Annotated in this window: 44 protein-coding genes (1 of these 44 running past the window's edge); 13 read left to right on the forward strand and 31 right to left on the reverse strand. The window is 45.3% G+C overall.

What is annotated here, in order from left to right:
* Positions 1-116 precede the first annotated feature (116 nt).
* The 3 genes from DXD78_RS18110 to DXD78_RS18120 all read right to left on the reverse strand — a co-directional run bounded on the left by DXD78_RS18110 (position 117) and on the right by DXD78_RS18120 (position 4,399).
* Entirely contained in the window at positions 117-869 is a 753-nt protein-coding gene (locus tag DXD78_RS18110; protein ID WP_005833286.1) for a LytTR family DNA-binding domain-containing protein, read from the reverse strand.
* A 132-nt stretch (positions 870-1,001) separates the two neighbouring features.
* On the reverse strand, positions 1,002-3,032 hold the full coding sequence (locus tag DXD78_RS18115; RefSeq protein ID WP_009037905.1) for a histidine kinase: 2,031 nt from the start codon (positions 3,030-3,032) through the stop codon (positions 1,002-1,004).
* Positions 3,033-3,268: 236 nt separating this feature from the next.
* Positions 3,269-4,399 (reverse strand): DUF2027 domain-containing protein, encoded by a 1,131-nt coding sequence (locus tag DXD78_RS18120; RefSeq protein WP_117652909.1) that lies wholly within the window; start codon positions 4,397-4,399, stop codon positions 3,269-3,271.
* A gap of 127 nt (positions 4,400-4,526) precedes the next feature.
* On the opposite strand from DXD78_RS18120, the gene DXD78_RS18125 reads away from it, so the two are divergent.
* On the forward strand, positions 4,527-5,756 hold the full coding sequence (locus DXD78_RS18125) for an S-adenosylmethionine:tRNA ribosyltransferase-isomerase (RefSeq protein WP_005830078.1): 1,230 nt from the start codon (positions 4,527-4,529) through the stop codon (positions 5,754-5,756).
* Positions 5,757-5,761: 5 nt separating this feature from the next.
* Positions 5,762-6,265 (forward strand): NUDIX domain-containing protein, encoded by a 504-nt coding sequence (locus DXD78_RS18130; protein ID WP_005830075.1) that lies wholly within the window; start codon positions 5,762-5,764, stop codon positions 6,263-6,265.
* 16 nt (positions 6,266-6,281) lie between these two features.
* On the opposite strand, the gene DXD78_RS18135 is transcribed toward DXD78_RS18130, so the two are convergent.
* The 9 genes from DXD78_RS18135 to DXD78_RS18175 all read right to left on the reverse strand — a co-directional run bounded on the left by DXD78_RS18135 (position 6,282) and on the right by DXD78_RS18175 (position 17,508).
* Positions 6,282-7,637: a sodium:alanine symporter family protein gene (locus tag DXD78_RS18135; RefSeq protein WP_005830073.1), complete on the reverse strand. Its 1,356-nt coding sequence runs from the start codon at positions 7,635-7,637 to the stop codon at positions 6,282-6,284.
* 99 nt (positions 7,638-7,736) lie between these two features.
* Complete coding sequence (glmM, locus tag DXD78_RS18140; RefSeq protein WP_005830071.1) at positions 7,737-9,125, reverse strand: phosphoglucosamine mutase; 1,389 nt, start codon at positions 9,123-9,125, stop codon at positions 7,737-7,739.
* A 25-nt stretch (positions 9,126-9,150) separates the two neighbouring features.
* Entirely contained in the window at positions 9,151-9,762 is a 612-nt protein-coding gene (locus tag DXD78_RS18145) for a DUF4827 domain-containing protein (protein WP_005830068.1), read from the reverse strand.
* A gap of 103 nt (positions 9,763-9,865) precedes the next feature.
* On the reverse strand, positions 9,866-10,903 hold the full coding sequence (locus tag DXD78_RS18150; protein WP_005830066.1) for a bifunctional oligoribonuclease/PAP phosphatase NrnA: 1,038 nt from the start codon (positions 10,901-10,903) through the stop codon (positions 9,866-9,868).
* Positions 10,904-10,989: 86 nt separating this feature from the next.
* Positions 10,990-13,026 carry a ComEC/Rec2 family competence protein gene (locus tag DXD78_RS18155; protein ID WP_005830062.1) on the reverse strand — a complete coding sequence of 679 codons (2,037 nt, stop codon included), beginning with the start codon at positions 13,024-13,026 and terminating at the stop codon, positions 10,990-10,992.
* A gap of 58 nt (positions 13,027-13,084) precedes the next feature.
* Positions 13,085-13,735: a ribulose-phosphate 3-epimerase gene (gene rpe, locus DXD78_RS18160; RefSeq protein WP_005830060.1), complete on the reverse strand. Its 651-nt coding sequence runs from the start codon at positions 13,733-13,735 to the stop codon at positions 13,085-13,087.
* 265 nt (positions 13,736-14,000) lie between these two features.
* Positions 14,001-14,972 (reverse strand): methionyl-tRNA formyltransferase, encoded by a 972-nt coding sequence (fmt, locus tag DXD78_RS18165; protein WP_005830056.1) that lies wholly within the window; start codon positions 14,970-14,972, stop codon positions 14,001-14,003.
* Positions 14,973-15,145: 173 nt separating this feature from the next.
* A complete protein-coding gene (locus DXD78_RS18170) occupies positions 15,146-16,936 on the reverse strand; it encodes a chloride channel protein (RefSeq protein ID WP_008664172.1) in 1,791 nt (596 codons plus the stop codon).
* Positions 16,937-16,944: 8 nt separating this feature from the next.
* Positions 16,945-17,508, reverse strand: coding sequence for an L-threonylcarbamoyladenylate synthase (locus tag DXD78_RS18175; protein ID WP_005830050.1), 564 nt, complete (start codon positions 17,506-17,508; stop codon positions 16,945-16,947).
* Positions 17,509-17,588: 80 nt separating this feature from the next.
* On the opposite strand from DXD78_RS18175, the gene DXD78_RS18180 reads away from it, so the two are divergent.
* A complete protein-coding gene (locus DXD78_RS18180; protein WP_005830048.1) occupies positions 17,589-18,023 on the forward strand; it encodes a thioesterase family protein in 435 nt (144 codons plus the stop codon).
* Positions 18,024-18,090: 67 nt separating this feature from the next.
* Complete coding sequence (locus DXD78_RS18185) at positions 18,091-19,263, forward strand: DNA-binding transcriptional regulator (RefSeq protein ID WP_005830046.1); 1,173 nt, start codon at positions 18,091-18,093, stop codon at positions 19,261-19,263.
* Position 19,264: 1 nt separating this feature from the next.
* Here the strand turns inward: DXD78_RS18185 and DXD78_RS18190 are convergent, their stop codons facing one another.
* The 12 genes from DXD78_RS18190 to yaaA form a co-directional block, all read right to left on the reverse strand.
* Entirely contained in the window at positions 19,265-20,713 is a 1,449-nt protein-coding gene (locus tag DXD78_RS18190; RefSeq protein WP_005830044.1) for a PA14 domain-containing protein, read from the reverse strand.
* Between the two features lie 12 nt (positions 20,714-20,725).
* Positions 20,726-23,047 carry a glycoside hydrolase family 20 protein gene (locus DXD78_RS18195; RefSeq protein ID WP_005830042.1) on the reverse strand — a complete coding sequence of 774 codons (2,322 nt, stop codon included), beginning with the start codon at positions 23,045-23,047 and terminating at the stop codon, positions 20,726-20,728.
* Positions 23,044-24,495, reverse strand: coding sequence for a glycoside hydrolase family 125 protein (locus tag DXD78_RS18200; RefSeq protein WP_005830040.1), 1,452 nt, complete (start codon positions 24,493-24,495; stop codon positions 23,044-23,046). Before DXD78_RS18200 ends, DXD78_RS18195 begins: the two co-directional genes overlap by 4 nt.
* Before the next feature lie 14 nt (positions 24,496-24,509).
* Positions 24,510-26,114 carry a trehalase family glycosidase gene (locus DXD78_RS18205; protein ID WP_005830037.1) on the reverse strand — a complete coding sequence of 535 codons (1,605 nt, stop codon included), beginning with the start codon at positions 26,112-26,114 and terminating at the stop codon, positions 24,510-24,512.
* A 21-nt stretch (positions 26,115-26,135) separates the two neighbouring features.
* Positions 26,136-27,278: an alkaline phosphatase gene (locus DXD78_RS18210; protein ID WP_008664179.1), complete on the reverse strand. Its 1,143-nt coding sequence runs from the start codon at positions 27,276-27,278 to the stop codon at positions 26,136-26,138.
* Positions 27,279-27,291: 13 nt separating this feature from the next.
* Positions 27,292-28,155: an endonuclease/exonuclease/phosphatase family protein gene (locus tag DXD78_RS18215; protein ID WP_005830032.1), complete on the reverse strand. Its 864-nt coding sequence runs from the start codon at positions 28,153-28,155 to the stop codon at positions 27,292-27,294.
* Positions 28,156-28,173: 18 nt separating this feature from the next.
* On the reverse strand, positions 28,174-31,104 hold the full coding sequence (locus DXD78_RS18220) for a GH92 family glycosyl hydrolase (RefSeq protein WP_008664181.1): 2,931 nt from the start codon (positions 31,102-31,104) through the stop codon (positions 28,174-28,176).
* Between the two features lie 202 nt (positions 31,105-31,306).
* Positions 31,307-32,944: a RagB/SusD family nutrient uptake outer membrane protein gene (locus DXD78_RS18225; protein ID WP_005833325.1), complete on the reverse strand. Its 1,638-nt coding sequence runs from the start codon at positions 32,942-32,944 to the stop codon at positions 31,307-31,309.
* Between the two features lie 22 nt (positions 32,945-32,966).
* Positions 32,967-36,149 carry a TonB-dependent receptor gene (locus DXD78_RS18230; protein ID WP_005830023.1) on the reverse strand — a complete coding sequence of 1,061 codons (3,183 nt, stop codon included), beginning with the start codon at positions 36,147-36,149 and terminating at the stop codon, positions 32,967-32,969.
* A 173-nt stretch (positions 36,150-36,322) separates the two neighbouring features.
* Positions 36,323-37,147 (reverse strand): ROK family protein, encoded by an 825-nt coding sequence (locus DXD78_RS18235; RefSeq protein ID WP_005833328.1) that lies wholly within the window; start codon positions 37,145-37,147, stop codon positions 36,323-36,325.
* Between the two features lie 83 nt (positions 37,148-37,230).
* Complete coding sequence (locus DXD78_RS18240) at positions 37,231-38,226, reverse strand: phosphatidylinositol-specific phospholipase C (RefSeq protein WP_117652910.1); 996 nt, start codon at positions 38,224-38,226, stop codon at positions 37,231-37,233.
* Between the two features lie 147 nt (positions 38,227-38,373).
* The gene (gene yaaA, locus DXD78_RS18245; RefSeq protein WP_005830017.1) at positions 38,374-39,147 is read right to left on the reverse strand and encodes a peroxide stress protein YaaA; all 774 of its coding nucleotides are present in this window, start codon (positions 39,145-39,147) and stop codon (positions 38,374-38,376) included.
* A 195-nt stretch (positions 39,148-39,342) separates the two neighbouring features.
* Between yaaA and recJ the strand changes: the two genes are divergently transcribed.
* The 9 genes from recJ to dnaG all read left to right on the forward strand — a co-directional run bounded on the left by recJ (position 39,343) and on the right by dnaG (position 51,651).
* A complete protein-coding gene (recJ, locus tag DXD78_RS18250) occupies positions 39,343-41,058 on the forward strand; it encodes a single-stranded-DNA-specific exonuclease RecJ (RefSeq protein WP_005833333.1) in 1,716 nt (571 codons plus the stop codon).
* Between the two features lie 210 nt (positions 41,059-41,268).
* A complete protein-coding gene (locus DXD78_RS18255) occupies positions 41,269-43,179 on the forward strand; it encodes an ATP-dependent DNA helicase RecQ (RefSeq protein WP_005830014.1) in 1,911 nt (636 codons plus the stop codon).
* 112 nt (positions 43,180-43,291) lie between these two features.
* The gene (locus tag DXD78_RS18260; RefSeq protein WP_005830011.1) at positions 43,292-44,251 is read left to right on the forward strand and encodes a tetratricopeptide repeat protein; all 960 of its coding nucleotides are present in this window, start codon (positions 43,292-43,294) and stop codon (positions 44,249-44,251) included.
* A 21-nt stretch (positions 44,252-44,272) separates the two neighbouring features.
* Entirely contained in the window at positions 44,273-45,022 is a 750-nt protein-coding gene (locus tag DXD78_RS18265) for an endonuclease/exonuclease/phosphatase family protein (RefSeq protein WP_005830009.1), read from the forward strand.
* Between the two features lie 293 nt (positions 45,023-45,315).
* Entirely contained in the window at positions 45,316-46,164 is an 849-nt protein-coding gene (locus tag DXD78_RS18270; protein ID WP_005830004.1) for a prephenate dehydratase, read from the forward strand.
* Positions 46,139-47,320, forward strand: coding sequence for a pyridoxal phosphate-dependent aminotransferase (locus tag DXD78_RS18275; protein ID WP_005830000.1), 1,182 nt, complete (start codon positions 46,139-46,141; stop codon positions 47,318-47,320). The genes DXD78_RS18270 and DXD78_RS18275 overlap by 26 nt, the downstream gene beginning before the upstream one ends.
* Positions 47,321-47,534: 214 nt before the next feature.
* Positions 47,535-48,602, forward strand: coding sequence for a bifunctional 3-deoxy-7-phosphoheptulonate synthase/chorismate mutase type II (locus tag DXD78_RS18280; RefSeq protein ID WP_005829998.1), 1,068 nt, complete (start codon positions 47,535-47,537; stop codon positions 48,600-48,602).
* 85 nt (positions 48,603-48,687) lie between these two features.
* The gene (locus tag DXD78_RS18285; protein WP_008664194.1) at positions 48,688-49,461 is read left to right on the forward strand and encodes a prephenate dehydrogenase/arogenate dehydrogenase family protein; all 774 of its coding nucleotides are present in this window, start codon (positions 48,688-48,690) and stop codon (positions 49,459-49,461) included.
* Between the two features lie 87 nt (positions 49,462-49,548).
* Positions 49,549-51,651: a DNA primase gene (dnaG, locus tag DXD78_RS18290; RefSeq protein ID WP_098032161.1), complete on the forward strand. Its 2,103-nt coding sequence runs from the start codon at positions 49,549-49,551 to the stop codon at positions 51,649-51,651.
* Between the two features lie 22 nt (positions 51,652-51,673).
* On the opposite strand, the gene folE is transcribed toward dnaG, so the two are convergent.
* From folE to recG, 7 genes are all read right to left on the reverse strand, one after another.
* Positions 51,674-52,261, reverse strand: coding sequence for a GTP cyclohydrolase I FolE (gene folE, locus DXD78_RS18295; protein WP_005829983.1), 588 nt, complete (start codon positions 52,259-52,261; stop codon positions 51,674-51,676).
* 9 nt (positions 52,262-52,270) lie between these two features.
* A complete protein-coding gene (locus DXD78_RS18300; RefSeq protein ID WP_005829980.1) occupies positions 52,271-52,729 on the reverse strand; it encodes an SPOR domain-containing protein in 459 nt (152 codons plus the stop codon).
* A 101-nt stretch (positions 52,730-52,830) separates the two neighbouring features.
* On the reverse strand, positions 52,831-53,586 hold the full coding sequence (tpiA, locus tag DXD78_RS18305) for a triose-phosphate isomerase (protein ID WP_005829974.1): 756 nt from the start codon (positions 53,584-53,586) through the stop codon (positions 52,831-52,833).
* Between the two features lie 65 nt (positions 53,587-53,651).
* On the reverse strand, positions 53,652-54,944 hold the full coding sequence (locus DXD78_RS18310; protein WP_005829971.1) for a BT_3928 family protein: 1,293 nt from the start codon (positions 54,942-54,944) through the stop codon (positions 53,652-53,654).
* A complete protein-coding gene (locus DXD78_RS18315; protein ID WP_005829969.1) occupies positions 54,934-55,476 on the reverse strand; it encodes a DUF1599 domain-containing protein in 543 nt (180 codons plus the stop codon). Before DXD78_RS18315 ends, DXD78_RS18310 begins: the two co-directional genes overlap by 11 nt.
* Before the next feature lie 109 nt (positions 55,477-55,585).
* Positions 55,586-56,455 (reverse strand): M23 family metallopeptidase, encoded by an 870-nt coding sequence (locus DXD78_RS18320; protein ID WP_005837478.1) that lies wholly within the window; start codon positions 56,453-56,455, stop codon positions 55,586-55,588.
* A gap of 269 nt (positions 56,456-56,724) precedes the next feature.
* Positions 56,725-57,671 carry the final stretch of an ATP-dependent DNA helicase RecG gene (gene recG, locus DXD78_RS18325; protein ID WP_035450091.1) on the reverse strand. The gene runs 1,150 nt beyond the window's last position, so the window shows 947 of its 2,097 coding nt (coding positions 1,151-2,097); the start codon falls outside the window, past its right edge; it ends in the stop codon at positions 56,725-56,727.

Consider the following 57,671-nt stretch of genomic DNA (forward strand, 5'->3'; position numbering starts at 1 on the left):
AACTTATAACTGAATCCCGTTTCTATTTACACAAAATTATGGATACTGCCTTTTCTTTACGTCAACGCCACCAAAACCTGCGGCGTCAACTCCCTAACCAAATAATTCTTATCACTTTACAAGCAGAATCTGTCTTGCAGCTCTTTCTTATACTTTCTGGAAACCAGCAGTTCCGTCACTTTGTCAAATGGTGGATAAAGCATGCATTTGCTATCCTTTATAATCATCAGATAATCAATATTGATAATATACGATTGATGTATCTGCACGAAACTGGATGAATATTGAGTAATCTGCTCAGCAGTCATTCCGCGACGCAACACCAACGGCGGCTGGTTGTTTAGTATCACCTCCCATTGTTTACGCTCGGAACAATAGCGAAAAAAGCCGATTTCAGCCGGACGCAACGCACGCATATCATTAGTTGGCGTAAATACGATAAATGTCTGTCCGGTATGCAACGGTGCACCAATGGGATATGACATTCTCTGCCCGGCCTCTGCCTGCTCTACAAAACGCGCAAGAATATCCCGCAACTCCTGCTCTTCAAAAGGTTTCAGCAGATAGTCGAACGCAGCCTCCCGGATAGCCTGAATCATGTACTTATCATAAGCCGTATAGAAAACAATCCGCATATTCCACGAAACACTGTCACGTATTTCCTGCAGTAATTCCATTCCAGTCATGTCCGGCAGTTCCACATCCAAGAACAACAAATCCGGCTGTACCTTGGCAATGAGTTTTTTCCCTTGTTTACCATTACGGGCAGTTCCTTTCAAAAAGAAGCGTGCATCCTTTCCCAATTCAAAACTCAGATTCTCAAGAGCCACCTCATCGTCGTCAACTATTGCAACCTTATATTTATCCATGTTCCTTTTATGTTTTTCTTCTCGCGAATATATACATAATCCTACTCCCATACAAAGCAATAGAAGGTCATTTACGGACTATTTGTCTGTAAATATGCCTATCCTTGCAAAAAACGAGATTAAACGGTTCTTTTAAATCCTGTAATCGTAGTTGTCTGGCAACCAGAAAGTCACCTCACATCCCATCTCACCACTCTGTAGAGAGACATTGTGCACTGAAACATCAATGGCCTCCTTATTCTTATTGTTGAGAATCTGAATGGTCTGCATAATGACTTTCATTCCCGTCCCCGTGCCCCGGTTCCGACTGTCCGGACGATAACCGCCACCATTATCCGTTATCTTTATACAGATACCGTTTCCCCGGCGGCAGACCGAAACCCAAAGATTACGTTCACCTTCCTTCTCGCGCAACGCATGCTTCACTGCATTTTCAACCGGAATTTGAATCATCATAGACGGAATCCTTATTTGCTCCGGCTGCACATCCTTTTCTATCTTCAGTTCCGAATGAAAATCCGGACCTAAAGAACGGCGTTCCAGATTAATATATGTTTTCACAAAATCCAGCTCCTCTGCCAAGGTTACACACAGTTGTTCCGCCAATTCCAGATTGCAACGCATCAGTTTTACCAGCGACGAAAGCTCTTGCTTTTCTTCTACATTCCGCTCCGCCATCTCCCTGTTCAGCACATTGAAGATGAAATGAGGGGACAAGCGGTTACGGATATTCTCCAGACGAAGTGTAGAGACTGTGCGATGATTCCGTGCAAGCAACAAAGCACGTTTCTTTTTGCTGTACAGATAAAGGAAAACCGCCGTCAATATAGATACAACAGCTACAGCAAACACGACAAACTGTGTCTGCCTCAGCACCAGCACCTCGTTTTTCTGCTCCTGAAGCAAAACCCGATGTGCCATCAAGGTAGAATCCTGCTGATAACGCAAAGTCAAGTCTGCCGTACGCATCCGGACACGCTCATTCCTGATAGAATCATCAAGCAGGTTGTTCCTCTGCAGATAGTGATAAGCCCTCTTGTAGTTGCCGGTTTCCTCGTAAAACTGCTGAAGGTATTTATTACGGATATGTACCATATCAGGGTCGATGCCCGGAGGGACTACACTCTCGGACAATAAACGACGTGCCTCTTGAAAGTCTTTCTGAAGCAGAGCCAATTCTATTTTCTGCGTATCGATATAATATAGTGCAGTACTTACCCCCATTTCCTCAAAAAAAAGTTGGCATTCATTTATATATTTAACAGCCAAATCAACCATATTCAGTTGAAGATAACAGTCTCCTAAATTCAACCTCCCCAGATTAAGTTCAAAACTCATATCATCATATCCTTCGACTAAATCAATAACCTTTTGGAAATATTTTATCGCTGTCTGGTAATCCTCCCTATAATAGTAAGAAGTCCCTCTATTATTCAAATAAATATATTTTTCATAAGGCAGCATATTGTCATAGCTTTCCCCTGCAAGATTGTAATAGTAATCACACTGTTCAAAATCACGCATGGTAACATATACTTGTGCCAAACCATAATAAATGGGAGGTTTCTTGGTAGAAGCCATATGCAAAGAGTCGCACATCAACAAAGCTCTCCTATACCAAGCTGCCCCTATGTCCAATTTTCCTAAACGGTTATTCGCATCAGCAAGATTCATCAAAATATCCGGCACCACTTCAATCCTAGTCCCTCTCATCCGTAATTCATAAGCCTTCCGGAAGCAAATTTCGGCAGAATCCATATTCCCAACGCGTGCAAAGATATTTCCCTTCATATTGAAACATTCGGATTCCAAATCTGCCATTTGAGAGGAACTATGCTGCCTTTCTATAAAGGCATGTATCTGTTGGATTACAATTTGCGCCGAATCAAGTTGTGAAGTAATCAAATATGTTTTCAGTGTCATTGCCAGATAATTATATTTGACCAAGCTATCCTTTGCCTCTTCCATCTTTTGAAGAGCCTTCAACCTTACCTTGCGGGGCACAATGGCCACAGAATCTCCATTTATACGGGAAAAATCCTCAAAAGCTCTCATCTCTGTGTATACGTCCTCTTTATCTCCGGGCGCACAAGCCCCTAGAAACACAAGCCCTAATATCCAATAAATGTAAAATCGAATTCGCTTATCCATCCTCTCTCCCATGTTTCCCGTAATTAGATTATTTATTCAATACATCTACAAACTTAAAATATTTTTGCGAAATACCATCAAGTATAAGGCGTATTTCTCAGCCATAAAAGAGCATACGTTACCGCTTTATTAAAATGAAACAAAAAAATCACATCATAGTACAATATTTAGCTATATAAGCCATCAAAAATAATGAATAGGGCATTCCAACGTTTGAACTGCCCTATTCACTATTCAAATACTTGATTTTATTTAATCGTCACCATCGTCGCCCCAAATCCATACTCCTGGAACGAAGCATCCTGGTGGCGGCAATTGGAATATTTACGTTTCAACTCATCCAATAACGCTTTACGAAGTACACCATCCCCCTTGCCATGAATAAAGACGATGCGTTGTTCGCGCTTTTTCTTGTATTGTTCCATCACTTCACGAAACTTATCCAGCTGGTAATTCAATATTTCGCTGTTGCTCATACCGCAGGTGTCATCCAGCAACTCGCCGATATGCAGGTCAATCTCGACAATCCCATTCTTGCCGCCACGCTTGATGACCGTCTGCGGTTTGGACGGAGTATCTGCCGTTTTTTTCTGTATCAAAGCCTCCTTCAGTTCCTCTGCCGAAACATACACCTGCTTGACAGGCTGGTCATTCCGGACAATATCATACACCAAGGCCGGTGTTTCAAAGAAAACCGTCTGCTGGAATGTATGCAGTTTATAGAATTTTACCATATCTATGCGGACTTCCACACTGACAGCCGGTTTCATTGTGAACGCACGGTTATCTTTGAATGCCACCAGCTGTACCATCACACGTTCACGGTCGTTCAACTCGGACTTTTCGAACTCCTCCAGCAGAAGTTTCGTATTCGGCTCTATCAAACCATGCGAACGGGCTGTCCAGGACTTTCCTTCGGCACTCGAATAGGTATAATACATATAATAATTACTATCGTTCACCAAATATGCCTCGAAAGGTGTAGTGCTGACAGCCTTGATATCCTCCGGAACAAAAGCCAGAAAAACATTCAGGATATCTCCGCCTTTCATCTCGGGCTGACGATAAACAGATATCTGCGGTTTCTCCAAACGGACCGTTTGAGGCTCCGAAACCTGAGACTCCATAGCAGACGGCCTTGCCGCAGTAGCGGTCGTACGCAATTGTTGCTCTTCTTCCCGCTTCTTCTTGGCAGCCGCTTTGGCTGCCGGAGTGGGGATATTATAATCATCGGTCTCTATCACCACACATTCGTTTATGGGCATCGGTATGTCAAAACCGTCGGCATCTTCCACCAACACGATGTTTTTCCCTTGAAATCCTGTCACAACACCACCCCCAACTTCGCTGAGGAAACGAACTTTATCTCCTATCTTCATAGTAACTTATCTTTTAGTTTGTCTTTTCCTACTTTCTTCCTGCAAAGTTAGGAATTATTTCCCTTATTCTTCAAATCTTCCCAAATATCCGTACCTTTGCAGCCGATATAATAAAGAGAAAGCCATCATGAAAGAAGACCCCAGACATATCAGAATCAGCGAATTCAACTACCCGTTGCCGGACGAACGCATTGCAAAGTTCCCATTGTCCGTACGTGACCAGTCCAAACTGTTATTGTATCGCCACGGAGAAGTTTCAGAAGACAGATTCACTTCACTGCCGGAGTATCTGCCATCGGGAAGCCTGATGATATTCAACAATACCAAAGTCATCCAAGCACGCCTGCATTTCCGGAAAGAAACGGGAGCACTGATTGAAGTATTCTGCCTGGAACCCATACAGCCGAACGACTACGCCCTCAACTTCCAGCAAACCGAGCATGCCGCCTGGCTCTGCATGGTCGGCAACCTGAAAAAATGGAAGGAAGGCATGCTGAGACGTGAGATGACCGTGAAAGGCAAGTCACTCACCCTGACCGCCGAACGGGGTGAATGCCACGGAACCAGCCATTGGATAAACTTCCGCTGGAATAATCCGGAAGTGACTTTTGCCGACATTCTCGAGGTCTTCGGTGAATTGCCCATCCCCCCCTACTTGAACCGGGAGACCCAGGAAAGTGACAAGGAGACTTACCAGACTGTCTACTCCAAAATCAAAGGTTCGGTGGCTGCCCCTACAGCGGGACTGCATTTCACCCCACGCGTATTGGACGCATTGCGCAATAAAGGAGTAGAATTGGAAGAGCTGACACTCCATGTGGGAGCCGGAACCTTCAAACCGGTGAAAAGTGAAGAAATAGAAGGGCACGAAATGCATACGGAATACATCTCTGTCTCGCGCAACACATTGGAAAAACTCATAGTACACGGCGGCAAGGCAGTGGCCGTAGGAACAACTTCAGTGCGCACATTGGAAAGCCTTTATCACATCGGAGTCACTTTACTGAATAATCCAGAAGCCACAGAGGAAGACTTGCACGTCCACCAATGGCAACCTTATGAAATGTCTGCCAAGGCCACCGCCACCTCTGCAGTAGAAGCCCTGCAAGCCATTGCTGCCTACCTGGACAGACATAGCATGGAGGCTCTGCATACCAGCACTCAAATCATTATCGCTCCGGGATATGAATACAAAATCGTGAAGGCTATGGTGACTAATTTCCACCAACCGCAAAGTACCTTGCTGCTGCTCGTATCAGCTTTCGTACACGGTGATTGGCCGAAGATTTACAACTATGCACTGGCACATGATTTCCGCTTCCTGAGCTATGGAGATTCATCATTATTAATACCCTAAGCACAATGAACCACGATAACAATCAAGAGATGTTCCCCCTTGTCGACGAACAAGGCAACATCACAGGTGCCGCCACCCGTGGCGAATGCCATAACGGTAGCAAACTGCTTCATCCGGTAATCCATCTTCATGTATTCAATTCCAAAGGTGAGTTGTATCTACAGAAACGTCCCGAATGGAAAGACATACAACCGGGGAAGTGGGACACCTCCGTAGGCGGACACGTCGATTTAGGTGAAAGTGTAGAGATGGCGCTAAAACGCGAAGTACGCGAAGAGCTCGGCATTACCGACTTTATTCCCGAAACCGTCATGCATTACGTCTTCGAGTCTGCCCGCGAAAAGGAACTGGTCTTCGTACACAAAACTGTCTACGACGGTGAAATACATCCCAGTGACGAGCTGGACGGAGGACGTTTTTGGAGCCCCGATGAAATCAAGGCAAATATCGGCAAAGGTGTATTCACCCCGAATTTTGAAGGAGAGATAGGAAAGGTCATCAACTTGTAGTGGAAGCTGCTTTCTATCAGTTCGCAAAATATTCCTTCATCTTTCTCCTGACCCGTGGAGCAAGTAACAGCAGTGACGTCATCGTAGGCAATGCCATCAAGGCAAAAGCCAAATCCATGATGGCAACCACTGCTCCCAACGGAATCATGGCAGCCACAACAATCATCACCAAATAGAAGTAGTTATAATACTTGGCATTCTCCGCACCAAACAAGAAGTTGGTGCACTTCAGTCCATAATACGAATAAGAGAACATGGTAGAAAAGGCAAAGAAAAAGACCATCACCATCAACAGATAATGCCCATAGCCGGGAAGGAGCTGCTCAAAAGAATTCAAAGCAATATAAAGGCCTTTTATGCCTCCTTCCGACGCATAGTTTCCAGCTATAAGAATAGGGAAGGCCGTCAATGTACAAACAAGCCCCGAGTCGATGGCCGGTCCAATCATGGCTACCAGCCCCTCACGAATGGGATTGTCATTACGGGAGGCGCCATGCATCATAGAGGCCGTACCTACACCTGCTTCATTGACGTAGGCAGCACGGCGGGCACCAGTCAGTGCAGTTCCCAAAATTCCACCGATACCGGCTTCCAGGCTGAAGGCAGACTGGAAAATGGAAGCCAACACTCCCGGCAACTTATCAAAATTCAAACAAAGAATAACGAAGACAAGCAGCATATAGCAAGTAACCATCACCGGCACTATTTTAGCCGAGATAACCGAAATGCGCCGGATGCCACCGATAATGACCGCCCCTACCACCAGGCTAATGACAATACCCATCACAAAACGCAGACCGAGTGTATTCTCTATTCCTGCCGGAGTAGTAAATACCGTAGTGACAGACTCGACCAACTGATTGGCTTGCATTACACACAACGTACCTATCAACCCCACCACCGCAAAGAAATAAGCAAACGGTTTCCAGCGTTCGCCCAACCCATGAAGAATGATATACATCGTCCCCCCTTGCGGTTCTCCGGCAGAATCGTGTCCTTTGTACATAATGGCAAGAGCCCCTTCAAAGAATTTGGTGGACATACCCACAACGGCACTTACCCACATCCAGAAAATGGCTCCGGGACCTCCTACTGTAATAGCGATAGCCACCCCCGCAATATTCCCCATACCCACTGTTGACGCTATGGCGCTCATCAAGGCCTGGAAAGAACTGATTTGTCCTTCGCCCGCCACTTCCGATTTATAGCGCAAGGCCTTTATCGAATATCCGATGCGGCAGAGGGACACAGCTCCGGAATAAAAGAACAAGAAAAGTCCTCCCCCTATCAGAAGGATAAATAAGGGATACCCGCAGACAAAGTCACTGACAGTGGTTATTGCTGAGCCTATAGAATCTAAAATACCATTCATAGTAGTAGTTTGATGGAGGAGTTCATGGGAAGGTTTAAAAAAAGTCCCACTTCTCTTTCACGGGAAAGTGGGACATTCATTATAACATTTCGTTCGGCCTTATTTAGCCAGGTCTTCAATCACCTTCATAATCTGCTGGCCGATTTCCTCGGCAGCCTCCGGTGTGGCAGCCTCACTATAGACACGGATAATCGGTTCCGTATTGCTCTTACGCAGATGAACCCATTTGTCGGGGAAGTCAATCTTCACACCGTCTATATCATTGATTTCTTCATTCTTATACAGCTCCTTCACCTTGGCAAGAATAGCATCTACATCTGTTTCAGGAGTCAAGTCTACACGATTCTTTGCCATGAAGTATGCAGGATAGGATGCACGGAGTTCGCTCACCTTCTTACCTTCGTGTGCCAGATGGCTCAAGAACAAGGCAATACCTACCAAGGCATCACGTCCATAGTGGCTGGCCGGATAAATTACCCCACCGTTTCCTTCGCCACCGATAACGGCACCTACTTCCTTCATTTTGGTAGTTACATTCACTTCACCTACGGCAGAAGCGTAATATTCTTGCCCATACTTGCGGGTTACATCGCGCAAGGCACGGGTCGAACTCAAATTGGATACCGTATTGCCCGGAGTATGTTTCAATACGTAGTCGGCAACAGTAACCAGTGTATATTCTTCACCGTACATCTTGCCGTCTTCGCAAATCATTGCCAGGCGGTCTACATCAGGGTCTACAACAAATGCAACATCTGCCTTCCCCCCTTTCATCAGGTTCATGATGTCACCCAAGTTCTTTTCCAAAGGCTCGGGATTATGCTGGAAGTTACCGGTCGGTTCGCAATAGAGCTTCTCTACGTGCTGAACGCCAAGTTGTTCAAGTAGTTGCGGCAGAATAATACCACCTACAGAGTTTACACAATCGATGGCTACACGGAAGTTTGCCTTTCGGATAGCTGCCACATCTACGAGGTCAAGTGCCAATACGCTGTCGATGTGTTTCTGGTTGTAGCTTAAATCCTGACGGTACGAGCCAAGTTGGTCCACTTCGGCATAGTCGAATTCTTCGGCGGCGGCAATGCGGAGTACTTCCTGGCCTTCGGCAGCGTTCAGAAATTCACCCTTTTCATTCAGCAGTTTCAACGCATTCCACTGCTTGGGATTATGTGAGGCAGTCAGAATAATACCTCCACTGGCACCTTCCATGGTTACAGCCAGCTCGGTAGTCGGAGTAGAAGCCAAATCAATATCCACTACATCCCAGCCCATACCCATCAAGGTACCGACTACTACGTTCTTGACCATCTCGCCAGAGATGCGGGCATCACGCCCTACCACGATTTTGTTACTTTTTACAGTACACGTCTTACGAATCAGGGTAGCATAAGCTGAAGTGAACTTCACAATGTCGAGCGGATTCAATCCCTCGCCAGCACTACCGCCAATTGTTCCGCGGATTCCAGAAATAGATTTGATTAGAGTCATAGGTTAATGATTTAAAATTTATCGGTTAGTTCCAAATTTGGAGTTTATGTAAATCGTAATAATAAGGATGAACGTCCCGCATAGCATCCGACTGTCCCATCTTGGAAGGAACAATCAGCTTCACATGTGCTCCGTTACGAATATAATTCAACGCAACCAGCCAGCCAGCAGGTACAGACGAACCATGATATATAAGCATATAGCCTTGAGTGAAAAGTCCGGCAATAGACGAAGAAGTAACAGAATATCTAAACTCATCCACAACAGTCGGACTATTCATATTGGTTATATACGATTTCACCCCTCCAACAGCTATCAACCCTTGTTCTTCAAAGCGCACCAAAATCAAATCATTCGGTTTAACTGTATCTGCAGGATTCGTCGAACCTTTATCCACAATCTGCATATACACCCCGCTTGCCAGCTGCACATACTCATTCCTGCTTACATCCGTTGTCGAATCTTGCGCATAGAATTCACTTTGAGAAATAACGACAATGCTACTGTCTTTGATAAATGCTTTGATGGCATCTTTTTCTTCCTCAAGCATTTCGGCATAAGTTTTAGAATTATCGCATGCCTGGAAGGCTAAACAAACTGCAAGTAAGGCAAAAAAGAATAAAGTAAGTTTCTTCATTTCTGTTATTTAGTAATTTCGTACAAAAGTATCTGATTTCCTTGAAAGTTGAAAGCTGCGGATAGAAAGTTCGTAACTTTTAACCTTTACAACTGAACTTTTTTTATCCTTTGGCATTCAGCAGCGGTTTGTATTTCTCCAAAGCCTGCTCAAAGACCTTGCGGGCCTCATCCATCGTTCCATAAAATTCACCGCCGGAAGCATTCAAATGACCGCCGCCGCCAAAGAACTCGGCAGCCAGCTGATTGCAGGGGAATGTACCGACCGAACGTAAAGAAATCTTTATCATCGGCTTCTCCGTATCTTCACGCAGGAAGCAAGAGAAAATCACCCCTTTGATGCTTAAAGGAATGTTCACAAACCCCTCACTATCTCCACGCACATAGTCGAACTGGCTTTGTTCGGCTTTAGTCAGAGAAATTAAGGCTGCATGATAGTCCGGATAGACCTTCATTTGTGACAAGACATATCCCATTAGGCGCAAACGGCTTTCTGAATAAGTATTGAACACCTTGCGGTAAATCTCGTCCTTGTCAATACCTTTCGACAACAGTTCGCTGATGATGAAATAGATTTCCCGGTTATTGGAATTATAGGTGAACCCGCCGGTATCCGTCATCATACCCGTATAGATGCACTCCGCTCCTTCCCTTGAAATGTCACTGAAATAGCCCATACGGCAAATCAGGCGGAAAACCAGTTCCGAAGTGGAAGATATCTCCGGATGGGAAATGATAATCTTGCAGAAATCCTCCGGATGGAGATGATGGTCTATCAGTATTTTTCTTGCCGGGGATGCAAGAACAGCGTCACCCATGGCATCTATACGATGGATAGCATTAAAGTCCAGACAACAAATGACATCCGCCTCGGCAATCAGCTTGTCAGCGAACTCCTTGTAGCGGTCGTACAGAAGGACGTCCTTGCTCCCGGGCATCCATTTCAAGAAGTCGGGAAAGGCGTTCGGCACAATAACATTCGCCGTCTTTCCCTGCGAGCTGAAGAAGTGCCACAAGCCCAGAGAAGAGCCGATGGCGTCCCCGTCGGGACCCACATGCGAAACGATTACTATCTTGTCTGCACGGTCAAACCATTTGGTGAAATGGTCTATCTTGGATTGTTCTATTACTTTGGTCAACATATTTTTATTTACTATTTGACGATTGACTATTTACTATTTGGCGTTTATAACAAATTGAAGGGGCAAAAGTACGAAAAGTTTGTGATTTATAACAATATGCGGTAAGAACCTTTTTGAGAAAGAAGAAGATAGGGAATACCTAAGCGAACGCAATCATTGGCAATCTTATTCTGATAATAGTCTGAAAGAGAAGCGTCAAGCACCACCATGCCCATGGAAAAGAGCGAAGTAAGTTCCTCTATCCCACCTTGATACCCCTTGGAGACATACAGATAATCAACTGAAAGGGGATGGGAAGAGCTCTTGTTTCTCCAACGGTTGTCGGAAAGAAGACAGATGCGCTTACCGGCGTAAGAGACAATCTGGTTGCGCATGGATAAGCCGGAAGTGGTATAATCTCCGGCAACCAGTCGGGGAGTCTCCAGACGCAGGCGGTTCCAATGCGGAGAAAGGGCACGGCACAAACACGGCATATCCGGCAAGCTATCGGCACATGCCAACCAAGAATGACGGTTGTCTGCCATACAATGGACAACGGGACAGCCTCTCACGCTATAAAAAGCAATCCCCTGCCGGGAAGCATTGGACATGATGGAAAGGGAATGCCAGGAAACCACTGCCAACAATGCCAGCAACGCAAAGCAGACTCTACGTACCGTAAGGCGTAGAAAGCCATAATATGCCATCCCCAAGAACAGATAGACGAGCAGAACACCCCATATATCCAACCAAATATCATCGACAGCAGCGCCGGGAAGACGCTCTATCCAGCGGAGCACTTCATTCTGGACATGTACCAATGCCTCTACTACCCTTGCAAACAGATGTTGTACAAAAGGCAGCGGCGTAAGCATCAACAGAAAGACAGCAGAATACAGAACGAGCGACACCATGGGAATTACCCAAAGATTAGTCAACAGAAAATGAGTGGAAAAACGGGAGAAATAGAAAATGACCAAAGGGGCCGTACCCAGCTGAGCCGCCACAGACACTGTCATAAGTCCCCACAAATATCGCAGGAAACGATTGTCAACCTTCCAAAGGGCATATAACTTAGGCTGTACAAGTACAATAGCTGCAACCGCCGAGAATGACAACTGAAAACCGACATCAAACAACCAGACCGGCTTGCACAGCAGCATCAGGAAAGCAGTTGCCGCCAGCGTATTCAGAGTCAGCGGCTTTTCCGGCTGCAAACCGGCAAACGCCAACAAAGAGAACATGATGACCGACCGCACCACCGAGGAAGACAATCCCGTGAAAAAAGCAAAACTCACCAAGAAAAGGACCAGAAGCAAAAGCAACAAAGGTTTCAACCGCCGCCATCGCCTCCACAAAGGACGAAGCACAAACAAGAGCAAAGCATACAGAAACCCTATATGCAATCCCGAAAGTGCCAGTACATGGCTGGCTCCCGAGACGGAGTAGGTCTCCACAATATCATCACTCAGTTCCTCTTTATCCCCCACTGTCAACGCAGCAAGTACCGCCAATTCATCAGTTTCAAAACCCAAACTCCGGTATAAGCCAATCACTTTCTCCCTATAATCCAGTGCCACCTGGCTGACAGTGCGGGAGGCATCATGCCCCGTCTTCCGCCAATGTCCGTCAGCCACGTAGGCCGTGCCGCTATAACCTTTCCGCCTCAGGTAGCGAGCATAGTCAAACTCGTCGGGATTACCATTGTTCGCCGGAGGAGCAAGCCGGGTAGATACCAGCAACTCATCACCACGGCACAAAGTGACCGTAGCAGAATCTTTCGGGAAATAAGCCAGAAAAAGATGATTCCGGGGACAACCCGTAACTGTATCCTGCTCCACCTCTCCCAGCAGGGCAACCCTGCACAATATGCTGCGCTCCCTCTCTTCTGGATGCTCACGGATACAAACCCTATAAACAGCAGGTTTGCCCGAAAAGGGAAATACCGTCTTTCCCTGCTGCCAACTCATCAAGCAGAACCCCGTACCACCCAAGAAAAGGTATACCGCCGCTCCATACACCCATCCGGTATGCTTGTATCTACCTATAATAAAAAGAAAAAGCAGAAAACCTGCCACATACTCCCATGCAGAAAGCACATGTGGAAACGCATCTCCACACAAAATACCAACTACCAACGGCATCAACAGTCGAAGGAAAGGATGCCGTTGCCAGCTGTCGATTATCAATCCAGAAGACGGATTACAGATTCCTTAATGCACGGATGGCCTCTTTCGGGTCGGGAGCCGAGAAAACGGCATTGCCTGCCACCAGTACATCTGCTCCAGCCTCTACCAGACGCGAACCGGTTTCCAAGTTTACGCCACCGTCCACTTCTATCAAGGCCTGCGAACCGGTAACCGTAATCAATTCACGCAATTCGCGCACTTTATCAAGAGAATGCTCTATGAACTTTTGTCCGCCGAAGCCGGGATTTACGCTCATTATCAGCACCATGTATACATCATTAATAATATCCTTCAACAAGGACACGGGAGTTGCCGGATTAATCGTTACTGCCGGCTGCATCCCTGCTTCGCGAATTTGCTGCACCACGCGGTGCAGATGCGGACAAGCCTCGTAATGCACATTCATGACATGTGCTCCCAGAGCCTTCACCTCCGGAATAAACTTCTCCGGCTGTACAATCATCAGATGCACATCCAAAGGCTTCTGCGACAGTTTTGCCACATACTTCAGTACCGGGAATCCGAAAGAAATATTAGGGACAAACACACCGTCCATGATGTCGATATGTACCCACTCCGCCTCACTTTCGTTAATCATTTCAATGTCTCGTGCCAGATAACCAAAATCGGCAGAGAGAATAGAAGGGGATATGATTGGTTTCATAATGTTATGTTCTAAAGTTTACGAACTTTGTTATGTACAAATATAGAGAAAAGATTTAATTCAGCCTAACATTGGAAGTCAAAACTCTCACTGCAAACTTACTGCATACCTTTTGCAGCGTCACTGCAAACGTGTTGCAGTGCTACTGCAAAGCAGTTGCAGTCACACTGCATATTAGTTGCAGCAACACTGCAAAGTGGTTTGCAGTGACGCTGCAAAACGAGTGCAGTAGTTTTGCAGTAGGAAGTCACTGAATGACAATCAGTTATTTCATCACGTATCCTTCCGTCAACCGGAAGCCGCGCAACAGTTCATCCGTTTTCAGTCTCTTCTTGCCCGGAAGCTGGAGGGAGCAGATGCCGACAAAGCCATCTTCGGCAGCAACGCGGATATAGGTCTTCCCGTCTGTCTGCAAGGTTCCGGGAGTCAGTTGATGGGATTCCCCTATTTTCTCCGTCTCGAAGATTTTTACCACAACAGATTCTCCACCGGGTTGGACCAGCTCCGTCCAAGCGGCAGGATAGGGAGAAAGACCGCGTATAAAATCGTAAATACGCTTCACCGGGCGGTTCCAGTCAATACGACAAGTATCTTTGAAGATTTTCGGTGCCGGACGCAGTTCACCCACGACGGCCATTTCTTCTTGAGGAATACTTTTCACTGTACCGGCAAGAATGGCATCTACGGTTTCTACCACCAGGCGACCGCCCAACAGCATCAGTTTGTCGTGGACGATACCCACGTTGTCCGTATCGGCAATGGGTACCCGTACCTGCTGGATAACCTCACCGGTGTCAATCTCATGTTTCAGGAAGAAAGTGGTGATGCCCGTTTCCGTATCACCATTAATCACCGCCCAGTTGATGGGGGCTGCGCCGCGATACTGCGGAAGCAGGGAAGCATGCAGGTTGAAGGTGCCCAATCGCGGCATGTTCCATACCACCTCCGGCAACATGCGGAAAGCAACGACTATCTGCAAATCGGCCTTCCATGCACGCAACGCCTCCACAAAAGCCTCATCCTTCAGCTTCTCCGGCTGAAGAAGCGGAAGATTATGTTCCAGTGCATACTGCTTCACCGGAGAAAACTGGAGTTTATGTCCCCGTCCGGCAGGCTTGTCGGGCATCGTAATGACACCCACCACATTGTAGCCTCCTTCTACCAGGCAACGAAGAGCCTCCACCGCAAAGTCGGGAGTACCCATATATACAATCCTCAAATTCTTCTTTTCCACCATTTCATTTACAGTTTACCATTTACAATGTACCATTTGCGAGGCAGCTCATTTGCCCATTTACAATTTACCATTTACAATGTACGAAGCATCTTCTTTGCGATTTACAATGCCCCATCACCCCGAACGGCAAATAGTAACTTGTAAATAGTAAAATAGTAAATACCAAAAAGTCCTCAGTCTTCCGAAAAATGTACCAATACTTCACGGTACGAGTTGAATATCTTCGACTTGGACACGAAGCCCAAGTATTTGTTTTCCGCATCCACCACCGGCAGATTCCACGCCTTCGTATCATCAAAGGTACGCATCACCCGCTCCATACTGTCCGTATCATACAGACGTGCCGGAGCCGAAGTCATCAGTTTTCCCACCGTAAAGCGATGATATAACTCCTGGCGGAACATAATGTTCCGGATATCGTCCAACAAGACAATGCCAATCAGCACCCCTTCCTTATCCGTCACGGGAAAGACATTGCGATGCGAGGCAGAAATGGCCTTTACCAGTTCGCCCAAATCCATTTCGGGATGCACGGTCACAAAATCCTTTTCCACCACATTCTCCATCTTCATCAGGGTAAGGATGGCCTTGTCCTTATGGTGCGTCAACAGTTCTCCTTTCTTGGCCAAACGCATGGAATAGATACTATGAGGCTCGAACATGATGATGGTAAGATAAGAACTGACGGAAACAATCATCAGTGGCAGAAACAGGTCGTATCCTCCCGTAAGCTCGGCTATGAGGAACACGCCGGTCAGCGGAGCGTGCATGACCCCACTCATGACCCCCGCCATTCCCATCAAGGCAAAGTTCTTCTCGGGCAGATAAGCCGTCATCTCTATTTCATTGCTGAAATGTGAAAAGACAAAACCGGCAATACAACCCAGATACAACGAAGGTGCGAAGATACCGCCGCAACCGCCCCCGCCATTCGTGGCACTCGAGGCAAAGACCTTGAACAGAATAATCAGTATGAGGTATATCAGCAACAGATTGCCGTGCCCGTAGAAGAAGGAATTATTCATCACCGTGTCCCATTCGGCATTGCTCATCCCATTCAGCAACAATTCTATCGTATCGTAACCTTCGCCATACAACGGTGGGAAAAGGAATATCAGGATACTCAGCATGGCACCGCCCATTATCAGTTTCTTATAGGGAGTTCTCAACCTTCCGAACACGCCTTCCACAGAGTTCATGGCCCGGGTAAAATAAAGGGAAACCAATCCGCAGAAGATACCCAGCATAATGACATACGGAATACGCTCCAGTTCGAAAGCTTGGTCCAGATGGAATTTGAACATGGCATCCGTACCCGTCACGATATAGGAAACAGTTGCAGCCGTCACCGCAGATATCAGCAACGGCAACAAGGAGGACATTGTCAAATCTATCATCAGTACCTCCAGCGTAAATACCAGACCGGCAATCGGCGCCTTGAAAATGCCTGCAACCGCACCGGCAGCACCACATCCCACCAATAGCATCAGCGTACGATGCTCCATCTTGAAGATGGTTCCCAGATTGGAACCGATAGCCGAACCCGTCAGCACAATAGGCGCCTCTGCCCCGACCGAACCACCGAAACCGATGGTAATGGAACTGGCTATGATGGACGACCAAGTGTTATGCCGTTTGATGCGTCCCTGCCGCCGCGAGATGGCGTATAGGATTTTGGTAACACCATGACTGATGTCGTCCTTCACCACGTAGCGGACAAACAATCCGGTCAGGAAGATACCCACTACCGGATAGACCAGATAAAGGTAGTTGGCTTCCGTCGCATTGAAATTATCCGTCAGGAAGTTCTGTATCCAGTGTATGATGACTTTCAGTATCAGTGCGGCGAATGCCGTAAAGATACCTACAAGAAAACTGAGAATCAGTATGAACTGCTTTTCCTTGATATTCTTTTCGCGCCATATGATGAAGCGCTGCAACAAACTCCTCTTGTCCTCTGCCATTTTTCCTTTTATTCGCGAATAATCTTAATGACTCCGCCCTTGCCCAACTTGATGATACTGGACGGTTTCGGGCGTCCCGTTTCCTCCTGGCGGTATCCTACTATATAATCCACCGCAGACTTGATGTCTTCACTTATTTCACTGAAGTTACCGGGAGACGGTTGCCCGCTGACATTGGCAGAAGTAGAGACTATCGCCTTACGGAACTGCTGGCAAAGCCGTTTTGAAAATGCCTCACTGGTGACACGGATACCTACACTACCATCTTCGGCAAGCAAGTTAGGAGCCAGATTACGCGCTCCGGAATAAATTATGGTAAGGGGCTTGTCAGCCAATTCTATCAAATCCCAGGCAACCTCCGGAACATCCTGCACATAGAAATCCACCTTTACCGGAGAATCTACCAATACCAGCATCGCCTTACTGTCAGAGCGTTGCTTGATTTCATATACACGGCGCACCGCTTCTTCATTGGTAGCGTCACAACCTATACCCCAAATCGTATCTGTCGGATACAGAATTACCCCGCCCTCGCTCATTACCTGGCAGGCTTTTTTGATGTCTTCTATCATTTCTTGATATATAAGTTCACGGATTAACACGCAAAAATAGTATTTTTGCAGCGATTATAAACAAAGTTTAAGAGAAAACAATGGAAGAAATTCAATTTAACCACACCCTGCCCATACAACTACGCTTCAATGACGTCGACAAATTCGGCCATGTAAACAACACTGTTTACTTCTCTTTTTATGATTTAGGAAAAACGGAATATTTCGCTTCCGTATGCCCGGATGTAGATTGGGAAAAGGATGGTATCGTTGTCGTCCATATTGAAGCAAACTTCCTCGCACAGATTTATGGTTCGGACCATATCGCCGTGCAAACTGCCGTCACTGAGATAGGAACCAAAAGCTTCCACCTCGCCCAACGGGTCATTGATACGGAAACCCAAGAAGTAAAATGCGTATGTACCTCCGTCATGGTAGCCTTCGACCTCGCCAAACACGAGTCCAAGCCACTGGAAGAAAAATGGATTGAAGCAATCTGCAAATATGAGGGAAAAGATTTGAAGAAAAAGAAATAAAATCCTATATTTGTCAATTAAGCTAACATTTGTATAAGTAACAATCAGTTACATTTAGTCAACTGCTATGATTCGATTGATATTATTGACCGATTTTACAGAGTCCTTTTCGTACAATCTGCTAAAGGGGGTATTGGCCTATTCCAAAAGCCATGAGCCATGGGTAGTATGCCGTATGCCACCCTCCTACAAAAACAGTCATGGTATAGAAGGAGTCTTGAAATGGGCAAAGACATGGCATGCAGATGCAATCATCGGCAGATTTGACAATGATGACAACGTGGAGCTATTCCGTGAAAACGGAATTATCGCATTGGCCCAGGATTATAAATCAAGGTTCAGCAATATTCCAAACATCACCGGCGATTACCGCAAGACCGGCAGAATGGCAGCAGAGTTTTTTCTGAGTAAAGGCTTTCAGAACTTCGCATTCTATGGTTATCGCGATACGGTATGGTCACAAGAACGTTGCGAGGGTTTCTATGAATGTATAGCAGCCCAAGGGTTTGGAAACAATTTCTATTCTTATCAGGACCAATCCCTTGATGACTTATGGTTTTATGAAGCACCGCCCCTGCTCAACTGGTTAAAGTCATTGCCACAACCTACGGCACTCATGGCTTGCGATGACAATCAAGGTAACCGCATTACGGAAATCTGTAAAGTCAACAACATCAGAGTGCCCGACAAGATAGCAATATTAGGAGTCGACAATGATGAGATTATATGCAATCTTTCAGACCCTCCCCTATCCAGTATCAGCCAAAACATTGTAAGAGGCGGATTTGAGGCAGCTGCCCTCATAGAACATCTATTGAATGATGAGGAGGCCACTTATCAGGACGTAGTGCTCCAACCAGTTAATATAATCAACCGGCTTTCAACCGACTTCTATTCTACCACCGATGCCCATATCCAAACCGCTCTGAAATATATCCATCAGAATATAGCGGCTGATATCACCGTATCGGATATAGTGAAACAAGTACCATTATCACGCCGTTTATTGGAGATTCGTTTCAAGCAAGTCACTCAGCAATCCATCCACAAATACATCTTCAACCTTAGGATGGAACGTTTTGCCCAATTGCTGTTGGCCAGTGATGCTCCGATTGCAGATGTGGCGGAACAAGTCGGAATAAACAATCTGAAGAACTTGTCCCGCCAATTCAAAGCTTTGAAGAAAGTCTCTCCCAATGAATATCGGAAAGAGTACCAGACAAAGAGTTACCAGCGCTGATTTAATCCGGTACAAACAACATGGTATCAGGTAACACGGTTTCCAGAACATTCCGTCCCGAATACCCGACTTCCAATTCCTGGCCCATGTAATCTTCGAAATACAGCAGATGCAACTCGTGGTACCCTGCTTCGAGAGCGACTTTCCCTTCGGCACGGCGTCCGCTGTGTCCACCGTCGTTATCAACAATCAATTTACCGTCTATGTATAGTTTAGAACCATCATCGGAAAAAGTATAGAAACGGTATACTCCCCTTTCTGGAATTTTCACCAACGTACGGAAATCATAAGCAAAATGATCAGGGACGGCTACTTCTTCAATCGAGAAGTTCTTCATCACCCCTTCCTTCACTTTATTGCAGGCGGCAATATCGGCAACACGTTTACATTTGCCTTCATAATAGGTATATGCCACGCCCTGCTTCTTGGGAGAAGTTCCCGTAGCCGGCAAATAAGCCATACTCTGCTCCTCATCCGAATTCAGACCTGAAGGGTAATAGTAGGCAGCCTCCCTTCCCGAAGGAGTGGAAATCCATGTGTCAAATTTGAATTGGTCTTCGTACAGTTCAATGATACGGGCTCCTCTCGTCAACTCTCCATACGCATCCGCACCGGTCACCCGTCCGTATCCCAATGCAATACCTTTATCTATTCCTATAAAATCGTTATCATGGTCATGTCCTACAAATACTCCCATTACATCCCTCATGTCAAGGAAGGAAGCAAACATACCAGAATTGATATTAGCAGAGGCAACTCCACCTTCTTTGTCATTGCCATAAGTTTTCCCGTCACCTCTGATTTCGTTGTATTCAATCAGCGGAATATGGAAAAAGGCCAAAGCAGGAACGGGATTACCACCGTTCTTCTCTGCAAAGTGTTTACTTTGCTTTCTGTACCATTCTATTTGGTCGAAATGAATCCAGTCGTAAGCACCATAGATTTTATTAGGCTGATAGTCGTTGGAATCCATGCAATAGAGCAATGCCTCTACCTGGTCCTTCTTCTCCGGACTATAAATAGAAATCACACAATTACCACATCCCATAATATCTTCAGGGCCTTTTGCCCCCACATAGTAGGGAGACTTCAAGAGGAAATCATAGATTTCATTGCGCGTCAAGTATTCTGCATCATGGTTTCCCATCATCACCACAAAAGGCATCTTGGCTTCATTGAAAATATCCACTACACTTTTCCATCCATCCATAGCAGGGTCATCGGTCACCACATCCCCACTCAGTATAGCAATGTCCGGATGTTCGGCTGCCAGGACAGCACGGATAGTAGCTGCCGTTTCGGCACACTTTGCAGAACCCGGCATCCAGTGCAAATCTGTAAACTGTGCTACTACAAACCTGCCATCCTTAAAAAAGAATTGCTTCTGCGCAAAAGCCGTTACCGGCATACAGCCCAACAGTACAACTAAAAGAACAACTATTTTCTTCATAATTTCTTGAGATTAATATATTTCTATTTCATCTATTGCCAACTCACTCTGCAACCCTTCATGAAAATATCCTTTCGGGCACAAGCCACCACTCAATAATTCCAAGCGGACAAATGTAGCTTCCGTTTCGGCAAATGAAAGAGATGCCGGAAAACGGGTGCCTTCCGTCAAGCTAAAATCATAAGTCAGCCGTTTAGTGCCCACCGGAATAAAAGTCTGACCATCCATTGAAACAGAAACACTCATCGCCCTTGCCGGCCATATCTCATTTACCGGCCGCCATAAAGAAGAAAAGGCCACTTCCTTGACTTTTTGAGGTTTCTTCAGTTCCACTACAATCTGTACAGTATCCTGGTAGAAGCTAATCCAGCGACGCATGTCGCGGGCATAGCCACGTCGTCCATCAGTCAGCCCGAAGCCTTCATTCAGGTGTTCCCATCCTGCTGCAGGATTACAAGTATAGTCACATCCGGTTGCCTTGTTTACAGCAAAGCTCTTGCGGGTCACTTTCCCCAACGGCTTACCGTCTCTGTAAACTGCCGAATAAACAGTTGCATCCTCGTCCAACGGTATCGGAGTCTTATAAAGGGAAGATGAAGTGTTGACCGTTGAATCATTTACCGCATAGTAAATATCGGCATCCGGACAGAAGGTGTTCAAAGTCACCTCATAAGTCTGCTGCGACTTGTTCCACGCACCAGCCTGATTGACTTCATAGAAGTTGCGGCAAGCATTCACTCCGCAATAATCCAATCGTTCAAACTCCTTATCCAGCCTACGGGCAAACGACTCGAAGTCCTTATGTTCCGGCTGTGTCCATTGCACCTCTGACATAGCCAGCAAACGAGGGAAAGCCATATATTCAAAATACTCGGGAGTCTGTATGTACTCTCCCCAGATATTGGCTTGTACACCTATTATATAAGCTTGTTCTTCCGGAGTCAGTTCAGCAGGAAGCGGGTTATAATTGTACACCGTATCCAACGGAAGAAAACCGCCGATAGCCAACGGGGCAAATTCCGGACTTTCCTGGTAGTAATCCAAATAACACTTTTTGCCGGGTGTCATAATGACTTTATGCCGTTGGTGAGCCGCTTCGATACCTCCTTTTTCGCCACGCCATGACATGACGGTAGCATTAGGAGCAAGCCCTCCTTCCAGAATCTCATCCCACCCGATGATGTCACGCCCTTTACTGTTCACAAATTGCTCAATCCGATGGATAAACCAACTTTGCAGAGCTTCTTCGTTGGGCAGACCTTCCCACTTCATCAAATGCTGGCAATGGGCACACTTCTTCCATGCTTTCTTGGGACACTCATCTCCACCAATGTGGATATAATGGCTGGGGAAGAGTTCCATAACTTCGGTCAGCACATTTTGTAAGAATTCAAATGTATGCTCTTTGGGACAATAGACCTCATCAAAAACATCAAAATAATCACGCACCACATAAGTCTTTCCCAGTCCGCAAGAAAGTTCCGGATAGGAAGCCAGTGCTGCGGATGCATGTCCCGGCATTTCAATTTCGGGAATGACCGTAATGAAACGGTCGGATGCATACTTCACAATTTCCTTTATTTCTTCCTGCGTATAATAGCCTCTCTTTTCTTTTCCATCGTAACGCCGTGGAAAATAATAATCAGAGTGTCCTATCTGAGTCTGTTTACGATAAGAACCTATTTCAGTCAGTTTCGGGTATTTCTTTATTTCTACTCTCCATCCTTGGTCATCTGTCAGATGAAAATGGAATTTATTCAATTTATAGAATGCCATCAAATCAAGAAACTTCAGCACTTCCTCTTTTGGCAGAAAATTACGCCCTACATCCATCATAGCCCCACGATGAGGGAAACGGGGAGCATCCGTAATGCTGACAGCAGGAATCCTAATCTTTCCTTCGTATTTCCGGTCACCATCATAAATGGCTGCCGGCATGAGCTGCAGCAAAGACTGGACACCATAAAAAAATCCGACGGCAGTTTCATTGGAAGATATATTTATCCTATCGGAAGAAACCTCCAATGTATAGGCCTCATCGGGCAAGGAATTATCTATAGATAAGCAAATATCGGCCTTTCCCGTTTCCGAAATACCCTTCAGCGTTACAGAAGTGTTTTTCAACGCATCCTCCAAATAATGAAAAACTTTCATCGCGGCTTCCCCGGAAGGGACAGCCACTGTTTTTTCCCCTTGCAGGACATACACTCCCTGCATTGGAGCAAGTTCATTCGGCATGGGTATAATACCATAGTTTGCCGCTACATCATCAGCCACTCTCCCACAAGAGAGAAAAATGAATGACATAGCCAGTAACCAATATCTTATCTTCATAGTATTTGGGATAATAAGTTGGGATATTCCTTGATTGTATTCAGTATCAGTTCACCGAACAAAGTATTTGTCCAGGCAAACCAGGAACGAGTAAAGTCCGCGGCATCCTCCGAATGGAAAGACTCATGCATAAAGCCCGTCCCTCCATCCGTATCACGAAGTTGCTTCAGACAAGCACGTATTTCTTCGGAATCATCCGTTGTAAAAGCCTTCATAATGATGCTCATCGGCCAGATATAATTCAATCCCACATGAGGGCCTCCTACCCCTTCACCGGCTTTTCCTTTAAAGAAATAAGGATTATTGCCGCTCCATATCATTTTACGGGTATTCTGATAAATCGCATCTTTAAAAGAACAATAACCCAGATAAGGCGCAGCCAGCAAACTGGGTACATTGGCATCGTCCATACAAAGCGCGTTACCAAAACCGTCGACCTCAAAGGCATAAATACGTCCACAAACCGGATGATTGAAAGTACCATACCTACGGATAGCTGCATCCACTTCATCTGCCAATGTTATACATTCTCCGGAGAAGTCCTTGTTTCCATAAACTTTATCCTCTATCTCAGCCAATTGGCGCAATGACACAACCGCAAACATATTAGCAGGAATCAGAAAACCGTATTGTGTAGCATCATCTGACGGACGGAAAGAAGAAACGATTAAGCCGACCGGCTTTACCGGTGCTCCCCATCCGTTGTTAATCTGCGAATCTGTAGGGCGGTCGCAATCGCGCGTAAAGCTATAAGGTCCTAAGCCTTGTTTCCTCTGTTGCTCTTTAAAGGTCTTGACCACCAGCAGCATAGCTTTATGCCAATTTTCATCGAACACAGACGTGTCTTCCGTGTATTGCCAATAATGATAAGCCAGACGAATGGGATAGCACAAAGAATCTATCTCCCATTTGCGTTCATGCAGTTCCTTAACCATATGTTGTGTATGGTCGGTTTCCCAATAGCTGCCCAACGGCCCGTCGTTGAAGGCATTGGCATACGGGTCTATCAAGATACATTCAGTCTGTCTGTTGACAAGTCCTGCCACCATCAACTGCAAGTCCTTATCTTTCTTCATCAACGGCAGATAGGGCCATACTTGCGCTGAAGAGTCGCGCAGCCACATGGCATCTATATCACCTGTAATGACGAAAGTATCTGGTCTGCCATTCTTCACTCTATATCTGACAGTAGTGTCAAGCGTATTGGGAAAACAGTTCTCGAACATCCAACGCAACTTCTCGTCCTTTATTTTAGGCTTTGCTTCTTCAATAGCAGCATCTACTGCCTTCGAAATGAAGCTCCTTTTGCTTGCAGAAGGACGCAACGAAACATATCTCTGGTTGAAAGTCCCGGATGAAGATAATACGGAAGCGGGCTGAAAGGTCATTGCAGCCAAGGCAAGCCCGCCAGTCTTCAGAAATTGGCGTCTTGACATATTGTTTTTCATGATTGATTTCTTCTTTAATAGGTATGCTTACCGGATGTCACATTTATCTTTTTCTCTTTTCCACCATAGAGTACACACAGTTCAAAATCAATATTAGAATCTACTGTGATACGGGGTTCATCACTTGCAGAACGGCGTGCTTCAGCTTTTAAGGAGATAAGCCCTTCGGGACCAAAAGGATAGCGTTCTATGCCGTTAATCTCCGTCAAATTCATATCCCAGATAATCTGCTTTTTGGCATAATCTCCCCGAATACCGATAATAAATTCTATCAATTCAGCAATAGGAGGAAGTCCTGCCCAACCCACAAAATTATCCCTTGCCATAAATCCCGGCTCAGCACTTTCCGGAGCATAATATTCCCAAAAAGTTCCAGTCTTCTTATAGACCTCAAACACCTGGGCATAATGATTCAAACAAATCTCCCGTGCCAGTTTACCATAACCTTTCTGCACAAGGCCCTGCATCACCATGTAATTAGTTCCCGGCCATACGCCACCCTGCCAATAACGGCCATTCTCCTTGTACTTGGGATTATCGGCAGACAAAGAAGGAATACGGTGTTTCCGGTTGAATGTGGCAGGATTATCCAATTCCTTCACCATACGGTCCAACTGTACAGAATCCAATACATCAGTAAACAGAGCCCAATAGGCACCTATTCCCTTAGTTGTACAGAGCGTACCGTCAGCATACTGGTCATAAAGGAAACCGGTCTTTTCATCCCAAAGATTGTCATGGATATATTTTCCCAGCATTTTGGCTTCGTCTTCAAACTCTTCTATCTCTTGCCAACGTTCCAGATAAAAGCCCATCTCAAGTAGTAAATTGGCAGTAAATAATTGCTGTAGGTTTGTATCTAACCAAATCATATGCCCGTGACTGTAGATAGGGCTGTATTCCGACGGAACACGGGGCATATTATCCATGCCGGTCCCCCATCCGCTTGACCAGTAGGTTCCATTTCTCCAAGTATGGTTCAATTTCAACCACTTATAATAAGCACAAAGTACCGGAAATATCTTGTGCAGGCGTTCCGTATCACCAAACTGATGGAAATAGACCATCTCACACCAAGGCATCAAATTCGGTCCGGTACTCACCGGATCATAGCGTTCAAAGCAATCGGCACCATCCGCCTTTATTTCACGGCAAATGAAACCGTCGGGATGCTGCTTGGCGTAAAAGTTGTTCAGCGTATTCTGGAAAGGAAAGAAACGGGTACCATAGCGGGCAAACATCAGAATGAAAGAGGAATCCCACATAAAGATATTACCATTATAAGCTGTATCCAAATAGCTTGAGACAAAACCCGAGCCTGCTTGAGGAGCACGAATATTGCCGATAGCTATTTCCCATGCCTTCCAATACATTTCAAGTTCCTTGTCATGTCCACCCCAAATGGGATTGGGAAGAATCTGCCGAGCTTCTTCGAAGCTTTTCGGCACAATCGTCTCAGGTTTTGCCACACGATACTCATTTTCAGTGACCAGCGGTTCCTTTACATATGTATTTTTATAAGGCAAATGATACTTTTCATCATTGCCACAGCTCTGAGCTTTCAGCAAAGGGAGAGTGGAAAAAGAAAGCAAGCTTACCAATAAAATGTGTTTCAACATAGGAAATAGTTATTTTTTAAATTACAAATTGAGCAGTTTTTTTATCTTGTCAAAGATAGCAGTATTTTCAAAAATCCCTGTAAACTCCTCTGCACCGGGACCAAAAGCATACACTGGTACCATTACACCGCTATGACCACCGGTAGAGAACTTACATACGATTCTGCCTTCTGCCAAATCTCCATCAACCAACGTAAGTCCACCAGTCTCATGGTCTGCAGTAACTACTACCAATGTTTCTCCATCCTTGGCAGCCCATTCATAAATGGCACCGATAGTACGGTCAAAGTCATGTGTTTCCTGCATCAGCAAATCAATGTCATTGAAGTGTCCGTAGTCATCCAGCTGCGAACCTTCTATCATCATAAAGAAACCGTTTTTATTTTGGTCCAGCAATTCGATACCTTTCAATGAAGCACGTGCCAAAAGGTCGCCACGTTCAGCAGGAAGAGGAGTATCGACGGGATAAGGTACGGCAAATACCTTACCACTCTTTATGCCAGCCAATTCATCCCAACTGCGAGGAGTCTGAAATCCTTTATCGCGTAGTTCCTTAAACAAGTCACGTCCATCTTCACGGTTTTCGAAAAGCTTGGCACCTCCACCGAATACATAATCGGCACTGCAATTAACGTAATCTGCTACGATTTCAGCTTCCGCATCCCTATCCTTGTTATGGCAACAAAAATCAGCAGGAGTGGCATCCCACAGACGGCAAGTCACCGCTATACCGGTCGATTTACCTTTAGCAGCAGCCAGGTCTACCAATGATTTCAAAGGACGTCCTTCGGTATCTACACCCACAGAATGATAGTTTGTCTTCTGCCCCGTAGCTATGGCTGTTCCACCCGCTCCCGAGTCTGTAATCAGCTTGTTGGCACAATAGGTTTTAGACAAACCCACTACCTGGCAGTTATCCAAAAACAACTTGCCTCGATTGGCTGTCCAGGCAGAATATACGTGCATAAGACTCATGCCATCACCAATCATCAAGATGACATTCTTTATCTTCTTGCCCTGGGGAGGGGTAATCTTTGTCACCTCATAAGGTTGGTCCAAAACATAGGTCTGTTCTTTATCACGGCGGCTTTGTGCCGATAACTCTACCGGCAGTAGCAAGACTGCCAAGAGCATAACGATACATATTCTTAATATCTTAGTCATAATTATTGTTTTATTATTCAACCGTTACTAAAATAGGGGCATGGTCGGAGAGGAAAGCATTATTCTCTGTTTCAGCCAATACACCATACCTCAAAACTTTCAGTCCATTACGTACAAAAACGTAATCAATCAGCGGACGTTTATCGTAAGGAATCTTTCCGAAATCATGGAAACTCCATGCCGGACCATAAACAATTGCCGATGCCTGGCGTGCATCTGTCAAGTGTTCCGGATTGGAAGGGTCAGTCACGTGTTTGATGACATCCGATTCCGGACTAGCATTAAAGTCGCCCGTTACTACTACGGGTAAGTTACCACTCAACTCATTTACTTTATCCAGCATAAGGCTTATACCTTCACGACGTGCAGCAACACCTACATGATCCAAGTGGGTATTCAATGCGAAGAACTCCTTGCCACTTACTTTATCTTGCAGTTTTGCCCATGAAGCGATACGCTCACAAGCTCCATCCCAGCCCTTGGAACCGGCAACTTCAGGAGTCTCGCTCAACCAGAAATAGCCAGAATCCAGCAAGTTGAAACGATCTTTCTTATACCAGAGTGCACTATATTCACCCTTTTCCTTTCCATCTTCACGACCTACACCGATGACTCCGTATTCCGGCAATCGTTGTTTAAGGTCTTCCAACTGATTATGAAGTACTTCTTGCGTACCCAATATATCCACATCATAAAAACGGATGGCATTTGCCGCGCGGTCTTTACGGTATTGCCAGTTGTCCAAGCTATCTTCCGGATTGTCATAGCGAATATTGAAACTCATGACATTAACGGGCTCTGGTGCAGGCGCCTGCTGCTTCACCTGTCCGCATGATGCAGCGAACAAAGGTAAAAATAACAAAAATAACTTTCTCATAGCATATATATTAAACTATTATTTCACAAATAAAGCCGATGCAGGGATGGGTGCCAACTTCTCGGCAGAAGGCAGTTTCCAAGCCCAGCTCAAATACTCACCTTCATAATCTTCAAAGTAATAGAGCTTGTAAGGATGAAAACCTTTCTTCAGCGCGACCATTCCGGTAGCAGGAATTGCAGCATGGGAAGCATCATTATTGACTACCTGCTCATCGTGAATGTACAAGACACTGCCATCGTCCGAACGGGTCTGGAAAGTATAGACCCCATCTTCGGGAACATTTATCAATCCAGAAAAGATATAACCGAAATGATCCTCCTGCTTAGCACCCTTAATAGAAGGTTCGGGCATGACACCAGACTCCAGCAACGGTGACTTTTCTACATCAGCCACTTTCTGGTAAGTGCCTTCAAAGTACTTATAAGATGTACCATTCTGAGTAGGATTTACAGAAAGAGCAGCCTTTAATTCAGCTTTCGTTGCCGATATGGATAATGTTCTGCTTGAGCGGAGACCTTCCTTGAATCCTTTGGCTTTTATTAAAGTGGTCTTGTCCAGTTCAAAAGGCTGCTCGTACAATGCCGACTGCTCTGTGGGCTCGCTGCCATCCAATGTATATCTGATTTCGGCATCCTTGGTTGTTGTGGCCAATGCAACCGTTACCTTATCCATAAACAAGTTCAAATCCTTATCCACATAGGGAATGGAAACGACTTCATCTTTAGTATAGGAATAAGGGGATGCTTCAGAGGAAACACCTCTCTCCATATTCGGCTTATCGGACAAAGTAAAACGAAGTTCTCCACCTTCCATCAACTGTGCATAAGTAATAAAATTTACATCTATCGGTTGTCCGTTCAATTCTACTTTTGTGATATAGACATTCTTCTTCGGATTGTTGGCAAGGATGGTCAAAGTCTTTCTATTTGCCAGGTTGACAACCGCTTTCTCAAATAGAGGAGTAGTCAGTGCAAATTCATTGCTTCCCGGACAAACTGAATAAATACCCAAGCTGGATAATATATACCAACCGGACATCTGTCCACAATCTTCATTACCAATGATTCCTTCAGGCGTAGGAGCGTACATTTCATGGAGCAGACGGCGTGTCATTTCCTGCGTCTTCCAAGGCTGTCCGACGTAATCGTACAGATAGGCGATATGATGGCTCGGCTCATTGCCATGAACATATTGACCTATCAGTCCGGTAATATCCACTAAATCGCCATGTACATCCGACTCTACTGTAAAGATAGAATCGAGTGCGGTAATAAACTCTTTCTTACCACCAAACAGTTGTGCCATACCGCTTACATCGTGAGGTACAAAGAAACGATACTGCCAGGCTGTGGCTTCCGTATAGGCACGACCTATCTCAATAGGATTGAAGGGAGTTTCCCAGTTCCCATCCATCCGCTTGGGGCGGAAGAATTTTGTATTACCATCAAAAACATTGATATAGTTCTGGGAACGTTGAATATACTTTTGATAAATATCATCCTTACCCATTTCCTGAGCCATACGTGCAATACACCAGTCATCATAGGCAAACTCCAGCAAACAAGAGATGGACTCTTTCTTTATATTAGAAGGAATAAAGCCATTCTGAATATAGTAATCAGCTCCCTTTTTGTTCTTTTCAGAAGAAACTACCATAGCTTCCAACGCCTTTTCCGCGTCAAATCCTCTAATACCCTTCATATAAGCATCTGCTATAACGGACACTGCATGATAACCAATCATAGTTCCCGTCTCTCCGGCAGAAAGCGGCCAGATAGGAAGTTCACCCGAAGATTCGTAAATGTCCAGAAAGGAATTTATCATATTATTGACCAAAGTTGTATCAATCAAAGTCATCAACGGATTCCATGCACGGAAAGTATCCCAAAGCGAAAATGTAGAATATTGCACTTTGCCTTTTGGCAATTGCCCAATTTCCATATTATGACGGCGGTACTCACCATTGACATCACTCACGACATTGGGTACAACCATAGAATGATACATGGCTGTATAGAAATTCTTCAAGTCGTCCGTATTGCCGCCTTTTACCGTAATAGCAGAGAGAGCTTGTTCCCAAGCGGAACGGGCAGCACTACGCACGGCATCAAAATCGAAACCTATCACCTCGGTTTCCAAATTCTCACGTGCATTCTTTTCACTGACAATGGATAATCCAACTTTGGCTATAACCGGCTCTCCATTACTATTATCGAAGGACAAGCAAGCCTGCAAATCGGTACCGTTCAACTTAACTCCTGCAGAAACCATCTTTTTATTCTGTATAAAGTCTATGGCCTGAAAAGGTTTCGAGAACTGGGCTACAAAATAAACGTACTGATTGTCCGTCCATCCCCTGGTTCTGCGCATACCTGTTATTTCGTTGGCGGCAGTCTGTTCAAGTTCAGCCTCATAAATATATTCGTTATCAAGCAAATGAGTCAAATCTATAATAATAGATGCTTCTTTGCCGGAAGAAAACGTATAGCGGTGCATACCGGCGTGTGCCGTTACCGTCAATTCAGCTTTTATTCCTTCTTCTTTCAGAACAACCGAATAATATCCGGCAGAAGCATCTTCGTCTTTATGGGAAAAAGCCGCTGGCTGGTAAATGCTTTCCGTAGTCAAATCCGGTTTCAGCGTAGTAGGACGAAACAGTATATCCCCAAGATCAATGCATCCGGTCCCACTTAAATGTGTGTGTGAAAAACCTTTTAGAGTCGTATCATTATAATGATACCCCGAACAAGCATCCCAGTTTCCGGCACGCGTGTCAGGACTTAACTGTACCGCCCCGAACGGAACGGTTGCCCCCGGATAAGTATGCCCATGAAAGCCGGTACCTATAAAAGGGTCTACATAGTCTACGGGAGATAGTTCACCGGATGTACAAGAGCAGCAAGCCCAAAAGGCAGTAGTTGCACATATAAGAGTTTTTAATTTCATCAGACTGTATATTTGAAGAGCGCTGCAGACTGTCGGGAATGCCGTCTCTCCGTATATTAAAATGATTTTATGAATAGCCTTTGCAAATGAAAGAAAAAGAAGAAATATCTGCAAGGATCAATACCCGAAAATACCAACCCCTGCAGATTAGACCAATGGCAATGAGGTCTTTTTTTATATTTTATCTCTTTCAGAGAAAATATCAATCATAATGAGGATTCTGTTTTAATTTACCATCAGATTTGGTAATCTGAACCGAAGGATAAGGGAATACGATCATGTAATCCTGATAAGCAATCTTATCCGTATAATCCTCATACTCACCTACAACGAATGTGGAAGCAGGGTCCTGGCGGTTGGCATAATGACGTACGCGCGGACGGGCATTCAATTCGGCAGCAGCCAAAGCCTTTATTTCAGTATTGCCTGAGCGATACCAGCGTTTCAAATCATATAAATGGTCTGTAAACTCAAATGCCAATTCACAACGGCGTTCATGATATAGGTCAGCCATAGTAGCAGTGCCCGTCAATAATGCAACATTGGCACGTTTACGAATGCGATTCAAATCAGCCGTAGCCAAGTCCGCTTTATTAGTCATCAAATAAGCTTCCGCACGGAAAAGTAACATTTCTGCAAAACGGATAACCGGAAAATTAATACGTACCGTCGGCCAGTCTCCGTTTGTATTGATATACCCCTTATTGGCTGCATCTTCATACTTAAAGGGATCCATGTATTTATTAATCATAAAACCGGATTCAATATCCGAGCTTGAATAAAAAGCACGGGATTCACCCAAGAATTGAAATTCCTGACCATACTCTAAAACCGTACGAACCAAACGGTCATTACCAGCTCCGTCTTTCAACATCTCTTCGTAAATATCATAAGACGGCTTGTTCTGTCCCCAGCCATTATATTGTCCCCAGCCTTTGTTCTCAAGGACAACTCCCGGAAACTCCGAACCGCCACCTTGAGAGCCACCATTTCCAGGAATAGTCCAAATATACTCTTTATTCCACCATTTAGAGAAATCAGAAGAGAACAACTCTTCATAAGTACCGGCTAAATCACGTCCGTAAGCAGTTTCCAGTTCATTGACCATACTGATTACATTTCCCCATTGTGTAGCATCCCAAGTTGCCCAATAAGCATAAACTTTAGCTTTAAAAGCTACTGCAGCCGCATCGTGCGCGCGTCCTCTATCATTATCTCCATACTCTTCAAAACGGGGCAAATACTCTATTGCCTTGTCCATATCCGAGATAATCAATTTATAATTATCGATGACCGAAGCTTGCTGAGGAGGAATAGAATTGTCATAGCCACCTTCAAAATCTTCATAACGGACAAAAGGTACCCCTTGTGTATCAAGACCGTAACGATAAGCAATCAAGAAATGAGCCCATCCACGAGTGAAGTAAGCTTCACCGAGACTTCTCTTTTCAATATCACTCAAAGTGGTGCTTTTCCCTTTCTTAAGCAACTCTTGTATTACCCAGTTGGAACGTGCCATCACTTTGTACATAGTATCAAAAATAGTACGCAAAGGGGATTCGTCTCCTGTATATTTCAATGTAGCAAGTGTTGGAAAATCACGGGTCTTTCCCCACACAACGTCGCACGCGGCACCTTGTTCCCAAAACAGTTCGCGTCCATATACAGCTTCCTGATGAAATCTTTCATACAATGCATCTACAGCATCAATAGCCTGCAGGTCATTGGTAAAATAAGTCGTTGTAGTAGCATCTCCCTCTGGTTGCACATCAAGGAAGTCACTGCAAGAACTCATAAGCAATGTGGCAGACATCGCAAAAAATAATATATTTTTTTTCATAATCATTCTTCTCTATTAATTATTAGTAAGTCAATTTTACACCAACAGATAATACGCGAGATACCGGATATTTCAAAGCATCCCAGCCACCACATTCAGGATCCATACCAGAATATCCAGTGATAGTAGCAAGATTTTCACCACTGAAGTACACAGACAAACGGCTGTTACGGTCATTCAAATGAGACCACTTGCGGAATACATCGCTTAAATCATAAGAAAGGGTTACATTCTTCAAACGCAGATAAGAAGCATTCTCCAAATACCAATCAGATGCAGTCGTAAAGTTTCCATTCGGGTCATTCTTTGACAAACGAGGAATATCAGAACCGGTATTTGTAGGACTCCAAGCATTCAATATCCCGCTGGAACGGTTAAAGTTTCCTTCTACATCACTCAACAGCATATACTTTCCTACATATAAAGCTTTTGCTCCACCTACTCCCTGGAACATGGCACTGAAAGAAAGTTTTTTCCACGTCATTCCCAATGTAAAGGCAAAAGTCGTCTTCGGAGTCGCACTACCCATATACTGACGGTCTGCATCCGTAATTTTACCATCGCCATTATGATCCACAAACTTCAAGTCACCAGCCTTGGCATTCGGCTGAATACCTACCCACTCTTTTTCACCATTATCATTGGTCACATATGTTCCATGTTTAGCATTCCACTCGGCAACTTCTGCATCACTTTGGAACAAACCATCTGTCTTAATCAAGTAGAAGGAATTCAGAGGTTCCCCTTCCGTACTCTGCATCATATAAGGGATGCTACGGAACCTTTTATCATTAGGCCACAAACCCGGATTGCCATCCGCATCCTTCACACCTATATCTGATACCCAGTTCTTTAAATACGAGAAGTTACCCGATACGAAATAAGAAAGGTTTTTGTTAATCTTATCGCTCCAATTAGCTTGAATCTCAAAGCCACGGTTACGCACTTCACCTTGATTGATTAACATGGCATCGAGTCCCATAGTAGAAGGCCACCCCATTGATTGTGTCTGAATCAAATTGAAAGTACGTTTATCAAAATAGTCTAATGATACCGACAAACGGTTTTTAAACATCTCAACATCCAAGCCCAAGTCAGTCTGTTCTGAAGTTTCCCAGGTCAAATCAGGATTTAACGCAGAGCCGTTGTAAATCAAAGTATTCCAGATATTATTTGCCTCAGGACCATATTGTGCTTGTTCTGTCCACGAGCTTTTCTTCAACAAAGCAGACTTATAATTAAGCCCTATAGAGCTCAAATTACCTACACGCCCCCAAGAAGCACGCAATTTCAGCAAACTGATAAAATCACTCTTCTTAAAGAATTTTTCATTAGATATTTTCCATCCAAGGGTCACTGCAGGGAAATCACCATAGTTATTTTCCTTAGGCAAACGTCCAGCATAATCACGACGCCAAGATGCAGTAGCAAAATAACGGTCATTATAAGAATAAGCCAAACGGGCAATCAACGACACATTGGCATCAGGTCCAGTCAAATAGTCAGATGCTGTCACTGATCCTGCATACGCCATGTATTGTAAAAATTCCGATTCATCCGCAAAATCCTTACCCGTCACTTCCAGTCCACGCGTTTCAGAATGATCTGCCGTAGTCGAGAACAAGGCACCAACCGTATGTTCACCGAATGTCTTATCATAAGTCAGGGTATTTTCCGTCTTCCAAGCATCTCTACGGTAAGTAGTTTCTTGAAGATTATTCGACAAAGCCGGTTTACCTACTTCATCACGAATAGGATTGAACTTCTTGTAATGATTAGTCTTCATATTATAAGTAAAACGACTCGTAAACTTCAATCCAGGAAGTACATTAGCTATCTCCAAGCTGGTAGTGCTCCATATGTCACTTATCTTGTCATACAAATTCTCTGCTTCCAATAGACGTACCGGATTTACAGCATCCCCGTGGATATCAGAGAAATTCGAACCATATTTTTCAATATAGGCAGGATCTTCCGTAGTCACACCACCATAACTTCCGTCCAACGGATTATAGACAGTGGCACTTGCCGGCATGTAGATAGCCGAAAGGATAGGTCCTGTATAAGCATCGTTATCCGTAGCTTTGGAACGTTGGGTAGTGTTCTGCCATACAAAATCCTCACTGACGCTCACCCACTTGTTCAGCTGCATTTTACCATTATAACGTAATGTAAGATTCTTCTTGAAAGTATTAATCAAAACACCTTCATCATTATCGTAAGCAAAAGATATACGATTTGAAAAATTATCAGAACCTACATTCAACGCTACGTTATGACGTTGGTAGAAGGCAGTGCGGAAAATCTCATCCATCCAATCAGTACGAGTCGTACCTATCCATGGATTTTTGGTAACATCCCAACCGACTGGAAGCGAAAGTCCTGCATTTTGATGAGATATCTTACGCATCTCAATCTGCTGCTCCGCATTCAGTGGTTCTATCAAATTGGTAGCCTGACGAATACCAAAAGTGCCGTCATAAGTCAACGAAGGAGCACCTTGTTTCGCTTTTTTGGTAGTTACCAACACAACACCACCTGCACCAGACTGTGCGCCATAGATAGCAGCAGAAGCAGCATCCTTCAAAACAACGATACTTTCAATATCATTCATGGATGAGATAGGTGCACCGGGAACACCGTCCACAACCCAAAGTACATTGTCTCCATCTTGTGAGCCTTGACCACGAATCACAATGTTAGGAGAAGAAGTTGGGTCGCCACCATCGGCCGTAATGGTAACACCTGCCAGCTGTCCCTGCAGCATGCCTTCGGTAGAAGTTACCGGGCGAGCAGCCAATTCTTCAGTATTACTTACTACACCCACTGAAGCAGACAAGTCCTGCTTACGTGTATTCGCACCATACCCTAATACAACAACCTCATCCAGAAGTTCTGTATCCTCTTTAAGCACAATTACCATTTGTTTTTCTGCCACTGGTACTTCCTGAGTCACATAGCCGACAAAACTGATTACCAATACGCCGTTTTTATCGGCCGAAACATTAAAGTTTCCGTCAACGTCCGTAATCACTCCATTAGTCGTCCCCTTTACTAACACATTGGCACCAATCACAGGTTCGCCAGTCTGATCCTTTACTGTTCCTTTCACAGAAATCTGCTGTGCATAAGCACCTGCCGACAAGAACAGTCCCAACAATAGGGTCAGAATCGTTCGATAGATTCTAAGATTTACTTGTTTCATGCATTCAAAATTTAAAGTTTATAATATAGAAAATTATAATTCCGCCACAAAGGTCAGAAAGCAGAATTACATAGTTATTACAAAAGGAACAATTCCCTAACAGTCCTTATTTATGCGTAAAATAATATAACTGCAAAATATTTATTATTTTCAATCAAACCGTATAGGGATTATTACTCAAGAAGAGCGGCAGCACCCAATAAACTGGAATCCTTTTGATGCGAAGCCACCACACTCACATTATCCGATATAATCTTGTAGGGAAAACTTTGCATTGTTTGTTCCATAGCATTTTTAAAGAAAGGAAAAGCCGATACAATACCGCCTCCTAAAACAATAGCCTGGGGAGCATAGGCAAAAAGAATTGCCTTTATAAGATTACCCAAATGCCTCCCAAACTCTTTCCAAATCTCCAATGCAGCTTGTTCTCCTTGCTGGGCTTTTTCAGCTACTACCGCACCGGTAGTGCCATAACGTTTAAACAAGAAACTACTGCAATAATGTTCAAAATCAGAGTCCAAATAAGGAAATGAGCCTATCTCACCGGCTCCCATATATTGCCCACCATACAAACGACGGCCAATGACAACGCCAGCTCCAATTCCGGTCCCAATAGTAACGCCTACCATGTTGGTATAAGATTTTCCTTCGCCGTATAGGCTCTCCCCCAAAGTGAAACAGTTGGAATCATTATTAATGGCAACTGCCACCTTGAATTCGTTCTCCAAAATCTCCTTCAAGTGTATTTCTTTCCAAGAAGATATATTTGCTACATTATATACAATTCCTTTCTCCGGATCAACAATTGAAGGGACACCGATACCGATACCATCTACCTGCTCATTCATCATATTCCGAATAAGCTGGGAAAGCTGGTTTAGCACAGTAGAAGCATCTTGCTGAGCTAAACATGGAACCGACACTTTATTCAAGCAGTTCCCTTTTTCCACTTGGGCTATTCGAATATTGGTTCCTCCTAAATCTATTGACAGTTTCATAGTATATAACATTAAGGTGTTCAACATGTGCAAAATTAAGAAAATGCTTTTTTTTCAGTACTCCCAATTGCGCATATAAATCTTCATTTTGCGCAAACATTACTGTCAATCAAATATTCCACCAAATCTTTTCCTCCAGGTTCACTGACAAAATCGATAAAAACAATACCGCAATTCCGGCTATTCTTTTGTTTTAAATAGTCAGCAATAGGCTTGTTCACCTTATCAGCAAAGACTTTAGGGGTTCCCAAGGGCAGCCCCGTCGCACTTACAAAAGTAATTCCCCACCGACGTGAGGAAACCGGCTCAGCAGACATCCCTTCAATATTACGGACACAAACCCCTACCTTCTTCCCGGCCTCCTCACCCGATTCATATTGATATTCATCTTCGAGCAAAGCCACTCCTTCCTTACCATCTTTATTGCGAAGAGTGAGCAGGCAAGTACTGTCATCCTCCCAACCTACACATGCTGCTCCAGGATAATTATCCATAGCATGATCCCTATGCAGGAAAAGAATCTTTCCACGGCAATCTTTCAGCGTCAGTTCAGGGCGAAAGTCCATCACGAAATAACTTTGATACTCAGGGTTGCTTAAAGAAACGGACAGCAGAGAAGCATAATCCCGCAATTCTCCCCCTTCCTTTTTCAAGGAAACAATCAAAGTCTCAGAAGGATATGTTTGCAGAAAGTGTATAAAAGCAGGTAAAACATCATCTTCCCAATATATATCCTGAAAGGCATGACTGTGAAACACCCCCAGTTTATTACCCTTCTTTTCCAAACGGATATCGAAAGCACGGATGCCTTGCCGTAATTGAGCAGGAATATCTGTTGCTTGTGTTTTCAACATATGCCCTCCTTTGATACTACCGCTATCGTGTGAACCAGGAATAGAAATCTTACATATAGGAAGCGTATCATGGAGAATCCTCATCCACTCAGGCCGCAGTGCAACCTCATCCCGCGCCTCCGCACAAGTATCCCGCAATCTGGAAGCTGTAGCACAAACCGGAGCATTCAATAGAAATATGGTCAAAGCTAATACAACAACTGTTCTTAATCCGTTTCTCTTCATAGTATATTGCTTTTAAGTTTACTGCATGCAAATGTAGAGAGTTCATTCTTTTCCCTCATCCTAAATTGCGTATTTAGTTCTTCATTTTGCGCAAACATCGAAAGCAACATATAGTAACATCTGAGCCAAACGTAATGTACCTTTTCATTACATAAATGTACCTAACGAAAAATGCCATACATTCTCCGTACTGCGTATCTCATCCCAGACGAAGCCCTCCCAAGAAAAGGATTTCAACTCCTCAGGACACTCCAGACGGTTCTTGACAATAAAACGCGTCATCTCTCCGCGACACATCTTGGCATAGATAACGACAGTCTTCGGCTGTCCGGCCTTCCAAACTTGAAACTCGGGCGTAATAACACGCACCTCTTGCTCCACCCGCTTCCAGTCGAACAAATCTTTCATTTCAGCACTTGCCAAATTAATGAGAACACCGCCACAGTTTTTAATTTCCTCTATGAAGTAATCCGTCAACAAAGGCTTCCAATAATCAAACATGGATATTCCACCTTTTTCGGGCAAACGGACATCTCCTTCCAAACGATAGGGTTTGATACCGTCCAGCGGGCGAAGCAACCCATAAAGAAAAGAAGTGATACGTAGATGTTCTTGCGCATAACGAAAATCCTCCGCTGAAAAATCTTTCGGAAGAATGCGTTTAAAAACAGCTCCCGTGTAGGCGCAAACGGCTGGCATCGAACGATTCTCCTCCGAACAGAAATCATGAAAACGCAAACGGTTCTCGGCAGCAATTTTGGTATTCACCCGAAGAAGCCTTTCCAATTCGGATACTGAATACTGCGACATTTCCAACGCATTCCGCACAGCCTCCGTTTCGAATTTCGGGACTGTGACTTCGGGCACGACAACAGAGCAGCGCGCTGCCATGGTCTTTGCACAAGAGATAAAAACAAGCATAGCGATATTTTTTAATGGATACAAAAATAAAGTTTTTTAGTGGAGAATACATATACTTATAAAGTTTTTCCGCAGAATTCACCTCCGTTTCAAGAGTTTTTCATACCTTTACACCTTGTTGGAGAAAAGTGCACGTATTGCCCCCCTCTACTCCCCCAACATCTTGAGATAGAAAAAGAAAAAATAATATATAAAATGACTCACAAATGGAATTATCAACCCATTACACCCGAACAGGCAGAAGCAAGCCAACAACTGGCCCAAGAATTGGGAATTAGCCCAATATTGGGAAAATTGTTGGTGGAGCGGGGAATAACAACGGCAGCGGATGCCCGGAAGTTTTTCCGCCCCCAACTACCGGACTTATACGACCCATTCCTGATGAAGGATATGGATATAGCCGTAGAGCGCCTGAACAAGGCAATGGGAAAGAAAGAGCGCATTCTTGTTTATGGAGATTATGACGTAGACGGTACCACGGCTGTGGCATTGGTCTACAAGTTTATTCAACAGTTCTATTCGAACATCGACTACTATATCCCCGACCGTTACAATGAGGGGTATGGAGTTTCAATCCAAGGAGTAGACTATGCCGCAGAGAGTGGTGTAGGTTTGATTATTGTATTGGACTGCGGTATCAAAGCCGTCGAAGAAATCACATACGCCAAGGAGAAAGGCATTGATTTCATCATCTGCGACCATCATGTCCCCGATGATGTACTGCCCCCTGCTGTAGCCATTCTGAATGCCAAACGGGAAGACAACACCTATCCTTATGAACATCTGTCCGGATGCGGTGTAGGCTTTAAGTTCATGCAGGCATTTGCCCTCAACAACGGTATCGAGTTCCATCACCTTATCCCTTTACTGGACCTCTGCGCCGTCAGTATCGCATCGGATATTGTCCCCATTATGGGTGAAAACCGCATTCTCGCCTACCACGGTTTGAAGCAGTTGAACAGTAATCCCAGCGTAGGCCTGAAAGCAATCATTGATGTCTGCGGACTGACGGACAAGGACATCACCGTCAGTGACATTGTATTCAAAATAGGTCCCCGCATCAACGCCTCCGGACGTATCCAGAACGGGAAAGAAGCTGTTGACTTGCTTACTGAAAAAGATTTCTCTCTTGCCCTGGAGAAAGCCGGACAAATCAACCAATACAACGAGACACGCAAGGACTTGGACAAGACCATGACCGAGGAGGCCAACAAGATTGTAGCTGACCTGGACGGACTTGCCGACCGACGTTCCATCGTATTGTACAATGAAGACTGGCATAAAGGCGTCATCGGCATCGTAGCCTCCCGGCTGACGGAAATCTATTACCGGCCGGCAGTAGTACTGACACGTACGGATGACATGGCAACCGGTTCTGCCCGTTCCGTCTCCGGATTCGATGTCTACAAAGCCATTGAATACTGCCGCGACCTTCTGGAAAACTTCGGAGGTCATACCTACGCCGCCGGTCTTTCCATGAAGGTGGAAAATGTACCGGCCTTTATCGAACGCTTCGAAGAGTTCGTATCACAAAATATCCTGCCGGAACAGACATGCGCCGTCATCGACATCAATGCCGAGATTGATTTCAGAGACATCACTCCGAAATTCTTCAGCGACTTGAAGAAATTCAATCCATTCGGACCGGACAATGCCAAACCCATTTTCTGTACGCACAATGTCTATGATTATGGTACCAGCAAAGTCGTAGGCCGCGACCAGGAACATATCAAGCTAGAACTGGTGGATAATAAATCGAACAATGTAATGAACGGCATCGCTTTCGGGCAAAGTTCCCACGTACGCTTCATCAAGACCAAACGTTCCTTCGACATCTGCTATTCCATTGAAGAGAATACCCATAAGAGGGGTGAAGTGCAGTTGCAGATTGAAGACATAAAGCCGAACTGAAAGCCTCTCCCCTAACCCCTCCCCCACAGGGAGGGGAATAAGAATAGTCTCCTTATATTAAGGAAATGATGAAAATTGGTTGATGCTATAAGATTAGTAATCACTACTATTAGCATAGAGAAGGAAAGAATATCAATTCAACGATAAGAAGTAGCAAGAAAGTTCAATAAGACCATGAGCAGCAGTAGTAACTTCAAAACTCCCCTCCCTATGGGGGAGGGATTGGGGGTGAGGCTTCTGAAGCAATACTGGGGATACGATACCTTCCGGGGAATCCAGGAAGATATCATCAACAGCATTACCGAGGGACGGGACACTTTGGGACTAATGCCCACGGGAGGAGGAAAATCCATCACTTTCCAAGTTCCGGCACTTGCTAAAGAAGGACTTTGCCTGGTCATCACTCCGTTGATTGCCCTCATGAAAGACCAGGTACAAAACCTGAAAAAGCGGGGAATCAAGGCGCTTGCCATCTACTCAGGCATGAGCAGGCAGGAAATCATCGTCACACTGGAGAACTGTATATTCGGCAATTTCAAGTTCCTCTATATCTCCCCCGAAAGGCTCGATACTGAAATCTTCCGCACCAAACTGCAGAAGATGAAAATCAGTATGATTACGGTAGACGAAAGCCACTGCATATCGCAATGGGGCTACGACTTCCGTCCTGCCTATCTGAAGATAGCCGAGATACGCACACTGCTACCCGGTGTACCCGTGCTGGCACTGACAGCCACTGCCACTCCGGAAGTAGTGAAAGATATCCAGGCCCGTCTGCATTTCCGTGAGGAAAATGTGTTCTGCATGAGTTTCGAGCGCAAAAATCTCGCCTATATCGTCCGTAAAACGGAAAACAAGACGGGAGAGCTGTTGCACATCCTGCGCCGTATGCCCGGAAGCGCCATCATCTATGTGCGCAACCGTCGCCGTACCAAGGAAATTACCGAACTGCTGCACAACGAAGACATCACCGCCGATTTCTACCATGCCGGACTGGATGACGCCACCAAAGACATCCGCCAACAACGCTGGCAAACAGGAGAAAGCCGTGTCATGGTCGCCACCAATGCATTCGGTATGGGTATCGACAAACCGGATGTACGGATTGTCATCCACATGGATCTGCCCGATTCCATAGAAGCCTACTTCCAGGAAGCAGGACGTGCCGGAAGGGACGGACAAAAAGCCTACGCGGTCGTCCTTTACGCCAAGTCGGATAAGGCAACACTGCACAAACGCATTCCCGACACCTTTCCTGAAAAAGAATATATAAAGGAAGTATATGAGCATCTTCAATACTATTACCAGATGGCAATGGGAGATGGACAAGGCTGTGTACGCGAGTTCAATATAGAAGACTTTTGCCGAAAGTTCAAGTACTTCCCCGTTCCCGTGGACAGTGCCTTGAAGATTCTGACACAAGCGGGATACTTGGAATATACAGACGAACAAGACAATGCATCCCGGCTACTGTTCACTATCCGTCGAGACGAACTTTATAAACTGAGAGAGCTCGGCGAAGATATGGACAAACTCATCCAAACCATTCTCCGCTCCTATACCGGGGTCTTCACAGACCATGCTTTCATCAATGAAGATTCACTGGCCATACGCACTGGACTCACACGCCGGCAAGTGTATGAACAGCTCATCCACCTAGCCAAGCTACGTATCGTCAGTTACATCCCCCGCAAAAAGACACCATATATAATATACACGCGAGAGAGGGTTGAAATGCGCCACCTGCAAATCTCTCCCGCCGTGTACGAGGAACGCAAAGAGCGGTATGAGAAACGCATAAGTGCCATGCTGGATTACGTGAGCAGCGATACCGTGTGCCGTAGTCGAATGCTGCTACACTACTTCGGAGAGAAGAACGAGCATAACTGCGGGCAGTGCGACACTTGCATCAATTTGAAGAACAAGAAACCTTCCGGCCACCTTTCGGAAAAGGAACTTTCTGAAAAGATTCTTCAAGCCCTATCTGATAAACGACAAACTCCAGCCACTTTGGCAGAACAGATAGCAGACGATAAAAACATGCTCATCGATGTGTTACATGGATTGTTGGACGAAGGCAAGGTAATTGCTGTCAACGGAATGCTTCAAATCAAAAAATAATTCATTACTTTTGCCGTTGGAAAAGAATGTCCTGCCGCTGAGAGGAACATCTCCTATCAGCCATGCCCCTCCTTTTCCTTTTTAATTTTTAATTCTTTAATTTTAATCACCTATGGGATTCTTTAAATCTTTTTTCTCCGGCAAGTCAGACAGTCCGGCAAATGAGAAACAAAAAAACGAACAGAAGAATTTTGAGATATTCAAGTATGACGGTATGCGCGCACAACGCATGGGCCGTACAGACTACGCCATCAAATGCTTCACTGAAGCCCTTGCCATTCAGGAAGACTTCGAGACCATGGGATATCTCGCCCAAGTCTACACCCAGACCAGCGAACTGGACGAGGCGCACAAACTACTGGAACGCATGACCGAAATAGAGCCGGAACATATCTCCACCTACCTCAGTCTTGCCAACGTATGCTACATGCAGGAAGACTATCCCGCCATGGCAGGAGCGGCAAAGAAGGCTATCGAAATAGAAGAGGGCAACGCCATGGCACATTACCTGCTCGGCAAAGCAGACAATGGGCAAGGGGACGGCATCATGTGCATCGCCCATCTTACGAAAGCCATCGTACTGAAAGATGATTTCATCGAAGCACGTCTGCTCCGTGCCGAAGCCCTGGTCCAAATGCAGCAATACAAGGAAGCGATGGAAGACATAGACACCATTCTGGCACAAGACCCGGAAGACGAAAGTGCCATCTTGCTCCGCGGAAAGATAGAAGAAGCTACGGGAGACAAAGAAAAAGCAGAAAGCAGCTATCAGAAAGTGACGGAGTTGAATCCCTTCAACGAACAAGCCTTCCTCTACTTAGGACAGCTTTACATCACCCAAAACAAACTGGCAGAAGCCATCGAGCTCTTTACGGAAGCCACAGAACTGAACCCTAATTTCGCAGAGGCCTATCATGAGCGCGGACGTGCCAAGTTGCTGAACGGCGACAAGGAAGGTTCTGCAGAAGACATGAAGAAAGGACTGGAACTCAATCCTAAAGAGATACAGAACTTTAACGGACAATATGGTAACCAACCGGGGGGAAGTACCGGTAATATCCTGGGATTATGACAAATTCAATTATTGCCGCCAATGAAACGAAATTTATTTCTATCAGTACTTTTTGTACTGATGTTCGCACCTGCCCATGCACAGCAAGTGAACATATTGTCCTATAACGTACATAATTGCATAGGTATGGACAAGGAGTACAATTACCGGCGCATTGCCAATGTTATCAGTCAAACTTCTCCGGACATAGTCGCCCTGCAGGAACTTGACAGTGTAACGGTGCGCAACAAAGGAATCCATGCTCTCGGAGAACTAGAAAAACTGACCGGAATGCACGGGACTTATGCAGCAGCCATTCCTTTTCAGGGTGGAAGCTACGGCATCGGAATCCTCTCCAGAGAGATACCCATAAAATACAAAATCATTCCAATGCCCGGACGGGAAGAAAAACGTACCCTCATTATTGCAGAATTTAAAGATTATGTATTTTGTGCCACACACCAGTCCCTCACTCCAGAAGACCAGCTCCTTGCCGTACCATTGATAGAAAAAGCCTTGCAAAACGTCGATAAGCCCATCTTTATGGCAGGCGACATGAACTCTGCACCAGCAAGCGTTCCCCAGCTGGAATTGGCAAAACATTTTGCCACCCTCAATGACACAACCTCTTATACTTTCCCGGCAGACCGTCCCAACCGATGTATAGACTACATCTACGGCTATTCCAAGAATGGGTATCGGTTTGACGTACAATACCGGAAAGTCATAGAAGACACCATTTCATCCGACCATCGTCCGGTTCAAGTCATTGTACAAGTTAAAGGGAAATAAGTTAAATTGCTACTATCCCTAAAAAAAACATTGTTTTTTGTTTGTATATAAAAGAAAAGCATTACTTTTGTCACGTAATTCAAAAACAGAGAATACAAGTATGAAGTCATTTACTTATGCATATTACTTCTTTTTTTACTTTTACTTTAGCCAGAAAGTAGAGCGGGAGTTTGTATGTATCAAGTGACAGTGATGCTTAAGGACTGAATAGAGAAACAAGTAAATATACAGAATCCCGCTCCATCGTATGGAAGCGGGATTTTTTTTATAGCATAACCAAGAAAATAAAAATAATGAAAAAGGTAGCCATTCAAGGAACATTAGGCTCGTATCACGACATCGCCGCACACAAGTACTTCGAAGGAGAAGAAATAGAGTTAATCTGTTGCGCCAACTTTGAAGACGTGTTCGGTGCCATCAAAAAAGACAGTCAGACCATAGGAATGCTGGCGATAGAAAACACCATTGCAGGTAGTTTGCTGCATAACAATGAGCTATTACGCCAAAGTGGCGCACAGATTGTCGGCGAGTACAAGCTGCGTATTTCCCATAGTTTTGTCTGCCTGCCCGATGAAGACTGGGATGATATTACCGAAGTCAACTCCCACCCTATCGCCCTGATGCAATGCCGTGAATTCCTGGGACAACACCCCGGAATCAAAGTGGTGGAAGGCGAAGATACCGCCCGCAGTGCCGAAATCATCCAACAGGAACATCTGAAAGGCCATGCAGCTATCTGCTCCAAAGCTGCTGCAGAGCGTTATGGCATGAAGGTCCTGCAGGAAGGTATCGAAACCAACAAACATAACTTCACCCGTTTCCTGGTCGTAGCCGACCCTTGGCAAGTAGATGAACTGAACCGGCATCGCAGCAAGGACGTCAACAAGGCAAGCATGGTATTCACACTTCCCCATACTGAAGGAAGCCTTTCCCAAGTATTGTCTATTTTGTCTTTCTACCGCATCAACCTGACCAAGATACAATCACTGCCCATCATCGGGCGTGAATGGGAATACCAGTTTTACGTAGATGTCGTCTTCGACAATGTACTGAGATATAAACAATCCATTGCGGCCATCACACCGCTGACCAAAGAGCTGAAAATATTAGGAGAATATGAAGATGGAAAATCAAACGTGTAGAATAAAGCCTGCCGACCGCCTGGCAAGCGTAAGCGAATACTACTTCTCGAAGAAGCTGAAAGAAGTGGCACAAATGAATGCCGAAGGAATGGATGTCATCAGCCTGGGAATCGGAAGCCCCGACATGCCGCCTTCCGAAAAGACAATCCGGACACTTTGCGAAGCTGCCTGCAATCCGGACGGACATGGTTACATGCCCTACGTAGGTATCCCCGAACTGCGCCGCGGTTTTGCGGACTGGTACCAAAAATGGTACGGTGTAGCATTGAATCCCAACACAGAGATACAACCGCTCATCGGCTCCAAAGAAGGCATCCTGCACGTGACGCTGGCCTTTGTCAACCCCGGTGAACAAGTATTGGTTCCCAATCCCGGCTATCCCACCTATACTTCATTAAGCAAGATTCTGGGTGCCGAGGTCGTGAACTATAACTTGAAAGAAGAAAACGGCTGGATGCCCGACTTCGACGAACTGGAACGGATGGACATGAGCCGTGTAAAACTGATGTGGACCAACTATCCCAATATGCCCACCGGGGCGAACGCAACACCGGAACTGTACCGGAAACTGGTGGACTTCGCACGCCGCAAGGACATCGTCATCGTAAACGACAACCCCTACAGTTTCATCCTGAACGAACATCCTATCAGCATCCTCAGCATTCCGGGTGCCAAAGAGTGCTGCATAGAATTCAATTCCATGAGCAAAAGCCACAACATGCCGGGCTGGCGTATCGGCATGCTTGCCTCGAATGCCGACTTCGTGCAATGGATATTGAAAGTAAAAAGCAACATCGACAGCGGTATGTTCCGTGCCATGCAACTGGCAGCCGCCACTGCCCTGGAAGCAGAGCAAGACTGGTATGACGGCAACAACGCGAATTACCGCAACCGCCGTCAGTTGGCAGGAGAAATTATGCATACCTTGGGTTGCACCTACGACGAAAACCAGGTAGGCATGTTCCTCTGGGGCAAAATCCCCGACAGCTGTACAGACGTGGAAGAACTGACTGAACACGTGCTGCATAAAGCCAGAGTGTTCATTACTCCCGGGTTTATCTTCGGAAGTAACGGGAAACGGTATATCCGCATCTCCCTCTGCTGTAAGGACAATAAACTGGCAGAAGCATTGAAGCGTATCAAGGACATGAAATAAATGCTTACAAGTAAGAGATGAACACCCTAAAGCCGGAATCCCGTTTACTAAAACTCCACCGGAGATTTACTAAAACGGGAGGAACGATTTAGTAAATCTTCTCCGACGTTTTACTAAATCTCCGGGACCTTGCTCAGAAAGTCTTCTGAAAAGGAGGAAACGTCACAAGGAAGAAAAAGCATAATTAAAGAATATTATTAAACAAATAAAGAATATGGAACTCGAATTAGAACCTATCACATTACCTGGTGTTGAAGACAAACGCCCTATGGTAATAGCCGGCCCCTGCAGTGCCGAAACCGAAGAACAAGTAATGAGCACCGCCAAACAATTGGCAGACAAAGGCCTCAAGCTATTCCGTGCCGGCATCTGGAAACCGCGCACCAAACCGGGCGGCTTCGAAGGAGTAGGCGTAGACGGCCTTGCATGGCTGAAGGAGGTAAAGAAAGAAACCGGCATGTACGTTTCAACAGAAGTAGCTACCGCCAAACATGTATACGAATGCCTGAAGGCTGGAATTGACCTTCTTTGGGTAGGTGCACGTACCACCGCCAATCCTTTCGCCGTACAGGAAATTGCCGATGCACTGAAAGGCGTAGATATCCCGGTACTGGTGAAGAATCCGGTAAATCCTGACCTGGAGCTGTGGATTGGAGCTTTGGAACGTATCAACAATGCAGGCTTGAAACGTCTGGGTGCCATCCATCGCGGATTCAGCAGCTATGACAAAAAGCTCTACCGTAACTTGCCCCAATGGCATATCCCCATTGAGCTGCGCCGCCGAATTCCCAACCTTCCTATTATCTGTGACCCCAGCCACATAGGTGGAAAGCGCGAACTGGTTGCTCCACTCTGCCAGCAAGCTATGGATTTGGGCTTCAACGGACTGATTATCGAGAGCCACTGCAACCCGGACTGTGCCTGGAGCGATGCAGCCCAGCAAGTCACCCCGGATGTGCTGGATTACATCCTCAACCTGCTGGTCATCCGCAAGGAAACACAAAGCACCGAGAACCTCAGCGAATTGCGCAAGCAGATAGACGAATGCGACAACAATCTTATTCAGGAGCTGGCCAAACGGATGCGTGTGGCACGTGAAATCGGTACATACAAAAAAGAGCATGACATGACCATCCTGCAAACCGGACGCTACAACGAAATCCTCGAGAAACGCGGCTCGCAAGGCGCATTGTGTGGCATGGATGCTGAATTCATCAAAAAGGTATTTGAGGCGATACACGAAGAAAGTGTGAGGCAACAAATGGAAATTATAAATAAGTAATTATTTAATGTGCCAATGTGCTTATTGGCTGCGCAGTGATGCCGCATGGCAATAAGCACATTAGCACATTAGCACATTAAACATCATGAGAATACTTATACTTGGGGCCGGAAAAATGGGCTCTTTCTTTACAGATATATTGAGTTTCCAGCACGAGACGGCTGTGTTCGATGTCAACCCGCACCAACTGCGTTTTGTCTACAACACCTACCGCTTCACTACATTGGAGGAAATCAAGGAGTTCGAGCCGGAACTGGTCATCAATGCCGCTACGGTGAAATACACACTGGACGCCTTCCGCCAAGTGCTGCCAGTACTGCCTAAGGACTGCATCATCAGTGACATTGCTTCGGTAAAGACCGGATTGAAGAAATTTTACGAAGAAAGCGGTTTCCGATATGTATCGACACATCCCATGTTCGGCCCTACTTTTGCCAGTCTCAGCAATCTGAATACAGAGAATGCCATCATCATCAGCGAAGGTGACCACTTGGGAAAAATCTTCTTCAAGGACCTCTACCAGACAATGAAACTGAACATCTTCGAATATACATTCGACGAGCATGATGAGACTGTAGCCTATTCGCTGTCCATTCCGTTTGTATCCACCTTCGTGTTTGCAGCGGTAATGAAACACCAGGAAGCTCCAGGCACTACATTCAAGAAGCACATGGCTATTGCCAAAGGACTGCTGAGTGAAGATGACTACTTGCTCCAAGAAATTCTCTTCAACCCGCGCACTCCCTCACAAGTGGAGAACATCCGCCTGGAACTGAAGAATCTGCTGGAAATCATCAACAACAAGGATGCGGAAGGCATGAAGAAGTATCTGACCAAAATCAGAGAAAAGATTAAATAGAAAAGATGTCCATTGTGAAAACATCAGGTTCCCTCGTCCTCAACGAGGGATTTTTTTTATCTTTGCACTGTTAATAGAACCGCTTTCATGATAGACCAACCCACTATAGACAGAATTCTCGATGCCGCACAAATATACGATGTCGTATCGGACTTCGTTACCCTGCGCAAACGCGGCGTGAATTATGTAGGACTGTGTCCCTTCCACGATGACAAAACCCCTTCTTTCTATGTATCCCCCGCCAAAGGGCTCTGCAAGTGCTTTGCCTGCGGAAAAGGAGGAAATGCAGTGCATTTCATCATGGAGCACGAACAGATGTCTTATCCTGAGGCGCTGAAATATCTCGCAAAAAAATACGGCATTGAAATCAAAGAACGCGAACTATCCAGCGAGGAGAAGATAGCACAGAGCGAACGGGAAAGCCTCTTCATTGTGAACAACTTTGCCCGTGACTACTTCCAGAATATCCTAAAGAACCACGTAGACGGACAGAGTATCGGCATGGCCTATTTCCGCAGCCGCGGCTTCCGGGATGACATCATCGAGAAGTTCCAGTTGGGCTATTGTACCGAGAGCCACGATGCCCTTGCCCAGGAAGCTTTGAAAAAAGGCTATAAAAAGGATTATCTTGTCAAGACCGGCCTCTGCTACGAGACGGACGACCACCGACTGCGCGACCGCTTCTGGGGGCGGGTCATCTTTCCGGTACACACTCTCTCCGGCAAGGTGGTGGCTTTCGGGGGACGTGTGCTTGCCGGCGCCACCAAAGGCGTCAAGGTGAAGTACGTCAACTCGCCTGAATCGGAAATTTATCATAAAAGCAATGAACTGTATGGCATATATTTTGCCAAACAAGCCATTGTGAAACAAGACCGTTGCTTTCTGGTCGAAGGTTATACGGATGTCATTTCCATGCACCAATCGGGCATAGAGAATGTGGTTGCCTCTTCGGGCACGGCATTGACACCCGGACAAATCCGGATGATTCATCGTTTCACCAACAATATGACAGTGCTCTACGACGGTGACGCTGCCGGTATAAAGGCCTCTATCCGAGGTATTGATATGTTGCTGGAAGAAGGCATGAACGTCAAAGTCTGCCTCCTGCCCGACGGTGACGACCCGGACTCCTTTGCACGCAAACACAATGCGACGGAGTTCCAGGCCTTCATACAAGAGAATGAAACGGACTTTATCCGCTTCAAAACCAATCTGTTGCTGGAAGATGCAGGAAAAGACCCCATCAAGCGTGCCGAGCTTATCGGAAACCTTGTGCAGAGCATTTCCATCATTCCCGAAGCCATTGTGCGTGATGTCTATATCAAGGAGTGCGCCCAATTATTGCACGTAGAAGATAAACTGCTGGTTTCTGAGGTTGCCAAGCGTCGCGAAAAGCAAGCCGAGCAACAAGCTGAGCGAGCAGAACGCGAGCGTCGGTCGGCCAATGCCGCAAGAGCCAATGCAGAAGCAGGTGTCAATGGCAGTCATACTGCAGCTACAGCTACCAGCCCCGACGCACAACAAGCTGGCTATCCGTCCGAATCACTGCCTGCCGGTCTCCCTTCCGAAACACCTCCACCTTTTCCACCCGAGGAAGAATATGTATCCTTCATCCCACAGGAGGGCAAGGAGGGCCAGGAGTTCTATAAATACGAACGACTTATTCTGAAGATGGTAGTGCTCTATGGTGAGCGGGTGATGTGCAATGTCACCAATGAAGAGGGGCAGGAAACCCCTATCACTGTAACTGAATATATAGTCAATGATTTAAAAGAAGACGAACTTGCCTTCCACAATCCGCTTCACCGGCAAATCCTGACAGAGGCTGCCGAACGTATCCACAATGAGGGTTTTACCGCCGAACGGTATTTTGTGGCGCATCCCGACCCCGTCATCAGCAAGCTGAGCGTGGAGCTTATCAGCAACCGCTATCAGTTAAGGAAATCACAGATAGAACAAATGGTGACGGACGAAGAACGCCTCTATGAGCTAATTCCACGGTTAATGATAAACTTCAAATATGCCATCGTCTGCGAAGAATTGAAGCATACCCTATTTGCGTTACAGAACCCTGCCATAGCCAATGATGAAACCCAGTGTAACAGCATCATGGAGCGCTACAACGAATTGAACAAAGTAAAAAGCATCATGGCAAAGCGGCTGGGAGACAGAGTCATCCTGAATTTTTAAATTCAATTCGGGGAGTTCTCCGTCAAGAATTATGCCTGATTAAATTCATAAATTCCTCGCGGGTCTTCGCTTGGTTGAATGCTCCGGTAAAATCGGATGTAGTGGTAATGGAGTTCTGTTTCTCTACTCCGCGCATCTGCATGCACATGTGTTTGGCTTCCACAACAACCATAACCCCCAGCGGATTCAGCGTCTCCTGAATACACTCTTTTATTTGGAGAGTCATACGTTCCTGCACTTGCAGGCGGTGAGAGAAAATATCCACTACGCGGGCTATCTTGCTCAGTCCGGTAATGTAGCCGTTAGGAATATATGCCACATGTGCCTTTCCGTAGAAGGGAAGCATGTGATGTTCGCAAAGCGAGAAGAAATCAATGTCTTTCACAATCACCATCTGACTGTATTCTTCTTGAAACTTGGCTGAACGGAGTACCTCGTGCGGGTCCATATGATACCCTTTCGTCAACGACAACATGGCCTTCGCCACCCGTTCAGGTGTCTTCTGCAAACCTTCACGTCCGGCATCTTCACCCAACAGAGTAAGGATGCGGTGATAATGTTCCTTCAATTCATCTAATGAAGGAGATACAATTTCTTCTTTTCCTAACATGATAATTCTTTATAAGGGGATGTTTATCTGCTCTTTCACGATAGAAACTTCCTTGAATACACCAGTAGCCCGCAACTGACGCATCATGGCATCCGCTTCTTCGATACTGCGGAAATCTCCTGCACGGCACAGCCAACGGGGGGGATTGAAAGAGGTATAAACTGTAAGTTCGGGAAAATGTTCCTTGATGCGGGTAGCTACCGCATAAGCTTCGTTCTTGGCCTGACGGGTATTATTCCCTGCATAAACTTGTATGCGGTAACCCGAACTTTTAATCACTTTCTGCTCATCCGAACCGGCAGGAACATACTCCGAACCTATCAATGCCGCAATGCGTGCATCTTGATGGATAGTCACCTTGCCTTGTCCCGGCACATTACGTTCCAGGCTTTTCACAATATTATTCTGCGCTACAGAAATCGTTGCAAAAGCGAAACATGCAACTAAAAGTAAACCAAGCTTTTTCATGAGTCAATATCTTTATATAACGGAAAATGGAAAGCTGAAAATGGAAAACAGTTATGCAGATACGACATGCAATCCATTTTCAACTTTCAGCTTTCAACTATTTAATTAAAGGCATCGATGATACCCTTGAAGTCAGAAACCTTCAAGGCAGCACCACCAATCAGACCGCCGTCAACATCCGGGTTGGCAAACAGTTCCTTTGCATTAGAAGGCTTACAGCTGCCACCATAAAGGATAGAGCAGTTGTCAGCAATTTCCTTACCATACTTTTCAGCAATCAAGGAACGGATGAAAGCGTGGATTTCCTGTGCTTGTTCTGCAGTAGCAGTCTTACCGGTACCGATAGCCCAAACCGGCTCGTAAGCCAAAATAATCTTAGAGAAATCTTCGGCAGACAAAGAGAATACAGAAGCCAGCTGAGCGGCTACCACTTCATTCTGCTTGTTTGCTTCACGTTCTTCCAATACCTCACCGATACAGAAAATCGGAGTCAGACCGTTAGCCAAAGCCAATTTTACTTTTTCTTCCAGAATAGCAACTGTTTCACCATAGTAAGCACGACGTTCAGAGTGACCCAGAATGACATATTTTGCACCAGTAGAAGCAACCATAGCAGCTGATACTTCGCCGGTATATGCGCCTGACTCCTTGTCTGCACAGTTTTCTGCACCTACACCAATCTTGGCAGCGTCTACCAAAGGAGTAACAGATGCCAGGTGGATAAACGGAGTACAGATGATTACATCACAGTTAGGCTTTTCGTTAGCCAATGTTTCATTCAGTTCTTTTGCAAGAGCAATACCCTCTTGGAGGGTTTTGTTCATTTTCCAGTTTCCTGCAACAATGTTTTTTCTCATTTTGTTTTATTATTAAAAGGGTTAATGTATTTACTATTTGACAATTTACTATTTACTATTTGATACTATTGTTGTCTGAGGCGTTGTTTCTCCCGGCGCCTTACGACTAAAATATCGACACAAAGCACCATCATCAGAGGAAGGATGAACCACAGCAACACATAGCCTATTGTTTGTAAGTCACTTTCCTGCTTCTGCTTGCCCAATTCCAACTTGTCCAGGCTATCGGTCAGCACATATTCATCAGGCAGCCGGTTGTCACTCCACTTATTCAAAATTGTTCCGTCCTTTACCAACAGCAAACCGGGATTTGAACGGATAATGGTCTTCAGCGTAATATCATCTGTCTGGCAGAAAGGGTATTCCGCTCCAGTCTTGTCACGCCACAATTCTATCTCGTCTTCCGGAGATGAAGTCAAGGCATAAAAGCCATAACCATGCTCCACACTGTAATCGTATATTTCATTGATAAGGTCGATGTTACTGTCGTCCGCTCCTTCTATCCGATGGGCAACCAGCAGAAACGTATATCCTTTATCCGACAGTACGCTGTCCGTTATATCTTCCCATGTATCCAGACTCATCATGGAAAAATCATGAATGGGAGGTTCATAACCTTTTTCCTTCAGTATCGTACGCGATTCTACAAACGTCCATGTACTGTCCGGATAGTTGTCCAATGTAAATTCCTGACGCTTTCCTCCTTTTTCCAAAATGAACCGGCTTTCAAACACACTTGGTTTAGCACCTTCCGGAATTTCCATGCCCGCCTTGATATTCGCTCCAATTCTGTAAGGTCGGAAATCAAGTATCGGCAAATTCTCCAGGCAATAGAAGGACAACGCAAACACAAATAGAAACGTATACATGGAAATCATCCACTCCATCTTCGGAGTAATGAAACGCACCAGTAAATCCTGCCACTTGAATACAGATACTGCCGCCACCAACAATACTACGTTCTTGCCGAAAGTCTGCCAATTGGTCAATATCCACGCATCACCGAAGCATCCGCAGTCGGATACCGGATTCGCCAAAGCCAGATAAAGTGTTAGCGGAGTCATTACAACCATCAGCAATAATGCCAATACAGATGCCACCTTCCGGCGTATACCCAAAAACAAGAAAACACCTACACTGAACTCTATGGCAGACAACGCTATCCCTACCAGCAAGGGCGCATAAGAAGGAAACCAGGAAATCATGCCGAAAGCCGTCAGGTAATCTTGAATTTTATAGAAGAAACCCAACGGATCAACAGCTTTCACAAATCCGGAAAATATGAACAAAGCCCCCAGCAGAAAACGGCAGAGGTTCACCCAAACTTTCCCGACAATATGTTTCTTGTCAATCTCCAAATTCAATCTTAATTAAGCCGAATACGGAATAGTTAATCATATCCATATAATTGGCATCAATACCTTCCGAAACCAAAGTCTCCCCGGACAAGCTTTCAATCTGCTTTGTCCGGTAAATCTTCATCAATATCAAATCCGTATACGAACTGATACGCATACTACGCCAAGCCTCATCATAATCATGATTTTTGGCAAGCATCAACTCCAAAGAGGTTTTGGCATATTTGTCATACAGCACCAATGCCTCTTCATTGGTCATATCGGCAGCTTCGGCATAACCAAGTTCCAACTGTATCAGCCCTACAATTCCATAGTTGACAATAGCTATGAATTCAGAACGGATGCCTTCGTCTACCAAAGTCACCCCTTTCGTTTCAATACTTCTGATACGGTTGGCTTTGATGAATATCTGATCTGTTACGGAAGACGGACGAAGAATGCGCCACGCCGGACCGTAATCATGAAGTTTCTTAGAGAACAAGTCACGGCAAACCGCAATGACATGTTCAAATTGTTGCTTGGTATCTTTCATTTCCTTTTTTCACAGTGCGCTGCAAAGATAGGAATAATTAAAGAAAAAGAAAAAGAGGGCACTCTAAAATCTATTAAAGTACCCTCTTCTATAGAGATTGTTTACGTTTTTATGAGCAGCGCAATACTTGTCCCGGTCTCAGGATTGTTTTACGCGTAATTCTGTTCAGTTTGCAAAGCTTGTCGATGGAGGTTCCCTGACGTGCTGCAATCCGTCCCAATGTGTCTCCCTTCTTTACCTTATAGAACAGACCTTCACCCGATGCCATGCTACGCGCCGTACCGGAAGAGCCTTTTGTCTTATGGAAAGTATAGGAATCAGCTACGATATCCTGCTTTTCAAAATCAAACATAAGCGCAGGATTGATGGGAATACCCAAGAAACGGGTTTCAAAGTGAAGGTGTGAACCGGTAGAACGTCCGGTATTTCCTCCCAATGCAATCGGTTCGCCGGCTTTTACCAACTGGTTTGTATCAACTAATTGTTTAGACAAGTGTCCGTAAACTGTTTCCAAGCCATTGTCGTGACGAATAACGACGTATTTGCCGTATCCACGACGACCTTGATTCTTGACAACGCGTACTTTTCCATCAAAAGCCGCACGGATTGTATCGCCTACATACACCTTGATATCCAAACCATAATGAGCTCTTCTTCTCCGGGGACGGTAACCGAATACATCTGTGATACGGGTATTGGGAGTAGGCATACAAAAACCGGTCAAATCAAATGTATAGCTCTCAGGCACAATCGCATTGCCATAGGCTTGTACGAATTCGTTATTCCAGTTGGGATACAAATCCAAACCCGGATACAATGATTGTTCCGCACGTATCTGTTTTTGCAAAGCCAGTGAATCTACACTCTTAAGTTTTCTGTCGATGGGGGCCTGGCGGGCAATCAGGTCTTGCGAGAAAGAATTCAAGCTAACCATTGCCGTCGCAGCCAATAAAGCAGTTTTTATCCAATTAAAATTCATCCGTTTCGTCATTCATTTTGATATCCGTTGCAAGCATCTCGGCAAATCAAACACCACTTGTTCTACGCGAATATCCAGATTGATTTTCAAAAATTCTCCCAAAGGTAACATTTCTCTCTGAAAAACGACATCAGTCATTAACTATTTTTTCGAAGAGGAGGAAACTGTAAAGCTCGCAAAGATGTCTTAATCCCCTATAGATAGGAGATTTACAAGCAAACATGTTTTACAACATAAAATGCAATAAAAGTGCATGTTTAACCGTTTTTTCAGCTAATGGCAGCCCAATTAACGTTCGTTTTTCTCAACGCTTTCAGTTGTCGCCACAAGACCTCGTTCTCAGGCAACATGCCATGTGGATCTGCATCCACCACCGTTTGCGCTACTTCACGGACATATTGCAGCAGTTGTCCGTCACGGGCTATATCGGCAATCTTCAGATCGAAAGCAATGCCGCTCTGCTGTGTCCCTTCCAAATCTCCAGGACCACGCAGTTTCAAGTCTGCTTCCGCTATTTCAAAGCCGTCATTAGTCCGCACCATTATCTCCAAACGCTTCCTTGTATCCTCCGCCAACTTGTAGCCGGTAACCAGGATACAATAGGACTGGTCAGCTCCACGTCCTACACGTCCCCGAAGCTGATGAAGCTGGGACAGCCCGAAACGCTCGGCGTTCTCAATCACCATCACCGAAGCATTGGGCACATTTACACCTACCTCAATCACGGTGGTAGCCACCATTATCTGTGCCTCGCCGGATACGAACAATTGCATCTGAGCATCCTTTTCAGCAGGTTTCATCTTTCCATGTACCTTGCAAACCCTACACTCGGGAAACTCTTCACAAACATGCAGATACCCTTCTTCAAGGTTCTTTAAGTCAATCTTTTCGCTTTCCTTAATCAGCGGGTAGACAATATAGACCTGCCGGCCTTCGGCAATCTGCTTGTGCATGGACTGATACAAGCTTATCCGACGGCTATCAAACTGATGAAGAGTGACAATCGGTTTACGTCCGGGAGGCAATTCATCGATGACAGACACATCCAAATCGCCATAAAGCGTCATTGCCAATGTACGGGGAATCGGGGTTGCCGTCATCACCAATACATGGGGAGGCTGCACATTCTTTGTCCACAACCGTGCCCGTTGGGCCACACCGAAACGATGCTGCTCGTCAATCACAACCAAACCGAGCGAAGCAAAATTCACCGTAT

The organism is Bacteroides sp. D20, from assembly GCF_003436255.1.
In the GTDB taxonomy this organism is placed as follows: Bacteria; Bacteroidota; Bacteroidia; order Bacteroidales; family Bacteroidaceae; genus Bacteroides; species Bacteroides uniformis.

Excerpts from the sequence above, each read along its gene's own strand:
- DXD78_RS18110 (WP_005833286.1), bottom strand. The coding sequence starts at position 869 with ATGGATAAATATAAGGTTGCAATAGTTGACGACGATGAGGTGGCTCTT.
- DXD78_RS18115 (WP_009037905.1), bottom strand. The coding sequence starts at position 3,032 with ATGGGAGAGAGGATGGATAAGCGAATTCGATTTTACATTTATTGGATA.
- DXD78_RS18120 (WP_117652909.1), bottom strand. The coding sequence starts at position 4,399 with ATGAAGATAGGAGATAAAGTTCGTTTCCTCAGCGAAGTTGGGGGTGGT.
- DXD78_RS18125 (WP_005830078.1), top strand. The coding sequence starts at position 4,527 with ATGAAAGAAGACCCCAGACATATCAGAATCAGCGAATTCAACTACCCG.
- DXD78_RS18130 (WP_005830075.1), top strand. The coding sequence starts at position 5,762 with ATGAACCACGATAACAATCAAGAGATGTTCCCCCTTGTCGACGAACAA.
- DXD78_RS18135 (WP_005830073.1), bottom strand. The coding sequence starts at position 7,637 with ATGAATGGTATTTTAGATTCTATAGGCTCAGCAATAACCACTGTCAGT.
- glmM (WP_005830071.1), bottom strand. The coding sequence starts at position 9,125 with ATGACTCTAATCAAATCTATTTCTGGAATCCGCGGAACAATTGGCGGT.
- DXD78_RS18145 (WP_005830068.1), bottom strand. The coding sequence starts at position 9,762 with ATGAAGAAACTTACTTTATTCTTTTTTGCCTTACTTGCAGTTTGTTTA.
- DXD78_RS18150 (WP_005830066.1), bottom strand. The coding sequence starts at position 10,903 with ATGTTGACCAAAGTAATAGAACAATCCAAGATAGACCATTTCACCAAA.
- DXD78_RS18155 (WP_005830062.1), bottom strand. The coding sequence starts at position 13,026 with ATGCCGTTGGTAGTTGGTATTTTGTGTGGAGATGCGTTTCCACATGTG.
- rpe (WP_005830060.1), bottom strand. The coding sequence starts at position 13,735 with ATGAAACCAATCATATCCCCTTCTATTCTCTCTGCCGATTTTGGTTAT.
- fmt (WP_005830056.1), bottom strand. The coding sequence starts at position 14,972 with ATGGTGGAAAAGAAGAATTTGAGGATTGTATATATGGGTACTCCCGAC.
- DXD78_RS18170 (WP_008664172.1), bottom strand. The coding sequence starts at position 16,936 with ATGGCAGAGGACAAGAGGAGTTTGTTGCAGCGCTTCATCATATGGCGC.
- DXD78_RS18175 (WP_005830050.1), bottom strand. The coding sequence starts at position 17,508 with ATGATAGAAGACATCAAAAAAGCCTGCCAGGTAATGAGCGAGGGCGGG.
- DXD78_RS18180 (WP_005830048.1), top strand. The coding sequence starts at position 17,589 with ATGGAAGAAATTCAATTTAACCACACCCTGCCCATACAACTACGCTTC.
- DXD78_RS18185 (WP_005830046.1), top strand. The coding sequence starts at position 18,091 with ATGATTCGATTGATATTATTGACCGATTTTACAGAGTCCTTTTCGTAC.
- DXD78_RS18190 (WP_005830044.1), bottom strand. The coding sequence starts at position 20,713 with ATGAAGAAAATAGTTGTTCTTTTAGTTGTACTGTTGGGCTGTATGCCG.
- DXD78_RS18195 (WP_005830042.1), bottom strand. The coding sequence starts at position 23,047 with ATGAAGATAAGATATTGGTTACTGGCTATGTCATTCATTTTTCTCTCT.
- DXD78_RS18200 (WP_005830040.1), bottom strand. The coding sequence starts at position 24,495 with ATGAAAAACAATATGTCAAGACGCCAATTTCTGAAGACTGGCGGGCTT.
- DXD78_RS18205 (WP_005830037.1), bottom strand. The coding sequence starts at position 26,114 with ATGTTGAAACACATTTTATTGGTAAGCTTGCTTTCTTTTTCCACTCTC.
- DXD78_RS18210 (WP_008664179.1), bottom strand. The coding sequence starts at position 27,278 with ATGACTAAGATATTAAGAATATGTATCGTTATGCTCTTGGCAGTCTTG.
- DXD78_RS18215 (WP_005830032.1), bottom strand. The coding sequence starts at position 28,155 with ATGAGAAAGTTATTTTTGTTATTTTTACCTTTGTTCGCTGCATCATGC.
- DXD78_RS18220 (WP_008664181.1), bottom strand. The coding sequence starts at position 31,104 with ATGAAATTAAAAACTCTTATATGTGCAACTACTGCCTTTTGGGCTTGC.
- DXD78_RS18225 (WP_005833325.1), bottom strand. The coding sequence starts at position 32,944 with ATGAAAAAAAATATATTATTTTTTGCGATGTCTGCCACATTGCTTATG.
- DXD78_RS18230 (WP_005830023.1), bottom strand. The coding sequence starts at position 36,149 with ATGAAACAAGTAAATCTTAGAATCTATCGAACGATTCTGACCCTATTG.
- DXD78_RS18235 (WP_005833328.1), bottom strand. The coding sequence starts at position 37,147 with ATGAAACTGTCAATAGATTTAGGAGGAACCAATATTCGAATAGCCCAA.
- DXD78_RS18240 (WP_117652910.1), bottom strand. The coding sequence starts at position 38,226 with ATGAAGAGAAACGGATTAAGAACAGTTGTTGTATTAGCTTTGACCATA.
- yaaA (WP_005830017.1), bottom strand. The coding sequence starts at position 39,147 with ATGCTTGTTTTTATCTCTTGTGCAAAGACCATGGCAGCGCGCTGCTCT.
- recJ (WP_005833333.1), top strand. The coding sequence starts at position 39,343 with ATGACTCACAAATGGAATTATCAACCCATTACACCCGAACAGGCAGAA.
- DXD78_RS18255 (WP_005830014.1), top strand. The coding sequence starts at position 41,269 with ATGGGGGAGGGATTGGGGGTGAGGCTTCTGAAGCAATACTGGGGATAC.
- DXD78_RS18260 (WP_005830011.1), top strand. The coding sequence starts at position 43,292 with ATGGGATTCTTTAAATCTTTTTTCTCCGGCAAGTCAGACAGTCCGGCA.
- DXD78_RS18265 (WP_005830009.1), top strand. The coding sequence starts at position 44,273 with ATGAAACGAAATTTATTTCTATCAGTACTTTTTGTACTGATGTTCGCA.
- DXD78_RS18270 (WP_005830004.1), top strand. The coding sequence starts at position 45,316 with ATGAAAAAGGTAGCCATTCAAGGAACATTAGGCTCGTATCACGACATC.
- DXD78_RS18275 (WP_005830000.1), top strand. The coding sequence starts at position 46,139 with ATGAAGATGGAAAATCAAACGTGTAGAATAAAGCCTGCCGACCGCCTG.
- DXD78_RS18280 (WP_005829998.1), top strand. The coding sequence starts at position 47,535 with ATGGAACTCGAATTAGAACCTATCACATTACCTGGTGTTGAAGACAAA.
- DXD78_RS18285 (WP_008664194.1), top strand. The coding sequence starts at position 48,688 with ATGAGAATACTTATACTTGGGGCCGGAAAAATGGGCTCTTTCTTTACA.
- dnaG (WP_098032161.1), top strand. The coding sequence starts at position 49,549 with ATGATAGACCAACCCACTATAGACAGAATTCTCGATGCCGCACAAATA.
- folE (WP_005829983.1), bottom strand. The coding sequence starts at position 52,261 with ATGTTAGGAAAAGAAGAAATTGTATCTCCTTCATTAGATGAATTGAAG.
- DXD78_RS18300 (WP_005829980.1), bottom strand. The coding sequence starts at position 52,729 with ATGAAAAAGCTTGGTTTACTTTTAGTTGCATGTTTCGCTTTTGCAACG.
- tpiA (WP_005829974.1), bottom strand. The coding sequence starts at position 53,586 with ATGAGAAAAAACATTGTTGCAGGAAACTGGAAAATGAACAAAACCCTC.
- DXD78_RS18315 (WP_005829969.1), bottom strand. The coding sequence starts at position 55,476 with ATGAAAGATACCAAGCAACAATTTGAACATGTCATTGCGGTTTGCCGT.
- DXD78_RS18320 (WP_005837478.1), bottom strand. The coding sequence starts at position 56,455 with ATGAATTTTAATTGGATAAAAACTGCTTTATTGGCTGCGACGGCAATG.